This is a genomic window from Streptomyces chisholmiae, assembly GCF_031845445.1.
In the GTDB taxonomy this organism is placed as follows: Bacteria; Actinomycetota; Actinomycetes; order Streptomycetales; family Streptomycetaceae; genus Streptomyces; species Streptomyces chisholmiae.
Genome location: NZ_JAVREO010000011.1, coordinates 171,455 through 227,720, shown reverse-complemented (window position 1 = coordinate 227,720; position 56,266 = coordinate 171,455). Strand labels below are relative to the sequence as shown.

Sequence of the window (56,266 nt, the reverse complement as noted above, 5' to 3'; positions counted from 1 at the left end):
ATGCTGCCCACGGTGATCGTCGCCGGCCTGCACGCCGACGCCCGGCGCGCCACGGTCGACGCCCTGCTCCGCGCGGTGCCCCGCGCCGTCGCGCTCCACCACGACCTGCGGTCGGCCGCCGAAGGCACCGTCCGACGCGTCCTGCGGGACGCCGGCGGGGTGCTGGACGAGACGTCCGCGCCGCTGGTCAACGACTGCGCCTGCTGCGCGCTCCGCGAGGACCTGCTGCCCGAGCTGGAACGCGTCGCGGACAGCGGGGAGTTGTGCGCGCTGGCCGTCGTCGAGCTGTGGGACTCGGTGGAGCCCCAGTCCATCGCGCGGGTGCTCGGCACCCAGGGCGCCGAACGGCTCGCCCTGGTCGGCGTGGTCACCGCCGTCGATCCGGCGCTGGTCCTGGCCTCGCTGGCCAACGCCGACGACCTGGCGGACGCCGGCCTCGCCGCGGCCCGCACCGACAACCGCACCGTCGGCGACACCTTCGCCCGCCAGCTGGAGTACGCCCCGGTGCTGGCGCTGGTCGAGGGGGAGACCGCGCCGGACGCCGCCGACCGGGCGCTGCTCGCCCAACTCCACCCGCTGGCCCGGGTCACCGACCCCTCGGCGGCCGGCTTCCTGGCCGAGGTGACCGCCGGCTTCGACGCCACGGCCGCCGCCGCCCGGGTCCACCCGGCCACCGCGCTGCTCCCCCAGGACCACGACGCGGAGGGCGTGACCACCCACGTGTGGCGGGCCCGCCGGCCGTTCCACCCGGACCGGCTCTACGCCGCCCTGCCCGACCTGGCCTGCGCGGCGCTACGCAGCCGGGGCCGGTTCTGGCTCGCCGACCGGACCGACTCCCTGCTCTCCTGGGACGCGGCCGGCGGGGCCCTCGCCGTGGACGACCTCGGCCCGTGGCTCGCCGCCCTGCCGGCCGCCGAGTGGGACCAACTGCCGGCCGAGCGGCGGGCCGCCGCGCTGGTCGACTGGCACCCCGAGCACGGCGACCGGGGCCAGCACCTGGTCTTCGTCTCCCCCGACCTCGACCAGGCCGGCCTCAGCGCGCTGCTCGCCTCCTGCCTGCTCACCGACGCCGAGTACGCGGCCGGCCCGGTGGTCTGGGCCTGCCGCGGCTCCGCCTTCGACGGCCTGCTGGAGCAGGCCGCCTGACCCCGACCGGGGGGCGACGGCGCCGTTCGGTCGGGGAACGGCGCCGCGGCCCGGCCCCCGGTGCGGGGGCCGGGCCGGCCGAGCGGCCAGCCACGGAGCAGGCCGCCGTCCACCCAGGCTGGCCCGTCGCCGGTCAAGCCAAGCTCCAGGACGCCCTCGCCACCGACCTGTTCGGGCCAGCGGGCGCGGTCGGCGCCAGGGGGCCGGGCCGCCGGCCGTGGCCGGCCGAACGACCCGACCGACCCCGACGGCTGACCCGTCGGCGTCCCCGCGGGCCCGGCCCGGTCGAACGGACGGTGAGGCCAAGACGCCCCCGCCACCGCTCCGTTCGCGCGCCCCCGGGAGGGCCAGGCCGTTTCGGGAACCGGGAACACCGCCGTTTCACCCCGGGCGGGCACCGGCGGCACGCCGTCCGCCGGGCCGCCGGGAGCTGACGGGGCGTCAGCCCAGCGCGGCCTCGATCTGCGGTGCCAGCTCGGCCAGGGCGTACCGCTGCGCGGTGGGGGTGCCCAGCGAGTAGGCGGCCGACAGGTCGTCGGTGATGACCACGGCGCGGCCGTCGGCGACCGCCGGGACCGCCCGCCAGCTGGCGTTGTCCTCGATCTGCGCGACGTCGATCCAGATCGGGAAGGCGACGATCAGGTCGGCGTCGAGCTGGTCGAGTTGCTCCTCGGAGAGGGAGACGGTCCAGCCGTTGGCGTCCACCGGCAGCTCGGCGATGGTCGGGCTCGGGGTGAAGCCGAGCCGCTCCAGGAAGTCGACCCGCGCGTCGTTGACGTAGGCGCCCCAGCCCTCGCTGGTGCGGGTCGCGGCGGTCACCGTGCGGCCCGCCCACTCGGGGTGGCCGGCGGCCACCGCCTCGAACGCGGCGTCCGTCTCAGCGAGCATCTCCTCGCCGCCCTCCACGTTGCCGAGCGCCGCCGCGATCATCCGCACCTGGTCGTCGGCGGGGGTGAGGTAGGAGTCGCCGCCGTCGGAGACGCCGATGGTGGTGGCGATGGAGGAGAGCCGCTCGTAGCGTTCCTCGTCGCCCGAGCCGCGGACGTCGAGGATCAGGTCGGGGCGCAGCTCGGCGACGGCCTCGTAGGAGAGTTCGAGGGTGCCGAGGATCTCCGGGGACTCGTCGTACCGGCCCTCGTTCCAGGGGCCCACACCCTCGCCGCCGAAGGCCAGCCAGTCGGCGGCACCCACCGGCTGGACGCCCAGCTCCAAGGCGAGTTCGGCGTCGCCCCAGCCGAGCGCGACCACCCGTTCGGGTCGTTCGTCGACGGTCACGTCGCCGAACTTGGTCGCGATGGTGGCCGGGAAGGCGCCCTCGGCCGCGGCCGGGGCGCCGGCCTCCGGGGCGGCCCCGGCCGAGTCGCTCTCGCCGCCGCAGGCGGTGAGCGTCAGCAGGGCCCCGGCGGCCAGCGTGGTGAACAGGCGTGTGTAGCGCATCGGTTGCTTCCTCGAACGGGGGCAGGGAGGTCCGTCGGCCCGAGCGGGCGCCGACGTCAGCTTAGGTTAGGCTAACCTTCGCTATGAAGAGACCTGGTCGCGGGCCGGCCGCCTCCCGTGCGGTGGCCCTCAGTTGCGGGATCGCCGCCCTGCTGGTGGTGATCGTGCTCAGCCTCGGCATCGGCTCCCGACCGGTGCCGCCCGACGTCGTGCTCGACGCGCTGCTCGGCCACCCCGTGCCGGAGGCCGACCGGCGGGCGGTGGTCACGCTGCGGCTGCCCCGCACCGTGCTGGCCCTGGCCGTCGGCATCGCGCTGGGCGTCGCCGGGGCCCTGGTCCAGGCCCTGACCCGCAACCCGCTCGCCGACCCCGGCATCCTCGGCGTCACCGCCGGCGCCTCCTTCGCGGTGGCACTCGCCGTCGCCGTCCTCGGCATCGGCTCCAGCGCCGGCTACCTCGCCTTCGCCTTCGCCGGGGCGCTCGCCGCCACCGTGGTGGTGGCCCTGGTCGGCGGCGCGCGGCGGGCCAGCATCGACCCGGTGCGGCTCACCCTGGCCGGGGTCGCGGTGACCGCGATCCTCGCCGGCGTCGTCTCCGGCCTGCGGGTGGCCGAGCCGCGCACCTTCAACGCGCTCCAGGCCTGGGAGGCCGGCTCGTTCGTCGGCCGCGGCTGGGCGACCGCCGCGCCGGTCTGGCCGTTCCTCGCCGCCGGACTGCTGCTCGCCGTGCTGCTGGCCGGCCCGCTCAACGTGGTCGGCCTCGGCGAGGAGACCGCCGCCGCGCTCGGCGCCTCACCCTGGCGCACCCGGCTCGGCACCGTGCTCGCGGTGACCCTGCTGGCCGGCGGCGCCACCGCGATCGCCGGGCCGATCTCGTTCATCGGCCTGATGGTGCCGCACGTCGCGCGCTGGATATCCGGGCCGGACCAGCGCTGGATCACCGCGCTCACCGTGGTCCTCGCCCCCGTCCTGCTGATCAGCGCCGACATCCTGGCCCGGGTGGTGGTCTGGCCGGGCGAGATGCCGGTCGGCATCGTCACCGCCTTCCTGGGCGCGCCGGTGCTGATCGCCCTGGCCCGACGCGGGCGGGCGATCGCGCTGTGACCAGGACCCTCCGCTCCCGGCTGGTGGCCGGCGCGCTGACCGCCGCGCTGCTCGTCCTCGCGGCCGTCGCCCTGGCCGTCGGCGACTACCGGCTCAGCCTCGGCCAGGTGCTCGCCGGGCTCGGCGGCTCGGCCGGCTTCGACTCGGTGGTGGTGCTGGAGTGGCGGCTGCCTCGGGTCACCGCCTGCGTCGCCTTCGGCGCCGCCCTCGGGCTGGCCGGCGCGCTCTTCCAGACCATCACCCGCAACCCGCTCGGCTCCCCCGACATCATCGGCTTCGCCAGCGGCGCCTACACCGGGGTGATCGTCGCCACCACGGTGCTCGGCGGCACCCTGGCCACCGCAACCGGCGGGGCGCTGGTCGGCGGACTGGCCACCGCGCTCGTCATCTACCTGCTCGCCTACCGCGACGGGGTGCAGGGCTTCCGGCTGATCATCGTCGGCGTCGGCGTGACCGCCATGCTGCACGCGGTCAACGCCTGGCTGCTGCTGCGCGCCCAGGTCGAGGTCGCGATGAGCGCCGCCATCTGGGGCAACGGCTCGCTGAGCCTGGCCGGTTGGCCGGACGTCGGCCCCGCGCTCGGCGTGCTGGCCGCCGCCCTGCCGCTGGTCGCGGCCGCCAACCGGCCGCTGCGGCAACTGGAGTTGGGGGACGACGCGGCCGCCGCGCACGGGGTCCGGGTGGAGCCGGCCCGGCTGGCGATCATCGGGCTCGGCATCCTGCTGACCGCCGTGGTGACCGCGGCGACCGGGCCGATCGCGTTCGTCGCGCTGGCCGCCCCGCAGATCGCCCGCCGGCTGGCCGCCGCCCCCGGCATCCCGCTGACGCACGCCGCCCTCACCGGCTCCTTCGTCCTGCTCGGCGCCGACCTGATCGCCCAACACCTGCCGCCCAACCCGGTGCCGGTCGGCGTGGTCACCGTCGTGCTCGGCGGCGCCTATCTGCTGAGCCTGCTGGTGCGGGAGGCGCGCCGACCGTGAGCCAGGAACGTCCGCCGCGCCGGGCGACCCCGCCGGCCCCGCCGAGTCCGTTGACCCCGGAGAGTCCGTTGACCGACGCCACCGCGCGGCTGCGCGCCGCGGCCCTCACCCTCGCCTACGACGGACGCACCGTCGCCACCGACCTCGATGTGGCCATCCCCGACGGCTCGTTCACCGTCATCGTCGGCCCCAACGCCTGCGGCAAGTCGACCCTGCTGCGCGGCTTCGCCCGGCTGCTGCGGCCGGCCGCCGGCGGCGTGCTGCTGGACGGCACGGACATCGCCCGGCTGCGGACCAAGGAGGTCGCCCGGCGGATCGGCCTGCTGCCGCAGACCGCGGTCGCGCCCGAGGGGATCACCGTCGGCGACCTCGTCGCCCGGGGCCGCTACCCGCACCAGTCGCTCTTCCAGCAGCGCACCCCGAAGGACCGGGCCGCGGTCGCCGCCGCCATGGCCGCCACCGACGTCACCGGCCTCGCCGACCGGACGGTGGACGAGCTGTCCGGCGGCCAACGGCAGCGCGCCTGGGTCGCGATGGCCCTGGCCCAGGAGACCCCGCTGCTGCTACTCGACGAGCCCACCACCTACCTGGACATCGCCCACCAGATCGAGCTGCTCGACCTGTTCGCCCGGCTCAACCGGGACGGCACCACCCTGGTCGCCGTCCTGCACGACCTCAACCACGCCGCCCGCTACGCCAGCCACCTGGTCGCGATGCGGGACGGCGCCGTGGTCGCCGAGGGACCGCCGGCGGAGATCCTCACGGCAGAGCTGGTGGACCGGGTCTTCGGCCTGCCCTGTGTGGTCATCGACGACCCACTCACCGGCCGGCCGCTGGTCATCCCGCACAGCGAGGCCACCAGGAAGGGCTGACCGAGGTCACCGGCACCCAACCCGTGCGGAGCGGTGCACGGTTGACCCCGCGCCGGGGGACAATGGGCCTATGGACGGTGAACGACTGGTACTCGTCGTCGGCGGGACCGGCATGCTGCGGTTCGCGGTGCACGAGCTGCTCGACGCGGGCGCGACGGTGCTGGTGGCCGGCCGACACCCGGAGCGCGCCGCCCCCGGGAACCCGTCGGCGATCGGCCGGTTGGTGCCGGTCCAGGCCGACTGGTCCGAGCCCGTCCAGCTGGCCGCGGCCGTCGCCCGGGCCGCCGGACAGCAGTCGGTGGGCACCGCGGTGTTGTGGGTGCATCGTCCGTACGGGGCGGGAGTGCACCGGGCGTTGGACGGGGTGCTGGCGCCGGACGCGACGGTGGTCCACCTCTGGGGCAGCGCCGGCGCCGACCCGACGGCGAGCCGGCCCGCGCCGCCGGAGTACCGCCCGCCGCGCCACTACCGCAGCGTGGTGCTCGGGTATGTCGACCGGCCGGACGGCGGCACCCGCTGGCTGACCGACCGGGAGATCTCCTACGGCGCGCTGCGCGCCCTCGCCGACCCCGCGCCCCGGCAGACCGTCGGCCGCACCGAGCCCTGGTCCCGCCACCCCTGAGCCGCGCCCCGTTCGGGGAGGCCGGCCGACCGGGACATCCCGTCGCACCCCTTGCCGGGCAACCACCCGGTCGGCGCCCGTGGTTGCCCCGGCGCGCCAGGGCAACGCCATGGAACTGACGCCCTGGGGGCCGCGCCGCGCACTCACCGCCACCCGTGCGGGGGACGCGGGAAGCCGGGGGCGGCCACTACGGTTCCGACGTCCCGCAATTGCGGTTGCCCTTGCATCCGGCCGGTGCAGACCGAGGAACTCCCCACCCCCGTCCGCCCGTTGGCGGACCCATTCGCATATTTGCGCGAGAAGGGAAGAGCTGTGCCATTGATGTTCGAGAACGGCGCCCCGTCCGACCGTTTCTCCGGAGTCACCTGGGTGAAGAGCGCGGCAAGCGCGGGGGACGGCAACTGCGTCGAGTTGGCGTCCCTCCCGAACGGCGAGGTCGCGGTCCGCAACTCGCGCTTCCCGCAGGGCCCGGCGCTGGTGTATACCCCGGCGGAGATGCGCGCATTCGTCTCCGGAGTCAAGTCCGGCGAGTTCGATTCACTGCTGTGAGGCCGTGAAACTCCCGCCCCAATGGGGCGGTTGAGCGGACATGCGTACTCGCGTCGGTAGATACTGGTTGTCCACCCGATTCAACGGAGAGTGCGCATGTCCGCTAGCGGTCCCAGCCGGCTTCGTGTCGCCGCCTCCGGCGACCTTCCCAGCACTCGTTGGGAAACGCCGGAGGCGGCCCAGCGAGTGTTGGGGGAATGCCTCCGACAGCTACGCAAGGAGCGGGGACTGACCCTCAAACAGGCGGCGGAGCCGATTCGCGGCTCGGCCGCCAAGATCAGCCGGCTGGAGCGCGGCGCGTGTTCGCCCAAGGAACGCGACATCGAGGACCTGATCACCTTCTTCCGCGTCTCCGAGGGGAAGGCCAGGGAGATCCGGATGCTGCTCCAGCAGGCCCGACTGCACCCCTGGTGGTGGCAGTTCAGCGATGTCACCCCGAACTACCTGCGCCGCCTGATAGGCCTGGAGGGCTCGGCGGTCGAGATCCACAGCTACGAGGACCACGTGGTGCCTGGGCTGTTGCAGACCGAGGAGTACGCCAGGGCCGTGATCCGGAGCGCGCTGCCCACCGCGGACACCACGACGATCGAGCGCAAGGTCGCGCTGCGCGTCTCCCGCCAGCGCATCCTCAAGGCGGCCCAGCGGCCCACCGTCTTCGCGCTGCTGGACGAGGCCATCCTGCGCCGCCCGGTCGGCGGATACGGCGTCATGTGGCGGCAGTTGGCGCACCTGCGGCGGCTCGCGCTGAGCGACCTGCTGCACCTGCGGGTGATCGAGTTCGAGGGCGGGGTGGGGCATGTCCCCAACTACCCGGTGACCCGCCTGCACTTCGGCGACGGCGGGCCGTCCGAGCTGGTCTACCTGGAGCATCTGGAGAGCGCGACCTATGTGACCCGACCGGCGGACCTGGAGCGGTACCGCCACCTGCTGGACCAGAGCAAGGGTGTCGCCGCCAGCAAGGAACGGACCAACGCGCTGCTCGACCGGACCATCGAGGAGTACCGCCGGAAGGACCCGGCCCTCAGCTGACTCGCCCCGCCCACCCCCCGGGGCGGGTCAGACCCGGGCCCTCAGATCCGCGCGACCCCGCACCACCCGGTCCACTCGTCGGTGCCCTGGGGCGGCTGGAGTCGACCGTCCGGCCGCCACTCGCGGGCGTCCGTGACGCCCGGCTCCAACAGCCGGGTGCCGGCGAAGTACGCTTCCACCTCGGCGCGTTGCCGCACCCGGCCCCACCGGCCGCCGGTCAGCTCCGCCATCAGCGCGCTGATCTCCCGCCGGTCGTGCTCGTCGTCGCTCACCAGGTGCGAGATGACGACGAAGCTCCCGGGGGCCAGCCGCTCCCTGACCTGGGCGACCACCTCGGCGGGACGCTGTTCGTCGCTCAGGCAGTGCAGCACGGAGCCGAAGAGCGCCGCCGTGGGCCGTGCTTGCAGCAGAGGGACCACGCGCGGGTCGTCGAAGACATCGTTGGGCCGGGTGATGTCGGCCCCGAGCACCAGGGTCCCCTGGTCCTCCTCCAGGACCAGCCGGCCGTGCGCGACCGCCATCGGGTCGATATCGACATAGACCACCCGCGGCTCGGACACGTACTCCCGGGCGATCTGGTGGACGTTCTCCCGGGCCGGCAGGCCCACCCCGAAATCGATGTACTGGGTGACCCCGTGCTCCGCCGCCAGGCAGCGGACCGCCCGCTCCAGGAAAGCCCTGCTGTTACGCATCACGGAGACCGCGCTGGGGGCAACCCGTAACAACTCGGCGCAGGCTTCCCGGTCCACCTGATAATGCTCGGCGCCACCGAGCAGATACTCGTACATTCGTGCGATGCTGGGTGTGCTGATATCGATGTGCGAAGTTATTTCCCTGCCTCCCGTTCTTCCCTCAGCCGGCATGTGAACCCAAAGAGGGCAGGCGACACCGAGGGCGCCACGGAAGACGACCCTAGTGCACGATTATGAGGGATCTCAGGAGTTTCGCGGGTAGTTCACGGAAGAAGGGGAGCACACCGTGCGGGCGGCGCCGGCCGATGCCCTCCGGCGCCCGCACGCACCCCGGCGCACCACCGGGTGCCGCACCCGGCTCGGGGCGCGGCACCCGGCGCGAAGTATCAGCCGGTCATCAACTCCCCTGCTGACGCGTGGTATCGGCGAGCAGGCCGTCGAGCAGCGCGCTCAGCGCCCACTCGCCGAACACCGCCCCGCCACCGTCGGCCGACACCAGCACCAGGAGCACCAACACAACGACCAGGACGCACACCTGGCCGAGCCATCGGAGCGGCACCGCGGACTCGCCCGGCACCGGGGAAACTGGCAGAATGGAAAGGCAGGCCGAGGGCTGCACCAGCACTCGGACTCGCAGGTCGAGCATGTGATTTCACTTTCCTCATGTTCGAGCAACAATCCCCGGGGCCGGTGTCCTAGACCGGTCTCGGGGCTTTCTCCGTGCCAGCAGAATCTATCGCGCTGCGACGGGAAAGGCGCCGCCCATCCTGCCGCATGCAAACTACATCCCGCCATCTTTTCCGGAACACTTCCACGACCGGCACACGCGGCCAAGGCCTTGCCTCCTCCGCACAATGACGCAAGTCAGCCCGGCGACCAGGCCCGTTACCCAACGAGAGCGAACCGCGGCCCCGGCCGGAGAAACTCACGCTGCGTGAGAACGGATATCACTCGCCAGGGTGATATCCGATCACTAAAACTGACGATCGCGCCGCGTCCGCCCGTGCGGATGCAAAACCAACGCCGCGCGCAGTAGGCTGCGGCACGCGCAGATGCGGACGCATGTGCGGCAGAAAGGGCGGGGCGCATGCGGTACCGGGACTACGAGATCGGCGATCTGCCCGGCCAACTCGGCCTGATTCTGGCGGTGTTGTGCCTGATCTTCATCGGCGTGCTGCTGTGGGCGCTGCTCACGCTGGGCCGCCGGCCCAAGCCAGGCCCGGAGCAACGGGCGGCGGCCGCGGCGCGGCGGACGAGCCGCGCGAAGCAGGCGCGGCTGCGCCGGCGCCGCCAGGCGCTGCAACGGCGCGCGTCCCGGCGCCGGGACGGCGCCTGACCCGCCGCTCAGAGGTCGCCGGCCCGCCAGCGGGCCGCCTCGGCGGCCAGCCGCCCCCACTCCGGGGTGCGGTCCCCGACGGCCGCCAGCCAGGCCGTCACCAACGGCCCCAGCCGGGTCAACTCCGGTGCACCTACGCCCTGCTCACTCGCGAGGAGGGTCAACAGCGGCCGGGCCGTGGCCTCCTGGCCGTCGCAGTGCCCGCACAGCAACGCCTCCCGCCACCCCTCGACCCAGGCGCCCGCCGCGTTCCGCCAGCGGTGGGGGTAGCGCGCGGTGAGTGCCGCCGGCCGCGCGCACCGCGGGCAGGGCGGGGTCGTCGCACGCCGCCAGTCGACGGCCTCCGTCGTCATGCCGAACCCTCCCGGACTTCCACGCCGCACGCGCCCTCGCCATCGGCGGCGCCGGCGACGTCGCCGGCGACGACGTTCATCCGCGCGGCCGGCCCACGGGCGGTGGTCCGCCGGCCGTCCCGGACGGCGAGCCGCACCAGCGGCCGGCCGCCGCGCCACACCGTCGAACCGTTCAGCGCGAGCGCCGAGAGGCATCGGCCCGGCATCTCCCGTTCGGTGGCGGGCGGTTGTCGCCGCGGCCACTGCTGGCTGGGGCTGACCGCGTGCCCGGCGCGCTCGGCCGGGTAGTGGGCCGTGAGGGAGGCCGTCCAGGAGGGGACCGGTGCGTGGCCGGCGGTGTGCGGCTTGTCGAAGGCGTTGCCGGAGAAGGGCAGCATCACGTCCCGGGGCGCCTGGACCGACTCGTCGGAGAATCCGTTGGCGCGCGTCCCGCCGTGGAACCTTTCCACTCGGCGGCCAGGCACCTCCGGTCTCTTCCTGCCCATCGCGCGGCGCAACATGTCCGCGCCGCCCAGCGGGTATCCGACCAGTCGGCGGACGTTGGCCGCCGCGCTGTCCGCGAACCTGCTGGGTTCCCTCGGGCAGCGCCCGCCTGCCACCGTGCCAACTGGCGGACGCTGCCCGAGGGAACCCAGCCGCACATCACCTCCAGCGGGCCGAGCGGCCCCTCCCCGAGCCGGGTCAGCCGGTACGCCGGCCGCTCGCGGTGTACCGCTCGTCCCGGCTGACCAACGCGTCCCGCCCCAGGGCGCGCGACGACGCGGTGAGGCCGTTGGGGTCACCCGGTGCGGCGGCACGCGCGGTGCGGAGAGGCGGCGCGCACCGTCCGCCAGGCACGGGACGATCAGGGCCGCCCACGGGTCTCGCCGTACCGGATCGGGCGCGGCGAGGTGGGGCAGACCCCGTCGAACAGGTCGGCGCGCGGAGGCTCCCTCGTGCCGGGGCACCCTCGTCGGTATCCGACCGGTAACCAGGGGCTCGGCTAGCTTCGGGCCGACCGGCCGGGGCGAGGCGACTCCGGCCCAGCAGTGAGGAGTTCACCGATGCGGATCGTCATCTTCGGCGCGGGCGGCCGGGCCGGCCGGGCCGCCGTCGCCGAGGCCCGCCGGCGGGGCCACCAGGTCACCGCCGTGGTGCGGGACCCGGCCCGACACACCGGGCTGACGGCGGACGCCCGAGTGGTGGCCGGCGACGTCACCGGCGCGACGGACGTGGCCGAGGCCGCGGCGGACGCGGACGCGGCGATCAGCGCCGCCGCCGACCCGCGGGTCCCGGCGCACGTGTTCTTCACCGGGTCCGTGCGGGCGCTCGCCACCGGGCTCGCCTCGGCTGGCGTCCAGCGGCTGCTGGTGGTCGGTCTGGCGCCGGTGCTGCCGGGTGCCTCCGGCATCCCGCTGATGGACGAACCCGGCTACCCGGACGCGTTCCGCGCGTTCTGCGAGGGCCACGCGGCCGGCCTGGCCGCGCTCCGGGAAACGCTCCTGGACTGGGCGTATGTGGCCCCGGTCGGGGACTTCGACCGGACGGCCGGGCGCACCGGGCGCTACCGGGTCGGCACCCACACCGATCTGGCGGAGCGGATCAGCTACCCGGACCTCGCGGTCGCGCTGCTCGACGAGATCGAGCGACCCGTCCACCGCCGCGAGGCGTTCGCCGTCGGCGCGGTCTGAACCCGAGCCGCGTGCCGGCCAGGCGCGGCCGGAGCGGAGCCGGGCCGCCCTGGCCGGTCCGGCCTCGGGGACGATGTCGCCCCGCGTCCCACGCGGGGGTGAACGGGGTGGCGAAGCGGCCCGGCCGGTGGCCGACGCTGCCATCCTGGCCGGGTGACCGCCTATGTGATCGCGCAGGCCGAGCACCGGGACGGCCCCGAGGTGCGCCGCTACCGGGAGTTGGCCCAGGAGTCCGTCGCCCGCTACGGCGGCCGGTATCTGGCGCGGGGCGCGCTGCCCGAGCCGCTGGAGGGCGACTGGCCGGCGGACCGGCGGCTGACCGTGCTCGCCTTTCCCAGCCGGGAGCACGCCAGGCGCTGGTACGCGTCGCCGGAGTACGCGGCGGCCCGCGCCACCCGCTCCGACCTGGCCGGCCGGCAACTGCTCTGCGTGGCCGACCTCGACGAGGCGGCCGAGACGCCCGACCCACCGGAGGCCGGACCGGCCGAATGAGGTCCGGGCCGTCATCCCGTGGGCGCCGGCCCCTCGTTCGGCCCCTCGTCCGATCCCGCGTCGCGGTCCAGCACCGCGTCCATCGTGCGGCGACCGATCCGGGCCATCAGCGGGCTGTCGGCCGAGTGCGCCAGAAAGACCAGGGCCAGCGCGAGGGCCCAGCCCCTGGCCCGCACCCAGGTCGCGTCGTCGGCGCGGCCGTACGCGTCCCGGAACTCCGCTCGGTACGGCGCGGGCAGCAGCATCCAGGCCACCGCCAGGTCGGTGGCCGGGTCCCCGGCGGTGAGGTCGCCGAAGTCGAGCACGGCACTGAGCCGGCCCTGGTCGACCAGCAGGTTCGCCGGGTGCAGGTCGCCGTGCAGCCAGCCGGGCGGTCCGGCCCAGGCGGGCGCCGCGGTGGCGTACTCCCAGAGCCGCAGCGCGGCCGCCCGCTCCACCGGGTCGGCCAGGGTGGGCAGTTGGGCCATCAGCCGGGCGGTCCTGCCGGCCAGCGGAATCCCCCGGGCCGGATGCCCCGGCGCGTCGGACGGCGCCGGCCGGTGCAGCTCGGCCAGGAATTCCCCGAGGGCGCGCGCCGCCGCGCCCGGATCGGCCGGCGGCGTGCGGGCGGCGATCTCCCCTGGCAGGAACGGCACCACGCTCCAGGACCACGGATAGCCCCGACCGGGCCGCCCGACCCGGACCGGTGCCGGGACCGGCAGCGGCAGGTGGGCGGCGAGTTCGGGCAGCCAGCGCTGCTCGTTCACCACCAGGACGGCGGAAGCGGCCCGCCGGGGCAGCCGCACCAGGTGGTCCCGGCCCAGCCGGCAGACCACGTTGTCCCAACCGTTGGCCAGCACCACGATGTCCAGCCCTGCCAGGTCGGGGTGTTGATCGGTCAGCAACTCCCGTACCAGCCTCGGGGAGACCGACACCTCAGCGGCCGGCACACGGTGCACACTCACCGCGCCATCGTAGGTCCGGTGCTCGGCGGCGCCCGCGACGCGAGCCCAGCACGGCGGTACCTCCATGGTGATCGTGTGACGTATTCGTGCTGTCCGGTCGCTACGTTCACCCCATGATCAGAGGAATAGTGCTCGGCTCCCTGGCCCTGGCGACCGCCGTCGCCTGCGTGGCGGTGTTGCGGCACGAACACCTGGAGGACCGCCGGCGGGATGCCGAGCGGCAGCGGCTCCTCGACGCGGGAGCCCTGCCGGTGGAGTACCGGGTGACGGGCAACGCGGGCATCGCGGCGGTGAGCCGGGAGGACATCGACGTGGTCGGCCTGCCCCAGGGCCGGCGGCGCCTCCCGGTGCACGACGCCGCACTGCTGCTGCCGAACCAGCGCGTGTACCTCTACGCGGCCGGCCACGGGCGTCTGACCTGCGAGATCGTGGTCGACGGCGAGGTCGTCGCGGAGTCCACCCGGGACGCGGGGGAGGACACCGCCGAGGTGGAGGTGGAGTGCGAGGCCAGGGTCCCCGGAGCGGACCGGGGATGACCGGCGCTGCTTCGGGGGCGGCTGCCCGTCAGCTGGCGTAGAGCCAGGTGACCTCCCATTCCCGCAACGCCCGGTGGTCGGCCGCCAGCACCGCCGGGTCGTCGTGGCTGAGGTAGACCGTGCCGGGGCAGGTCGCCATGTCCACCGTGCGGGTGAGCCGGCTGCCGGCCGGGGCGTTGAGCACCAGCTCGGCGAACGAGGGCAGCTCCCGCACCGGCTGCCAGCCGGCGTCCGCCGGCACCCGACCGGCGCGCGGCGAGATCAGGTTGACGCAGCGCAGCCGGCTCTTGAGCTGGTAGGGGGCCTCCGCCTCGGCGAGGAAGCCGGCCGGCTCGGCGATCGCGTAGGCCAGGCTGTTGACCTGGTCGGCGCCAACGCAGCGGGTGAGCAGCGCGGGCGTCTGGCCGCCACCGAGCCGCGCGCCGCACTCGATCAGCACCGGGCCGGCGGCAGTGCGCATCACCTCGGTGTGCGCGGCACCCTCCCGGATGCCCAACGCGTCCAGCACGGCGCGCACATAGTCGACCAGCTCCCGCACCCCCGGCTCGTCCAGGGCGAGCAGGTCCTCGTAATCGTAGACGGAGCGGCCGTCCACCAGCCGCTTGTGGTACCGCCACACCTCGACGACCCGGTGCCGGCCGTCGTGACTGACGGTGTTCACATAGTGTTCGGTGCCGACCAGGAACTCCTGGGCCAGCACCACCTCGTTGCGCTCCCCGTAGCGGTTGACCGCCGCCATGATCCGGGTGTGGGCGTCGGCGACCTCGGTCAGCGAGTGGCAGACGAAGACGTGGTCGGCGCCGGCACTGCGGGACGGCTTCAGCACCACCGGCCAACGCCCGTGCGCCCGCGCCCAGTCGAGGCTCTCGCGGAGCGCGCTGCCGCACCGGCTGGCGGCCGTGGCCAGGCCGGCGGCCCGGACCGCCTCGCGCATCGCGAACTTGTCCCGGCGAGCCGGGGAGCGCACCAGGTCGTTGCCCGGCACGCCGAGCGCCGCGGCCAGCTGGTCGGCCAGCCGCACCCCGGACTCGGCGGCGGCGACCACCCCGGTCACCCCCAGGGCGCGCAGCTCCCGGCAGGTCGCGGCGAGGTCGCCGCCGTACCTGAGGTCGACCGCGAAGTCCTCCGGCCGGTAGGCGAGTCGGGTGTCCGGGCGGGCGGAGCGGACATGGACGGCCTCGACCCCGCGCGAGCGCAGCGCCTCGGGCAGCAGCCGGCCGGCGCCGTAGGCGTCGACGATGGCGATGGTCACGACGGGGCTCCTTCGCGTGGCTCTTCCCTCGGTTGGCGACCGACCGGCGCGCCCGGGGGCGGCACCGGGCCCGGTGTGGCGGTCAGCGCGGCGACCGGCTCGGGCGCCGCCAGCGGTGGCGGGGCGGGCGTGCTGCGGTCTCTGACCAGCACGCCGACCGCGACGAGGGCGACGACACCGAGCACCCCGCCGAGGGTGAGCGGCGAGAACGCCAGGCGGCCGTCGGCCAGTTGGAGCGCCAGGGCGAAGAGCGGGGAGAGGCAGATCAGCAGGGAGGTGGTGATGGGCTCGGTGTGCCGGACCCCGACCTGGAGGACGTAGATCGGCAGGCCGACGCCGATCACCGCCACCACGGCGCCGGGCAGCAGGGCCGCACCGAGCCGGGCGTCGTCCGCCAGGGCCACCAGCCCCCAGGACAGCGCGCCGATCAGCAGGAAACGGGTGGCGAGGACCGTGCCGGGGGCGCAGCCGGCGTCGTCCAGCCGCTTCATGTAGATGATGTTGACGGCGGAGCCGGCGGCGCAGGCCAGGGTCCAGGCCAGGCCGAGCGCCGCGGCGCCGGTGCTCAGCTCGCCCAGCCCGCTCCGGCCGCTGAACGAGCCCCACATCAGCAGCCCGAGCAGCCCGCAGATGGCGACCGAGACCAGGACCTCGGCGGCCAGCACCCGGCTGTGCCGGCGCAGCAGCGGGCCGGCGAGCGCGGTCACCACCGGCCCGAGGGCGAGGCCGACCACGTTGACGATGGCCGGCTCCAGGTGTTCCAGGGCGTAGAAGGTGCTGAGCCAGGTCAGCGCGGTGGTGATGTTGATGGCCAGCAGGTCCCGGCGGTGGGTGGTGAGGGCGCCGGGCCCGGCGGGGGCGGGGCCGCGGGCCACTCGCCGGCCGGCTTCGACGGCGGCGAAGAAGGCGACCACCAGGGTGAAGGAGACGGCGGCGAGGGCCGCCGGGCTGATCACCTCGAAGCGGTTGCCGGCGTAGACGTCCATGGCGGCGGTCAACACGGCGAAGGCCAGCAGCGGCACCACCCCGCGGCGGAGCGCGGTCCCGGCGGGGCTCATCCGGCCGCTCCGGTGCACGCGGCGGGGCGGCCGGCTGGGCCGTGGGCGGCGGCAGCAGCCGCGGGTGCGGGACTCACGGGGCGCACGGGCATCTCAGGCTCCACCGTCGCCGTGGAAGGTGGCGGTGATCCCGTGTTCGGCCAGGAAGGCCAGCCAGCGGGGCACCGCTTCGGGGTCGTCGGTGGCCTGGTGGAGCCCGGGCGGCACCCGGCCGGCCGCGACCTCCAGCACGCCGCCGGCCAGCGGCACGGAGACCAGGCGGGACGTGGCGCTCTCCCGGGCGTCCCCCACCGCGTCGATGGTCCACTCCCCCGCCCACGGCTGGCCGTCGTCGGTGCGCAGCTCCAACCGCACGGCCATCACCACCCGGTCGCGGTCACCCTCGGCGGTCGGGTGCTGGGCGACCAGCCGCTCGGCCAGCGCGGTGACGCCCGCCTCGTCGGCCTCGGCCAGCTCGGCGAAGACCGGCTTCCAGGCCTCGTGCCAGCCGTCGAGACGGAGCGTGCCGCGCACGAAGCTCTCCAGCCGCCAGGTCGCCGGCAGGCCGTAGGTGGCGATGAAGGGCAGGCTGTCGCGGTTGGGATAGACCTCGAAGGTCTCGCCGGCGACGGTGTGGCTGGTGACCGCCTCCCAGGCGCGGTCGACCGTCCGAGGGACACCGTCCTCGATCAGCCGGGCCGGGGTGAGCAGCGCGGTGAGCACCCCGCGGGGCGCCCAACTGAACCGGTAGCGGAAGTCGTTGGGCACCGCGGGGTTGCTGCCGCAGTAGGAGCCGAAGCGGACCGAGGCGGGGCGGTCACCGGTGACCTGCCGGGCGGCGCGCACCAGTTGGTGGGCCAGCAGGTGGTCGATGCCCGGGTCGAGGCCGGTCTCGGTGAGCAGCACGGTGCCCAGCTCGGCCGCCCGCTTGCCGTGAGCCGCCAGGGCCGGGCTGACGTAGCTGGAGCAGACCAGGTGCGCGGAACCGGCCAGAGCCAGCTCGGCGAGCGCGGGGTGCTCGCCGGCCGGCAGCATGGAGACCAGCACGTCGCCCGGGGCGAGTTCGCCGGCGAGCGCGGCGGGCGTGAAGGCGCGGGGCTCGGCGCGGCCGAGCAGGTCGAGGCGGCGCAGGCAGGACTCGGCGCGGTCAACGGTCCGGCCCCACAGGACGGTGCTGGCGCCGTCGCAGACGAGCCCCAGGCCGCTGCCGGTGGAGCGGCCGGTCCCGACCCAGTGCACGCGGCCGGTCGGTGGAATCAGGTCAGCCATCGGTCCTCACTCACGGGTGGTCGGTGGTGGCCAGGGCGTGCCGGAAGGCCGCCGCGGCCCGCTCCCAGACGGGGCTGCCGCCCGGGAGCGCGGCCAGGTGCGGCAGCAGGCCGGCGGAGAAGGCGGTGCTGGACTCGCGGGGCAGCAGGGAGGGCAGGTTGTCGACCGCGATCACGTCCAGCGGGGGGTCGCCCCGGAGGCGGCGCGCGGGCCGCGCCCAGTCGGTGACCCGGTCGTTGACGGGGAGGCGGTTGCGGTCGGAGGTCACGTCGCAGGTGACATCGGCGACCACGGTCAGGGCGCGGTCGGCGCGCTCGGCGTCGCCAGCGGTGAGGAAGGGCGGGCCGGGGGCGGCCGGTGCGACCGCGTTCACCAGCAGGTCGTGGGCGAGCAGCGCCGGCCGGTCCAGCTGTTGGGTCTCTGCCTGGTCCCAGGCGGTGGCGGGCACGCCGGCCACCGCCAGGGCCCGGAGCGCGCCACGGCCGGAGCGGCCGAGCGCGCCGATCACCAGGGCACGCGCCCCGCCCTGGCGGGCGCGGAGCGCGGCGTCCAGCCGCTCGGCGGTGGTGGCGGTCAACGGGGCCGTCAGCTCGCCGCGTTGCTGGAGCACGGCGAGCGCGGCGCCCACGTAGCCGGCGAAGTAGCCGAAGGCGGTGACCCGGCGGCCGTCGGCGTCGGTGAGGTACTCCAGGTCCAGGAGGGTCCCGCCGCCGTCGGTGAAACGGCGCAGCAGGGCCGGCCCACCGCGCTGGTCCCGGTAGGCATGGCCGAAGAAGACGTGCTGGTGGGTCAGCGCGGCGGGCGGGCTGACCGGCTCCTTGAGGCCGAGCACGGTCTGCTCCGGGTCGGCCTCCGGCCAGCTGTTGGCGGGCACGACACGGCAGCCGGCCCGGGCGTACTGGGCGGCGGGGAAGGCCCGTTGCGGGGCGTCCTCGACGGTGACGGGGACGCCGGCGGCGACCAGCTCGGCCGCGTCGGCGGGGACGAGGGGGGTGCGCCGCTCGTCCGGCGCGGCCTCGGCGCGCAGCCAGATCCCGGTGGTGCGTGGCATGGGGTGGTGCTCCTGGGCTAGGACGGGGCGGGTCGGCGGAGACAGTGCCGGTGGGGGGTGTCTCAGCGGGGCGTCTCAGTGGATGGGGCGGGTGGTGGACTCCCCGCTCAGCGCGGCTTGCCAGACCGGCACCGGGGGTGGCACGGCGTGGTGCTCCGGCACCAGGGCGTGGATCAGCGACGGCCCGTCGCGCCGTGCGGCGGCCTCCTCGGCGAGCGTGGCGAACTGGTCGAGGGTGTGGGCGCGCGCGCCGGCTATCCCGGTGCCGAGGCCGAGCCGCACCGGGTCCAGCGGGCCCGGGTCGACGGCGAAGTAGCGGCCTCCGGCGTAGAGGTGCTGGATCATCTTGATCCAGGCCATCGAGGTGTTGTCGAGCACCACGTAGGTGATCGGGAGGCCCAGCCGGTAGGCCGTCTCCCATTCGCCGACGGACATCGCGACGCTGTTCTCCGTGGTCAGGCAGAGCACCCGGGCGCCGGGGTGGCCGGCGGCGATGCCGACGGAGGCGGGCACCGCGTAGCCCATCGGGCCGTGGCCCCGGGGGATGACGACCCGCCAGCCGTCGCCGGGCGCCGACCAGTAGCAGGCGAGGTAGGGCGTCGGGGTGCCGGCGTCGGCTACCACCCAGGTGTCCCGACCGAACGCGGCGGCCAGCGCCCGGACCAGCTCCCGGGGCGGCAGCACCCCGTCCGGGAGCGCGGCCGGCGGGCCCTCGGTGGCGGACCAGGCGGCGCGGGCGGCGGCCAACTCTGCGGCGCGGCGGGCGTATTTGTCCGGGGGCGCGCCCGGCACGGCGGCGTCCAGCGCGGCGAGGGTGGCGCGCGCGTCACCGACCAGGGGCAGCGCGCCGGGGTAGTTGCGGCCGGCGCGGGCGGCGTCGGTGTCGAGGTGCAGCACGGCGGTGTCCCTCGGCGGGACGGTGAAGCCGAGGGTGTCGGTGGCGTTGGCCCTGGTGCCCACGAAGAGGACCAGGTCGCTGGCGGCGACCCAGGTGTTGGCGTACTCGCGGGCGCCGTTGCCGCCGACCACGCCGAGGGCCAGGGGGTGGGCCTCGTCGATGGCGCCCTTGCCGTGGATGGTGGTGGCGACGGGCAGCGCGAGCCGCTCGGCGAGGCGGGTCAACTCGGGGCCGGCGGCGGAGAGCTGGGCACCGCCGCCGGCGACCAGCACGGGGCGCTGGGCGGCGCCGAGCCGGGCGGCGGCCTGCCGCACCGCCGGCTCGGGGGCGGCGCGGCGCGGGCCGGGGGCCCGGGCCGGGGCGGCTGGCGGGCCGGCGGCCAGGGCGGGGGCCACGGCCGCCTCCAGCACGTCCTCGGGGATGATCAACACGGCCGGCCCCGGCCGGCCCTCGACGGCGGCGGCGACGGCCCGCCGAACCAGGGCCGGCAGCTCGGCCGCGTCCTCGGCGGTGCGCCGCCACTTGGTGCAGGCGGCGAAGAGCTGGTCCTGGTCCACCTCGCTGATCGGGTGGGTGCCGTGGCTGCGGCGGTTGTTGTCGGTGGTGATGGCGAGCAGCGGGACGCTGGCGGCGCGCGCCTCGGCGAGACCGCTGGCGAGGTAGACGGCGCCGGCGCCGCTGGACGCCTCGCACACGCCCAGCCGGCGGGTGGTACGGGTGTAGGCGTCGGCCATGAAGCCGGCGTGCCGCTCGTCCCTGGTCAGGATGTGGCGGATGCGCGAGGACTGCCCGCGCAGCGCGTCGTAGAAGGCGATGCTGGTGTCGCCCGGATAGCCGAAGACGGTGTCGACCCCGTGCTGGATCAGCGCCTCGACCAGCAGCTCCGCGCCCCGGGTCACGCCGTCGCCTCCCGCGCGCCGGGCAGCCGGGGACGGTCCTGGGCCTGGGCGGTGAGCACGGCGCGGACACGTTCCCCCGAGAGCGGGCGCCGGTAGCGGAACTCCTCGGTGTGCGCGGCGGCGAAGCCGGCGCGGAGCGTCTCCTCACGCAGGTATCCCGTGGCGAGCCAGTGGAAGCCGTGCACGCCGGGCGCCGGTTGGGCCGGGGCGCCGTTGTTCGGCGCGTCGTTGGAGGCGATGAGGACGCCGTCGGGGGTCAGCCAGGAGCGGAGGCGTCGCAGCACCGGCGTCAGGCCGTGGTCCGGGTCGTGCAGGTGGCCGAGCACGCCGTCGAGGTAGATGACGGACCAGAGCTCCGGTGGGGTCCAGGTGTGGATGTCGGCCTGGAGCGTGTCCAGGCCCTTGCGCCGGGCCAGGGCCACGGCCTCGGGCAGCGCGTCGACGGCGAGCACCCGGGCGCCCCGCCCGGCCACCTCGGCCTCGACGGTCGCGTTGCCGCAGCCGAGGCTGAGCAGCCCGCCACCGGTGGCGACCACCGCCGCGTGCAGCTTCTCGGTCATCCAGCCGCGGTAGGCCTCGCTGTATGTGGCGGGCGTGACCGAGTCCCCCCGGCTGCCACCGGCCTCCCAGATCTCGAACAGATTTGATCGGGTGTCGTCTTCGGCCGTATAGAAACTGACGAGGTCGTCGTGGTTTTTCGCCCGCTGTTGGGCATCCCGGCTATTCATCGCTACGCATCCCCATTCCCCCTGGTACTCCCCCTCGCGATGCGTGCGGGTGGGCGCGGCGCACCGGCGTCCAGCCGGCGCGCGCCCGGCACGCGGTGCGCTGACTGCGCCCCCTTTCTGTGGGGCGCGCGGCATTCGATGCGGCAATTCCGCGCTCCTGGCGCGGAATTGCCGGGCGCCGCAGCTCAACCAGTAGGCGGCGCTGCGGAATTCCCCTGATTCCACGTCCAGGTAACGCGCGCCGATCCACCGGATCAGACCTTTGGCAGGATGCCGCTCAGCACGAAGAGGTGTCAAGGAATAGCAGAGACAGCAGAGGCCGGAGGGAATGAGAATGACAGAGCATGACCATCTGCGAGCGCCGCATTAATACGGGAGACCGATAACTCGATCACGGACCCATGGATTTCGACCACAAAGCCAAGAAAGGCGAGACCTTCGCTGTGATCTGGACCACAAGTCGAACGAGGTCCGCGGCGAACGGAACCGCAGGGACAGGCGATGGCGCCACAGTCGACAACGAACGGCACCGGCACCCCCGCCCGTTCAGTTCCGAAAACACCGGAAACCGAACGATCCTTCCCGATCCCCCCATGCGAAGGGCCCGTCGGGCGGGAGACAGTGCTCCCATCCGACGGGCCCGGGACTGCTCGCCCGGCCGGGCGACTCAGCCGGCGGCGGCCGGCGCGGGCTCGCCGCCCGACTCGCCGTCACCGTCCCGGCCACGGCCGCGCAACTCGCGCCAGACGGCCAGCGCGACGAGCACGGCCGCCACGGCGGCCAGCCCCAGCGGGATGGCCATCCGCACCAACCAGAGCATCTGGGCGTTGGAGTCCGCGTCGTCCGCCCGCTCCTTGGTGCCCTCCTCCGTGCCGGCCACGTCCAGGACGCTGACCGGGGCCAGGTTGACCGGCCCTTCAGGCCCCTGGATCTGGGCCACCACGCTCTGCTCCAGCGTGCCGTTGAGGACCGCGCCGGTCTCCGAGTCGACCCAGGCAACCCGCGTAGCGCTGGCGGCGTAGGTGAGCGGCACCTCCTCCGGCAGCTGGGCCAGCAGCGCCGGGTCGGGCTGCTGTTCCGCGGGCAGGCCCTGGGCGATGCCGGCCAGCACGTCTCTGGGCAGTGCCACCGGGAAGCGCTCCAGCATGGCCGGGTCGGCCAACGCGCCGGCGGCCTCGATCACATAGACATAGGCGGTGCGACCCTCGACCTCTTCGGTCCGGTCGTAGACGGCCGGCGCCTCGGTCGCGGTGGTGGCGTCCCAGAGCGTGTAGTCCTGCTCCTTCGGGTCCAGCGGCCAGGAGATCACCAGCCCCTGGTGCTCCTCCGCCTCCGACCCCTCGGGCGCCGGAACGTCGCCGAGGTTCTCCCGGTCGACGGCCCACCGGTGGCTGGTGGCGGACAGTTCGGTGCCGTCCGCCCCGGTCACCACCACGTCGTCGGTGACGACGGCGGTGGAACCGTCGGTCTCCACGACCTTGACGTGCCGGTCGAGGGTGATGGGGATGTCGGTGAGGAAGGCGTTGGCCAGGTCCCCCGACTCCACGGCTGCGGCGTTGAGCAGCGTCGCCGTGCCGGTGTACTCGAACGTGGTGTCCGTGTCCTCAGGTATCTGGTGGACGGACGGGTAGACCACGAGTCGGGTCACCACCGAGGCGGCCACCAGCACGGCGGCCGATCCGGACAGGACCCAGGTGCTTCTGCGCATGGCATCTCCCGGTTACGCGCACACGACATTGTGCGACGGCTGGGTCAACCTATGGTCGGCATCCGCCCGGGTCAATAAACTTCCGACAACAGGTGAACGTCTGTTCACGCGGGCACCTACCGGCGAGTCACCCCGGCCCACCAGGAGCCGCCGAAAGCGGGGCAACCGGTGCGCGGCGAGGGGCCCGAGGCTCCGGCGGGGGCGCGCGTCAACGACGCCAGTAGCCGAGCGCGTGCACCCGCCGGCGCGGGAGGCCGACCTGCCGGCGCAGGAAGCCGCCCAGCGCGCGGGTGGTGGCGGTGTCGCAGGTGACCCAGGCGTAGACCCGCTCCGGGTCGTCCACCAGCGCGGGCAGCTCGGCGCGCACCCGCTCCACCAACTGGTCGCCCGACGGACCGGGTTCGACCAACCGCAGGTCGTGCCGCGCCGGGTCGGTCCCGAACGGCAGCGCGCGGTCCTCGGGGTGCGGCACCTCGAACCAGAGGGTCGCCGGGGTCTCCGGGTGCGCCGCCAGCAGCGAGTTGATCGCCGGCAGGGCGGCGGGGTCGCCGACCACCAGCAGCCGACCGGGGGCCGGCTCCGGCGGCTCGAAGCCGGAGCCCTGGAGGGTGGCGTCGATGGTGTCCCCGGGCACCGCGGCGCGCGCCCAGGCGCTGGCGGCGCCCGAATGCAACGCGAACTCCAGGCCGAACGTGCCAGTGGCCGGGTCGGGGTCGACGAGGGTGAAGGCGCGCTGGTGCGGCCGGCCGTCGCGGTCGAACCAGAGCCGGACCCACATGGCCGGGTGCGGGGGTGCGGCGGCGAGCAGTCCGCCGTCGGTGACCCGCACCCGGCGGTACCGGTCGGTGACCTGCTCCACATCGGTGACGGTGAAGCGGAAGTCCCTACCGCGCATCAACCTGAGGACCGCGCCCTCCCAGCCGTGTCCCATCCGTCCACCCCTTCTCCCGCGCCGAAGTGCCGCGCCCTGCGCGACCGTTAAGGTAAGGCTAAGCTAACTTACCCTGCTCTCGACGGGCCGTCGCCCGCCCGAGCGGCTCCGGTCGGCGCCCGTGGTCACGGCTCCGGCTGGTCGGCCTCCAGGGTCAGCGCCCGGCAGGTGGCGGCCAACACGGCCGGCCGCCGCAGCAGGTCGGTGTTGTCCGTCCACTGGTCCACGGCGCCGGTCAATGGCAGCGCCCGCAGCGTCGGATCGGTGAGCGTCGCGGCCAGCGCCTGGGCGAACCGTTCCGCGTGCAGCACCTGGAAGGGCCGGGTGTGGTAGCGCCGCGTCGCCGGATCGAGCGGAGGCGCGAGCCCGGACTCGTTCTGGAGCACCGCCACCCCGCTCAGCGCCTGCCCCAACCACCGTTCCCGCGCCGGGTAGTCGGTGGCCGCCACCGCGCCGCGCAGCGCCGGGAGCAACGCCTCGGCCGCCGGCAACTGCCGGAAGGCGCTGCCCAGCCACTTGCCGTAGGGCGCGTAACGGCGGGCCAGCAGCAGGCACAGGCGCATCAGGTCGCGGGTCAGCCGGCCGGCCACCAGCGCGGAGCCGAGGTCGTCGCCGACCTCGGCGCAGCGGCCCACGAACGCCTCCTCCTGGGAGATCCGCTGCCACTGACAGGCCAACAGATAGCGCCATACCTCGTCCGGATACCAGGCGAACCGCCGGCGGGCGGCGGTCAACGCGCCGAGCCCGTCGTGGAAGACGGCACCCCCGGTCAGTTCGGCGAGCCGCTGCTGGGGCAGCGCCAGCCAGTCCAGCGGCGTCCGGAGCCGGGCGGCGGCCGGGCCCAGCCGCTCCGCCAGCCAGCCGTCCACGGTGCGCACCGCGACCCGGTGGTTGACCGGGCCCGCGGTCGGCGTCATCAGGCCGATCGGGACGTCCGGGTCCGGCTGGTGGAAGTGGGTGGGCCAGCCCCGGATCTCCCGGGGCAGCCGCCGGGCGAGGAACTCGGTCAGCCAGGGGCCGAGTTCGGCGGCGTCCTCGGGCCCGAGGAAGAGGTCGAGGCGGGGGCCCCACTCGTGGTCGGCCGAGCGGGCGGTATCGAACCCGAGCACCTCCGAACCGCCGTCCACCCGGGCGGCGGTGTGCACCAGCCCGGGGCGGACCTCCGCCAGCAGGGGCTCGACCGCCTCCCGGTAGAGCAGGCGGGACAGTTCGAGGCCGGGGATGAACTCCGGTGGTGGGGTCGTCATGCGGCGCATTCTGACCACCCAGCGGGCCGGCGGCCACCGCTTTCCGCCCGCCGGCGGGGCGTGGTGACAACCGGCCCGCGGGGCAAGGGCGTCGCCAGGGGTCAGCCGCCCTCGACGACCCGCTTGCCCTCGGCGTCCCGCTCGATGGTGAACGAGTCCACCACGGTGCCGTCCTGGGTGCTGGCGCGGTAGCTGAGCGAGTCGGCGGTGACGTCCACGACCTGGTAGGTCTGAGTGTCACCGAGCTGGACCCGGGGCTCGGCCTCGGCGGCGGCCCAGTCGGCAGGGGACGGCTCGTACATCTTGGGGCCGGTGACGGAGACCACGTAGACCGGGCCGGTGGTGACGTCCGGGTCGTCGGTGCGGCGGTCCAGCAGGTTGCCCCGGCCGTAGGAGTGGTCGTGGCCCTGGAGCACCAGGTCCACGTCGTGTTCCTCCAGCACGTCCAGCCAGGCGTTCCGCACCAGCAGGCCGGTGCGGCCCTCGCTGTTGGCCATCACGGGCTGGTGGAAGGTGACGACGGTCCAGGGGTTGGGGTTCTCGCTGAGCACCCGGTCCAGCCAGACCTCCTGGTCCTCCAGCCAGTCCACCACGTCGAACCACGGCGCGTTGGTGTAGTTGCTGTTGAGCGAGACGAACCGCACGCCCTGGTAGTCGGTGTAGTAGGCGGTGCCGTCCAGGTCCTCGTCGTCGGGGCCGTTGCCGGCGCCGGGGAACTGCCGGGTCCAGTGGCCGGACAGCTCCCAGCCGTCGTACTCGTGGTTGCCGGGGGTGGCGATCTGGTTGCTGGTGGCGGTGTGGTCGGCGCCGAAGGCGTCGAACCACTCGGCCCACTCGTCGTCCGCGTTGGCGTTGTTGACCAGGTCGCCGGCGTGCACGGTGAGTTCGGCGTGCGGCGCGGCGGCCTGGGCGGCGCGGACCACCGGGGCGGCGCCGCTGGTGATGTCGTTCTGGATGTCGCCGATGTAGAGGAAGGAGAACGGGTCGCCGGCCGCGCCCGCGGTGCGGAAGGTGATCCAGTCACCCCAGGCGGCGCCGTCGCCGATCCGGTAGCGGTACGCCGTGTCGGGGGTGAGGCCGGTGAGGTCGGCGCGGTGGTAGTGGCCGCCGGCGACCTCGCCGGTCGCGGTGCCCGTGGCGGTCCGGGACGGGCCACCGTCGGTCGGCTGGTACTCGACGACGGGGGAAGGGGAGGCGGTGGCGGCGCGCCAGGTGACGGTCTGCGAGGTGGCGGGGGTGGCGGTCGGGGAGAGGACGACGCGGTCGAAGGACGCGGCCAGGGCGTCGCCCCGCGCCTGGGCCGGCGCCCCGGTCAGGCCGGCGACCAGCAGGCCCGCCGTGGCGGGCAGCAGGAGCCGGGTGGCGCGGCGGGGAACGAGGCGTGGCCGTGCGGTCGTTGACATGCGGACTCCTCGGTGGGCGAACGACCAGGAAGCCGGCCCCCGAGGGCCGGGCGCGCGACGCGCACCGTCACCCTGCCCCGTCGAACTGGCATGAACATGAACGGCGGACCAACGTGACGGGGCCCTACCGGACCACCGCCCGGGCGGTGGTCCGGTAGGGCCGGCGGCTACCCGGCCGGGGCCAACAGGCCCGCCAACGCGGCGGCCGCCGCCGGGTGTTCGGCCAACAGCGAACCGGCGGGACCGGCCCCGGCGGCGGTGGGAGCAACGTGACCCCACTCCCCCACCAGGCCGAGCAGCGCGGCCACCGCGTCACAGCCGGCCGGGTGCGCGGCCAGCAGCGCGCCGGCCGCGCCGGCCGCCGGCGGCACCGGGGCCACGGCCGGCGCCGCCGCCAGTGACCAGGGCGGCACGAAACCGTCGACCGCCCCCAGGGCGGCGGGGAAGGTCCGCCCCGCCTCCCGCACCAGCACCGGCAGCAGCTCGGCGGCCTCCTTCCGCAGCGTCATGATCAACCGGGGCAGCCACGGCAGCAGCACCGCGTCCGGCAGCCGGGCGAACGCCCCGGACAGCTGCTCCACCACGAACGGGGTCAGCGTCGGCACCGGATCGAGCGCCTGCACGAAGCCGCTCACATAGCGCGGGAACGCCGGCACCACCAGCGGGTTGTCCAGCAGCGCCGCGCACCTGTCCCGCAGCTCGGCCATCGGCAGCAGGCCCAGCCGGTGCTCGGCCGCCCACAACAGCGCCTTCTTGTCCGGCTCCGTGGGATGCGACTGCCGCACCGCCAGCTCCAGTTGGGCCCGGTCGCAGCCGAGGGAGAGCGCGAAGCCCTCCAACCCGAAGAGGAAGCCCAACATCGCGCCCAACTGCCGGCCACCGGCCGCCTCGTCGGTGAACGCGATCGGCAGCAGCGTGCAGTACTGCGCGTACCCCGCGACCACGAAGGTCTGGGCCCAACGCGGCGGGCCGGCCTCCGTCGTCCGGTAGTAGGCCAACAGCCGGCGGATCCGGCGCAGCACCAGCGGCGCGTCGTCCACCGTGCGCTCGGCGGCCAGCAGCTCCACCGCGCGGGCGCCCAGATCGTCCACCAGCCGACCGCCGCCGAGGTAGCGGATGGCCTCCTCGACGGCCTTGAGCGCGGTCGCCGCCGTGGCGTCCGGCCCCCGGACCGCGCGGCGCAGCCGCTGCTCCAGCACCTGCTCGATGGTCACGCCCTCGTAGCCCAGCTGGACCAGCGCCTGCTGGTGGCGACCGAGCGCCACGTCCCAGCTCTCCTGGATGCCGACCTCGCCCAGCGCGCGGGACCCCATCACGGGGCGGACCACGTCACCCAGCAGGTGGCGCAGCATCCACAGCACGTCGGAACAGGGGCGCAGCTGCGGCTGGTTGGCCAGGTCGAGGAGGGCGCGCCGCTGGGTGCGGGCGGTGAGGTCGAACCCCAGCGGCGCCAGCCGGTCCAGAACGTCCCGGGCCAGCGGTGGCAGCGCGTCATAGCCGACCGTGCCGATCCGGTCCCCGCCGAGCAGGATGGCGCACAGCCGCCGCACGTCCCGACGTCCCGGCACGGAGTCCTTCTCGATGCAGGTGACCGCGGCGTCCTCGAAGTCGTACGGCGTCGGCCTGGCCCGGCCACGCAGACCGGCCAGCAGCACCGAGGTCTCGAAGACCGCGATGGCGTCCGCGGTACTGGCCAGGTATCCGTTGCGGCGGGCCAGCCGGACGATGTCCACGCACCACCCGCGGAGTTCGGCCTCGTCGAGGGCGTGCGGCACCGGCGGCCGGGCCAGGAAACCGGTCAGCCGGTCGTCGTCCGTGGCAGCGGCGGCGCCCGCTTCGCCGACCGTCCGCCGGACGGCGCGCTTCGCACCGGACTTCTTGCCGCCGCGCTGGCCGGCCAGCCGGAACGGGGTCAGCCGCTCCCGGGTCAGGGTGCGTGCCCAGGTGGCCGCGGCCACCGAGACCGCGCCGGGGGCCAACCCGAACTGCGCCTCGATCGCCGAGTGACTGGAGGGGATCAGCCCGTACCGCCACCGGGTGGCGGTACGCGGCGGGACGGCGTAGGGCTCGGCCTCGGCGGCCAGCCCGAACTGCTCGACGCGGCTGGCCGCGTGGGCCGCTCCGCAGACGTAGAGGCAGTCGTCCGGGTCGGTGCCGGAGGCGGCCAGATGCTCCCGCATCCGGGTCCACATGTACCGCTCGCGGTCCTCGTCGACCGCGAGCCGGCCCGGCCGCTCGGGGCGCAGCCGCCGGAAGAGGCTGCCGATCATCACCATGACCTGGCGGTAGGTCTGGTAGTCGGCGCCGGCCAGCGGCTGCTCCACGTACTGGTCCCACCACTCGGACCAGTGCCGGACCTTGCCGTGGTGCAGGAAGTGCGCCTCCAGCTCGGCGAACCGCGGCCGCAGCTCGCCGATGCCGACCCCGAGGGCGTCCCCGTGCAGCGCCGACTCCTCCGCGTCCTCGGCCGTCCCCGACCCGCCCTCGGTCTCCCCCGCCTCGGCCGCGGGCCGCTGCTCCGGGCCGTCCTCCCGGTCGCGCCACTGGAAGACGTGGTCGGCCGAGCGGTCCACCAGCACCAGCTCGACGTCCGGGGTGTCCAGGGCGTAGGCGATGGCCTGGTACTCGGCGGAGGCCTCGGTGATGGGCGCCACCACGTTCAGCGGGGCGTCCGCGGCCGGGAAGCCGTCCAGCTCGGTGGCGAACGCCTGGAGCGCCACCGGGAGTTGGCAGTTGCGCAGCTCGTCGAGGAGCGGCCGGAGGTCCTCGCAGAGCTCCAGGTAGACGACCCGGGGCCGCTTCTCCTTCAGGCGGCGCGCCATGGCCAGCGCCGAGGCCGGCGAGTGGTGGCAGACCGGGAAGATCTCCAACCGCTCGGCCAGCGCCCGGTCCACGTCCTCGACCATGCCGGCGAGGATGCCGGGCAACGCGTCGCCCGGGCCGGCGAAGGCCTCGGCCGCCTCCCGCAGCCGCTCGCGCAGGGCGACCAGGCCGTCGCCGGCGCCCACCTCCGGTGGGCTCAGGGTGGCTTCGCTCATGACAGGGTCGCGATCGCCTCGCGGCCGCCGTCGAGGAAGTCCCGCCAGGGCCCGCCGGCCTCGCCCTCGCTGCGGGGCTCGATGACGCCGTGCCAGAACTTGTTGAGGATCGCCAGGTCCTCCGGGCTGCGCCGGGCGAGCGAGCCGACCAGCGAACTGGCGAGGGTGTGCGCGCCCAACTCCCGCTCGCCGAAGAACTGGCTGTGCAGCACCGCGTCCTCCAGGACCCCGATCTGCTCGGCGGTGGAGAGCGCGGACTCCAGCTTCTCGTCGTCGCTGGTGGCGTTGGCCGCCGCCGCCCGCAGGTCGGCGAAGCTCTGCAGCAGGATGTCCAGCAAGGTGGGCGGCACCTCCACCTCGATCTGGTGCCGGCGAAGCAGCTCGCTGGTGCGGAAGCGGACGATCTCCGCCTCGCTGCGCTTGTTGGTGACCACCGGGACGCGGACGAAGTTGAACCGCCGCTTCAGCGCGGAGGAGAGGTCGTTGACGCCCCGGTCCCGGCTGTTGGCGGTGGCGATGATGGAGAACCCGGGCTGGGCGAAGACGATGTTCTCGCCGTCGGCGCCGTCGAGTTCGGGGATGGAGACGTACTTCTCGGAGAGGATGGAGATCAGCGCGTCCTGCACGTCGCTGGTGGACCGGGTCAGCTCCTCGAAGCGGCCGATCACGCCGCGCTCCATCGCCGTCATGATGGGCGAGGGGATCATCGAGTCCCGGGACTGCCCCTGGGCGATGACCTGGGAGACGTTCCACGAGTACTTGATCTGGTCCTCGGTGGTGCCCGCGGTGCCCTGGACCACCAGGGTGGAGTTCCGGCAGATCGCCGCGGACAGCAGCTCAGCCAGCCAGCTCTTGCCGGTGCCCGGGTCGCCGATCAGCAGCAGCCCGCGGTCCGAGGCCAGGGTGACGATGCCGCGTTCCACGAAGCTGCGGTCGCCGAACCACTTCTGGGAGATCTCGCGGTCCAGTCCGTCGGCGCGTTCCGAACCGAGGATGAACAGGCGCACCATCTTGGGGCTGAGCCGCCAGGAGAAGGGCTTGGGGCCGTCGTCGATGGACTCCAGCCAGTCCAGCTCCTCGGCGTACTTCACCTCGGCGGGGGCGCGCAGCAGGTTGTCCGTCATGGTCATTCTCCTAGGCGAGGAAGTTCTTAAGTTCGAAGACGAGCTTGCGGATGTGGCCGGAGATCACCGGGGTGCCCAGCTCCTTGAGCTGTCTGCGGAACGTCGGATTGACGCTGCCGCGACCTGAGCTGGTCACCGAGCCGACCGGGATGAGCCTGATCCCCGTGCGGTGCACCGCGCGGAAGTCGTTCATCAGGGCCGGGACCTCGTAGAAGTCGGAGATCCACACCATGACCGTGTTGTCCGGGTCGGTGACCATCTGGCGGGCCATCGCCATGGCGACCGGGCCGTTGTTGCCGCCGCCCAGGCGGGTCCGCAGCAGCACCTCGAAGGGGTCGTGCACCCAGGGCGTCAGGTCCAGCGCCCGGGTGTCGTAGGCCACCAGGTGCACGTCGATCTTGGGCAGGCCGGCGAAGATCGAGGCCAGGACGGCGCAGTTGACCATCGAGTCCACCATCGACCCCGACTGGTCGACCACCACGATCAGCCGGCCCGGCGTGGTGCGGCGGGCGGTGTGCCGGTAGAAGAGCCGGTCCACGTAGAGCCGCTGGTCGTCCGGGTTCCAGTTGGTGAGGTTCTTCCAGATGGTGCGCTGGACGTCGAGGTTGCGGAAGACCCGCTTGGGCGGCACGGAACGGTCGATCGCGCCGACGCTCGTCTTCTCCACCTCGGTGCGCAGCACCTCGGCGACCTCGTCTACAAAGCGACGGATCAGCGCCTTGGCGTTGGCCAGCGCGACACCCGAGAGGTTGTCCTTGTCGTGGAGGAGCTGCTCGATCAGCGACATGCTGGGCGTGAGCTGCCGGGCGCGAGCGGGGTCGGCCAGCACCTCGCGCAGCTGCATCCGGCTGACCAGGTCGCCCTCCAGCGAGGCGAAGACGCCGGCCAGCTCTCCTGGCCCCTGGGCGCCGAGCGCCTGCCGGCACCACTGGGCGTCCCGTTGCCAGTCGCCGAGCTGGGCGGCCGTGACCTGGCCGCTGCCGGTGGCGAAGGTGTTGAGCAGCAGCTTGGTGATCAACGCGGCCCGGCGGACGGCGTCCTCCGGGTCGTCGGTCCGCGCGGCCTCGGGTTCCCCGGGCTCCCTCCCCACGGCACTGGCCGCGGGCAGCACCGGCTCCTTCGGGGCCAACGCGCGGAACTCGTCGCCCAGTTCGGGGAAACGCTGGACCAGGTTGTCCACCGAGATCCCCGGGTCGAGGACGGCGGGCGGCAGCCCTAGGTCCTCGGTGATGGCCACGGAGGCGCTCTCCAGCGTGGCCTGCTCCTCGCCGTCGAAGAGCCGGGCCAGCAGCCGCCAGTAGAGGATCTGCCGGCGGTTCTCCGCGGCGCGGTCGGCCTCGGCGCCGGCCGGGGCGCCCGGACCGGAGGACGCCACCGCGTCGGGGGCGCCGGCCGGGCCCGTTGTCTCGTGCTCGGTCGTCGTCATGAGCGCAGCAGCCGTCCCGCCCGCTCGCGGAGCACGCCCACGGCGTCGCCCCACTTCGCCTCGGCCTTCGCCACCTTGGGGTCGGTGGGGCCCTGGGCCCAGTCGCCGGTGTGGGCGTCGACCTCCTCCTTGCGGACGACCGCCCGCACCCCCAGCGGCCGGAGCGACCAGCCGCCGGCCTCCCAGCGGAGCAGCCCGAGGCAGGCCGTGGAGGCCTTCACCAGCTGGGGCGTCAGCGGTCCACCGGCCGGCAGCTGGTCCAGCTCCAGCGGCAGCACGTGACCGTCCAGCGTCAGCGCGCCGTCCTTGACCCGGTACCCCTCCAGCAGCACCGGCTCGGCGAGCTGCACCGGGTGCCGCCGCAGCGGCGGCACCGCGGCGGCGCGGGCGCCGGCGAGGTGGGTCCTGGCGGTGACGAACGGATCGGCCGGCTCGGCGAGCGCCGCCCCCGACTCGTCCCACCGCAGGTCGCCGCCGGCCAGCAGCGACAGCCCCGAGACGGTCACCGCCCGGCGCTCGGCCAACGCCCGCAACAGCACCGGATACCCGGTCAGCAGCTGCCAGACGGTCGGGCCGCTGATCGTCTCGACCTTGGCCGCGCCGACCGCTACCCGCACTAGCCGGGCCGGCTCGTCGCCGCCCGTCTCCAACAGGGCGTGCACCACCAGCTGGACGGCGGTGTCGTGCTCGTGCAGCTCCGTGCCCAGCGGCAGCAGCCGGCCGGTGACCTCGGCCAGCGGCTCGCCTGCCGCCAGCCGGGCGCCCGGCTGGCTCAGCAGCAGGGCGCCGGCCCACAGGTCGGCCCAGCGCCGGACCGGGAGTCGCTCCCATGTGGCCAGCGGGGCGCAGGCGCGCAGCTCGGCGGCGAGGCCGTCCAGCAGCACCGCCAGCCGGCGGGCCGCCGGCTCCGCCCACAGCGCGGCCAGCGCCTGGTCCACGCCGCGCAGTGAGTCGTCGTCGAGGCCGCGCCAGCCGACCAGCGCCAGCTCTCGGAGCCACGAGCGGCTGCCGTCCAGCAGCCGGTCGGCGACCGGCTCGGCCGGCGGCGGCTCCGCCCACGGCTCCCGATCCCGCCCCAACGCACTGTCAAGGGCGGCCAGTTGGGCGTCGTGCACGGCGCCCAGCAGGGCACCGCGGGCGCCGGCGACGGCGGCCAGCCGCTCGTCGGTGACCGAGCCGGCCACCAGCTTCTCGGCCGCCTCGCCGACACCTGGCCCCAGCGGGGAGGCGGCGACGGCCCCTGCCAGGCCGGTCAGCGCGGCGGCGTGCTCCGGGGTCAGCCGGCCCAGGCCCGAGACCAGGGCCGCGTCGAAGCCGGCCACCAGGTCGAGCGCCTCCGGAACCCCGGCCGGCGGGTCGCCGAGCAGCTCGGCGAGTTGTACCGCGAACATCAGCGCACCGCCCCCGTCGCGGGGAACCAGCTCAGCTCCGGCACATACGACGGGCTCTCCGGCACCTCCAGATAGGCGAGATGGCGCAGGAAGCGGCTGAACACCTCGGCCGCCGGCGTCGCCGCCCGGGAGCCGCCGCCAAGCCGGCCGGCCAGCTCCCCCTCGCCCGGCTCGACCCGCAGGTAGCGCGCCACCCGCTCCTCCCCGTACTGGAGGACGGCCTCCTTGACCAGTGCCTGGAGGTGCTTGCAGGACGTGCCACGCAACCCGCCGCAGGGCCGGTTGTTGTTCGTACTGCAACTCACGTCGTGGCTGCCGGCCTCGATGGAGGACACGTACACCCGGGCGATGTCGGAGCCGCTGGAGACCACCCCCTGCAACCGCCCGTCGGCCAGCTCGACGAACGGCACCTTCGCCAACTTGCGGGGCCTGGCCCCCGGAACCACGCGCACGGTAGCGCGCACTTCCCACGCGGTCGTCTCCACGCTCACCACTCGACCTCCCCGTCACTGCCTGTCTGTCCCGGCGTCCGCGACCGCCCCGCGCTCAGCCCTCAGGGCAGCGGGAACCACACGAAACGCCCAGCCCGGGGGCCCCGAAGGACCCGCCGCGGCGATCTGTGGGACAGCATGGACCACCCCACTGACAACGCGCCCGGCGGCCGGTCGGCCAGCGCTCGGAAGCGGGCGCGAGCACGCCGGGGCGGGCCGGCGAAACCGCCTTGGCGCCGCCGTGCGGGGCTTGCTAGGTTTCCGCGAGTGAACGACAACTCCCCGCGGATGACAGACCGGTTGATCAGTGCGGCGACGGAGGTGCTGCACCCCCACCGCGTCGGCGACCGCCTCTTCGGCAACGTGGGGTCCGCGCTGCTGACCGGCAGCGGCACCCTGCACACCGGGGTGTGCATCGACACCGGCTCGGGCACCGGCTTCTGCGCCGAACACGCGGCCATCGCCGCGATGGTGACCGCCCGGGAGTACCGGATCGCCCGCATCGTCGCCGTCTGGCGGAGCGACGAGGGCGTGCTGCACGTGCTCCCGCCGTGCGGCCGGTGCCGCGAGTTCATCCGGCAGGTCGACCCGGGCAACCTCGACACCGAGGTCGTCCTGGGCCGCGCCACGGTGGCCCCGCTGCGGGAGCTGCTGCCGGCCCACGCCTGGCCGGACCCGCTCGACTGACCCGCTCGCGCGGCCCGTTGGGCGGCGTCGCAACGGCCCCGCCGGGGCTGCGCGGCTTCGGGCGGGGCCGTACGGGTGTGCCCCGCCGAGGGCGGGGCACCGCGCTGGGGCGGGCTAGGCCGCGTCGAGCGGCAGCGACATGAGCACCCCCGTCTCGGCGAACCCGAGCGAGGTGTACAGCTTCCGGGCCACCGTGTTGCTGCCGAAGACGTGCAGGCCCACCGAGTTCGCCCCGTGCTCGCGCGCCGCCGTGGCGCAGGCCAGCATCGCCGCCCGGCCGTAGCCCCGCCCCCTGAACGGCTCGTGCACGACGATGTTGTAGAGGTACGCCTCCCGGCGCCCGGGCTCGCCGCGCAGGGCGAACCAGAGCCATCCGACGGCCTCCCCCTTCCCCTCCGCCGCGTCCTCAGCCGCGTCACGGACGGTGAACAGGTGGTTGTCGGGCGAGGTCACACCGGCCGGCAGCAGTTGGGCGAACGTCGCCCGCGCCCGGTCGAGCGCCTCCTCCCGGGGCCAGGTCCCCGCCCTCACCTTCTCGTCGGCGTAGTCCGGTATGGCGATCGCCGTGAACTGCTGGTACTCGGTCTCGCTCATCCGATCGAGCCGTATCCGTGCCGCCGTCATGTCCCAGAAAATACCCTGCGGTTCGCTCCCGGGCACACCCCGGCGCGGAATCACGGCGCCACGCGGCCTCCGCGCGCTCCGAACGCCCCGCCCGCGAAGCCCCTACGGCCGCAGGACGAGCCGGCCGAACACCTCGCCGGCGGCCATCATCCGGTGCGCCAGCACGGCCTCGGCCAGCGGCAGCGACGCGTGTACCACCGCGCGCAGTTCACCGCGATTCGCGGCGGCGAACTGTGCGCCCCGGGTTGATCGCCGCTCGGCCGCGGTCAGGGTGTCGGCGCTGAAGGTGGCGAACGACAGCGACCGGCGGAACGCCGCAACCAGCGTCGCGCCGAAGTCCGCCGGCGGTAGGCCGCCGACCACGCCGACCGTCACCAGCCGCCCGTTAAGCCGCAGCTGGTCGAGGAAGCGGGGCAGGTCGGCGCCGCCCACCACGTCGATGATGACGTCGTAGCCGGCCGGCGCCTCCTCGGCGCCCGCGCCCGAGCGGTCCAGCACCCGGGTCGCGCCCAGCGCGCGCAACCGCGCGCCCCGCTCGGCCGACGAGGTGGTGACCGTCACCGCGCCCGCGCCGGCGCGGGCCGCCAGTTGGACCGCCATGACGCCGATGCCGCCGGCCGCGCCACGCACCAGCACCGTCTCGCCGGGGGCCAGGTGGGCCCGGGCCAGGGCGTGTTGGGCCACCACGCCCGAGGTGCCGAGGGTCACCGCGTCGGCCGCTGACAGCCCCTCGGGCAGCGGGACGACCTCCGCCACCGCGACCGCGACCAGCTCCGCGTAGCCGCCGCTCTCGCCGGTGAACGCCGACACCCGCCGGCCGAGCCAGGAGGCGTCGACCCCGTCCCCGAGCGCGGTGACAGTGCCCGCCACCTCGCCACCCGGGACGTGTCCCGGCCGGAAGCCGAAGGCGGCGAGCGCACCGCTCCTGATCATGGTGTCGACGCCGCCGACCCCGATCGCCTCGGTGGCGACCAGCACCTGCCCCGCGGCCGGCTTCGGATCGTCGATGTCGACGACCGCCAGCCCCTCGGGTTCCCCGAACGTCCGGATCGCGACTGCCCGCACGGTGGTCTCCTCGTGTTCTCGTCTGCCAGGCGGCTCGCCTCGATCCGCCGTCCGGAACGTAACGGACACCCCCGTCCGGTTACCTAAAGTGGGAGCGGTGACCGACCCTTTGCCTCACTCCCTGCGCTCCGACGCCCGCGACAACCGGGCCCGTCTCCTTGAGGCGGCCCGCGCGCTGTTCGCCGCGGAGGGGCTGGACGTGCCGATGCGCGAGGTCGCCCGGCGCGCCGGGGTCGGCGCCGCCACTCTGTACCGGCGCTTCCCGACCAAGGAGTCGTTGGTCACCGAGGCGTTCGCGGACCAGATGCGGGCCTGCCAGGTGATCGCCGACGAGGGGCTCGCCGACCCGGACCCGTGGCGCGGCTTCTGTCATGTGATCGAGCGGATCTTCGAAGTGCACGCCCTCGACCGAGGCTTCACCGAGGCCTTCGTCTCGGCCTACCCGAAGGCGATGGACTTCCGCGCGGACCGGGAGCGCACCCTGCGCGCGGTCACCGAACTGACCCGACGCGCCAAGGCCACCGGCCAGCTGCGCCAGGACGTCTCCCTGGACGACCTGCTGCTGGTCCTCCAGGCCAACCGGGGACTCCAGGCGCCGTCATCGGCCGCCAGGGTGGCGGCCTCCCGACGGTTCGCCGGTTTCGTGCTCCAGGCGTTCCGGGACGACCGCGCCCCGGCGCGGTGATCCGCCTGGCTCCGGGGCCGCGGCGGCCCCGGAGCGGCGAGGATCAGGCCGCCTGGGGACGTTCGAGTCCACGCAGCAGCAGCTCCACCAGCCGGCGCGGGTCGTATCGGGGGTCGCTGTCCCGCCCGATGCAGAGATTGCCGATGCCGCGCATCAGCTCGTAGGGCTGGACGCCGGGCTCGATCTCCTCGGCCGCCACCGCGGCGTCGAGCAGCTGCTCGCAGACGGGCACCAGCCGGTCAAGGAAGTAGGCGTGCAGGGCGTCGAAGCCGCTGCTGTCCGACTGCATCGCGGTGGCGAGGCCGTGCTTGGTGACCAGGAAGTCGACAAAGAGGTCCACCCATCCCCGGAGCGCGGCGAGCGGGGTGGTGGCGTCGGCCAGCAACCGGGGGCCGGTCTCCGCGCACGCCTCGACCTGGTGCCGGTAGACGGCCACCACCAGGTCGGCACGGGCCGGGAAGTGCCGGTAGATGGTGCCCACGCCCACGCCGGCGCGGGCCGCGATCGTGCGGATCGGCGCGTCGACGCCGGAACTGACGAACACCTCGGCGGCGGCGGCGAGCAGGGCTCGCTCGTTGCGCGCGGCGTCGGCCCGCTTGCCGCGGGACGTCGTCTTTCCGGGGTCACTGGCGGCGGGCATCGCACGTTCCTTCCATCGGGCCGTTGACTAACCGGAACGTTGTTCCGTATATTAAGCGGAACAAGGCTCCGCTTGCAGCGTAGCCGAGTTCACCCATCTCGCCCGTCCCCCGCCCCTGCCCCTGCCCTCGTGTGCAGGCGTCGCCGTCCGCAAGACCGGAACGGCTCCGCACACGACCGACCGTGGGGCACCATCCGATCGAAAGCGCACCCACCATGACCGCGACCGCCCCGCGCCCCGACGTCCCCGACGTCCCGGCCGCCCCCGCCCCCGTCCTCTCCGTCAGCCCCGTGGCGCTGCCGGCGCCCGACCGGCCGGTGGACCTGACGATCCGGGTCTCCGCCCCGGTGACCGGCCAGCGGCTGCCGCTGCTCCTGCTCTCGCACGGCCAGGGGTACTCCCACCACCTGTCCTCGCTGAACGGCTACGCGCCCCTCGCCAACTACTGGGCAGCGCACGGCTTCGTCGTCATCCAGCCCACCCACCTCAGCTCGCGGAGCCTGCGGCTGGCGCCCGACACCCCGGGGGCGCCGATGTTCTGGCGGTCGCGCGCCGAGGACATGCGACACGTCCTGGACCGCCTCGACGAGGTGACGGCCGCCGTGCCGCAGCTCGCCGGCCGCCTGGACCCGAGTCGGGTCGCGGTGGCCGGGCACTCGATGGGTGGGCACACCGCCAGCCTCCTGCTGGGCGCCCGCGCCACCGACCCGGAGGACGGCACGGAGATCGACCTGCGCGAGCCGCGGATCACGGCGGGCGTCCTGCTCGCGGCCCCCGGCACCGGCAGCGACACCCTCACGCCGGCCACCGCCGAGAGCTACCCCTTCCTGGGCACCACGGACTTCACCACGATGACCACGCCCACCCTGGTGGTGGCCGGCGACCGGGACGACCCAGCCCACCTGTCGACCCGCGGCCCCAGCTGGCACACCGACCCCTACACCCTCTCCCCCGGCACGGCGACGCTCCTCACCCTCTTCGGCGCGGAGCACGGCCTCGGCGGCGTCGCCGGGTACGACGTCGCCGAGACGACGGACGAGAGCCCCGACCGGGTGGCGGCGGTCCAGCACCTCACCTGGGCCTACCTCCGCGGCCAGCTCTACCCCGGTGACCCCGCCTGGCCGGCGGCCCGCGACGCGCTGGCCGCCGCCCCCGCGCCGCTCGGCCGGATAGAGACCAGGTAGACGGGCGCGCCCCGCCGGGCGCCCTCGGGGGAGCCGGCCAGGGCGTCGAGCCGGCCCCGACCGGCCCGGTCCCGGGGCGCCGGGACGCGCGGACCGCTACGCCGCGCGGCCGTGTGCCATCCGGGAGCGGCGGGCGACCGAGTCGAGCATCACGGCCAGGGCCAGGACGAGGCCGGTGATGATGAACCGGAAGGAGGAGTCCAGGTCGAGCAGGGTCAGCCCGTTGGAGATCGACTGGATCACCAGGATGCCCAGCAACGCGGAGAAGGCGCTGCCCCGGCCGCCGAAGAGACTGGTGCCGCCGATCACCGCCGCCGCGATGGCGTTCAGGTTGACGTCCCCCGCGCCGGTGGCCTGGTTGGCCGCCGCCAGCCGCGCCGCGGCGATGATCCCGCCGAGCGCGGCCAGCGTGGAGCAGAGCACGAACACCGAGGTGTAGACCCGGCGCACGTTGATCCCGGCCCGCCGGGCGGCCTCCGCGTTGCCGCCGACCGCGAACACCGAACGGCCCCAGCCGGTGCGGGTGAGGGCGTAGTGCAGGACCAGGACGAGCGCCACGAAGCTGACGAAGAGCCAGCCGATGCCGCGCGCCCGGTTGAGATACCAGACGGCGAAGCCGAGGCCGAGCAGCACGGCCAGGCTCCGCGCCACCAGGAGGGTGGTGGAGCGGGCGGAGAGGCCGGCCGCGCGGCGGGTCCTGGCCAGGCCGTAGCCGGTGGCGAACAGCCAGCCGGCCGCGACCGCCACCAACAGGTAGGACAACCACTCGGGCACGAAGGCGAGTTGCGCGAAGTGCACCAGATCGGAGTCGAATGGCAGGTTGATCGCCCCGGTGTCCCCCAGCAGGTACAGCTGGACGCCCTGGAAGCTGAGCAGCCCGGCGAGGGTGGCAACGAAGCTGGGCACGCCGAGCCGGGTGACCAGTTGCGCGTAGACCGCCCCGATCAGCGCCCCGGAGGCCAGCGCGGCGGACAGCGCGAACAGCAGGGGCCAGCCGTGGGTGACGAAGGTGATGGCGGTGAGCGCGGCCGAGAGGCCGCTGACCGAACCGACCGAGAGGTCGATCTGGCCGACCAGCAGCACGCAGACCACACCCAGCGCGATGATGCCGACGGTGGCGCTCTCCATCAGCAGGTTGACCAGGTTGGCGCTGGAGAGGAAGACCGAGTTGAGCGACTGGAAGACGGTCCAGATCACCACTAGGCCGAGCACGATCGGCAGCGCGCCCAAGTCGCCGGAGCGCACCCGCTCCCAGAGCGCGGTCAGCACCTGGCGCGGCCCGCCGCCGTGTCGCAGCCGTTCGTCCAGCAGGTCGAGCGGCGCCGACGCCTCGGCCGCCTTGACGTCAGTCATCGCTCTTCTCCTCTCGGTCGGCTCGCGCCGCGGCGCGGCGGGAGACCACGTTGTCGGTGGCGCCGATCATGGCGGCGACGATCTCCTCGGCGGGCGCGTCGGCGGCGAAGACCCCGTTGTTACGGCCCAGGCGCAGCACCGCCACGCGGTCCGCGACGGCCCGGACATCCGCCATGTTGTGGCTGATCATGAGCACGCCGAGGCCGCGTTCCCTGAGGCGCTCGATCAGGTTGAGCACCTCGGCGGTCTGGGCCACGCCCAGCGCCGCGGTGGGCTCGTCCAGGATGATCACCCTGGGGTCGCCCAGCAGCGAGCGGGCGATGGCCACCGTCTGGCGCTGCCCACCGGAGAGCGAGGCGACCGGCACCCGGACGGTGGGGATCTTCGCCGACAGCTGGCGCAGCAGCTCCCAGGACCTGATCTCCATGGTGACCTCGTCCAGCCGGCCGGGCCGCAACTCCCGTCCCAGGAAGAGGTTCTGGATGACGTTGAGGTTCTCGCAGAGCGCCAGGTCCTGGAAGACGGTGGCGATGCCGAGGGCGTGCGCCGCGGCCGGGCTGGCGATGGTCACCTCGCGGTCCGCGAAGGTCACCGTCCCGGTGTCCGCGCGGTGCACCCCGGAGAGCACCTTGACCAGGGTGGACTTGCCGGCGCCGTTGTCGCCGACGATGGCGACCACCTCGCCGGCCGCGATGTCGAGGTCCACCTCGGTGAGGGCGGCGACGGCGCCGAAGTTCTTGCTGACGCCGCGCAGCGACAGGATGGGCCGGTCACTCGCCGGCCCGACGGCGGCCTCGGCAGGCGCGGTCATCTCACTGCTCCCACTCGATGCCGGCCGCGGCGCACGCCTCGGCGTACTCAGCGGTGCAGACGTCGGCCGCGGTCACCTGGGTGGACTCGGCGAGCACCGCCGGGAGGTTCTCCAGGGTGACCACGGTCGGCTCGAACAGTTGGGACGGGGTGTCGAACAGCTCGACCTCGCCCTCGGGGGTCTCACCCTGGCTGAACTGGTAGGCCACGTCGGCGGCGGCGGTGGCGACGATCTCGATCGGCTTGGAGATGGTGTTGTACTGCTGACCGGCGACGATGCGTTGGGCCGCGGCGACCTCGAAGTCGTTGCCGGTGACCGGCGGGATCTCCTCGCCCGCGGCCTGGAACGCGGCGACGGCGGCGCCGCCGGTGCCGTCGTTGGCCGCGACCACGCCGGCTATCTGGCCGTTGAAGCGGTTGATCTGGCCGGCGACCCAGTCCTGCGCCTCGGCCGGCTGCCAGCCCGGGGTGTCGAACTCGGCGAGCAGCTCGTAGCCGCTGTCGTCGATGGCGTTGTGGATGCCCTGTTTGATCAGCCCGGCGGCGGCGTCCGTCGGCGAGCCGTTGACCTGGAGCAGGCCGCCCTCGGCGCCGGTCGCGTCGAGGTGGTCGACCAGCGACTGGCCGATGGTCTCGCCGATCGCCTCGTTGTCAAAGGATATGTAGTAGTCGGCCGGGGTGCTGGAGATCGGCCGGTCGTAGGCGATGACCGGGACGCCCTGGGAGCGGGAGGTGTTGACGATGCTGGCCGCGGCGTCGGAGTCGACCGGGTCGATGACCAGCACGTCCGCGCCCTGGGCCAGCGCGGAGTTGGCCTGCTCCTGCTGCCGGGAGGCGTCGGCGTTGGCGTTCTGGTAGAGGACGGTGCAGTCCGGGCACAGCTCCTCGATGCGGTCCTCGAAGAAGGGCGCGTCCCAGAGTTCGTAGCGGGGGGAGGCGATGTCCGGCATCAGGAAGGCGATCGTGGCGCTGTCGCCACCGCCGGCGCCGTCGTTGGTGTCCTCCTCGGAAGCGCAGGCGGTCGCCGTGGCGAGGGCGAACGCGGCGGTCAGGGCGAGTGCGGTGGTGCGTCGGCTCACGGGTCGTTCCTTTCAGACCGGCAGGATGCGGTTCAGCGACAGCAGGGAGGCCGGGTGGGACGGGTCGGCGGGCAACCGGACTTCGGTGACCGCGACGTTGTCCAGCCGGGGGAAGATCCGCCGGTAGTGGGCTACCGGCAGACCCAGCAGGGCACACAGCGCCAGGCGGAGCGCGGTGCTGTGCCCGACGACCAACACGGTGTGCCCGGGCAGGCGTGCGCCGACGGCGCGGAGCGCGCCGGCGACCCGGGCGGCGGCCTCGGCGGGAGGTTCGGCGCCGGGGAACGGGTGGGCGACCGGGTCGGCGACGAAGCGCCGCACCAGCTCGGGGTCGGCCTCGGCCCTGGTACGTCCCTCCAGCTCACCGAAGTCCACCTCCCGCAGCTCCGGCACCCGCTGGAGTGGGACGCCGAGCGCCTCGGCGGTCGGGGTGGCGGTCCGCACGGCGCGGCGCAGCGCGGAGCTGACCACGGCGTCGACGCCGGCGGCGAGCGCGCCCCTGGCCAGGTCCTGGACCTGGCGCAGCCCGGTCTCGGTCAGGTCGGGGTCGCTGCGGGAGCCGGCGTAGCGGTTCTCCGCGTGCCAGACGGTCTCGGCGTGCCGGGCGAGCAGCAGGCGGCCGGCCGGCGCGCCGCCGGTGCGGCCGGTCATGACGCCGCCAGCACGGCCGGGTTGGCGCAGTGCCGTGGGGGTTCGCCGCGCAGCCAGCGGGCGGCCTCGGCGGCGACCAGGGTGGCGGCGCGGCGGGCGGTGGCCCGGCTGGCGCCGGCCAGGTGCGGGGTGAGCACCACGTTGGGGGCCGAGCGCAGCGGGTGGTCGGGGGCCAGCGGCTCGTTGTCGTAGACGTCGAGGCCGGCGGCGAAGAGGTGCCCCTCGCGCAGCGCGGTGGCCAGCGCCGGGTAGTCGACCAGGCCGCCCCTGGCGCAGTTGACCAGCACGGAGCCCGGGGGCATGGCGGCGAGTTCGGCGGCGCCGATCAGGCCGCGGGTCTCCTCGGTGAGCCGGGCGTGCAGCGAGACCACGGCCGAGGAGGCGAGCAGTTCGGGCAGCGCCACCAGGCGGGTGCCGTCGGGGAGCGTGGCCGGGTCGGCGTAGGGGTCGGCGATCAGCACCTCGGCGCCGAGGGCGACCAGGGCGCGGGCGACACGGCCGCCGATGGCGCCGGCGCCGACCAGACCGACGGTGCTGCCGGCGATCTCCAGGCCGGTGGCCTGGTAGGCGAAGAGGCGGCTGTCCCAGCGGCCGGCCCGCATGCTGTCGTGCGCCTGGGGCACCCGGCGCATCGCGGCGAGCATCAGGGCCAGGGTGTGTTCCGCGGTGGACTCGGCGTTCCGGCCGGGGGCGTAGGTGACGCGGACGCCGTGCGCGGTGGCGGCGGCGAGGTTGGCGTTGACCGGGCCGCCCCGGGAGACGGCGAACAGCTCCAGGTCGGGGCAGGCGGCCAGGACGCGTTCGGTGAGCGGGGCCATCTGGGTCAGGCAGACGCGGACGCCGGCCAGTGCATCGATCATCGCCTCCTCCGATCCGGACGCCTCGTCCACTTCGGCGATCCGGCCGAACGGCGTGTGGGGCCAGGGCAGTTCGAGCTCGCGCGGCTGCCAGGACGACGCGTCGCTCGCCGCGTGCAGGGCCTCGATCAGCAGCCGGTTGAGCACGAAGTCGTCGCCGGCGGCCAGCACGGGGATCGGTTGGTTCACGGTCGGTTCGCTTCCTTTCGGCCCGCCGTCGGGCCTGGCGCGGGTGCTTTTCGGGGACGGGCTCACGGGGTCGGCGGCGGGCTCACCTGGTCGGCATCAGGTGCTCCGCTCGGTCAGGCGGGGGTCGAGCCAGCCGCGGCCGGCCAGTTCGGCGACGAAGGCGCGGTAGCCGGGGAGCAGCGCCTCGGTGCGGGCCGGGTCGGGGATCAGGGCGCGGCGGAGGCGAACCAGCCGGCGGGCGGCGGCCGGGATGTCGCCGCCGACGGCGCCGGCGGCCAGCACGGCCATGCCGAGCCCGGGCTCCGGGTTCTCCGGCAGCCGGACGGGCACCCCGAGCAGGTCGCAACGGAGCTGGTTCCACCAGTCGTTGCGGGCGGCACCGCCGGTGAAGGCGACCGGGCCGCCGACGTCGCAGCCGGCGGCGGCGAGCAGCTCGAAGGAGAGCCGTTCCACGTGGGCGACCCCGGTGCAGACGGCGGCGAAGCGGGTCGGGTCGTCGTGCTCAGAAGCCCGCCCCTCGTCGGCGAGCAGCGGCCCGGCGCCGAGGAAGCCGCGGGCCAGCGGCGCGACGAACGGGAAGCGTTCGCCCTGCCCGACCAGCGGGTAGCACAGCGGGACTTCGGTGACCCGGGCGGCGGCCGCGGTCAGGGCGGCCAGCGCGGGCTGGTCGGCGTCGGGGAAGAGCGCGCGGATGGCGCCGGCGCCGGTGCTGGACGCGCCGCCGGGCAGCCAGCGGTCGGCGTGCGGGGCGCGGTGCGAGTAGACGGCGCCGGTCGGGTCCTGGGGCAGCCGCCGGCTGACGCCCTTGACCGCGAGGGTGGTGCCCAGCACGGTGTTCCACTGGCCGATGTCCAGTGCGCCGGCGGCGAGTTGGGCGGCGCAGCCGTCCGTCATACCGGCCACCACGGGGGTGCCGACGGGCAGTCCTGTGGTGCGGGCGGCGGCCGGGCGCACCGTGCCCAGCACGGTGCCGGGGCGGACCACCTGGGGCAGCATGGCCGGGTCCAGACGCAGCCGGCGCAGGATCGGCTCGGGCCAGCGGTCGGCGACCAGGTCGTAGCCGGTCTTCAGGACGTGGCTGGTGTCGCTGGCCACCGGGTGGCCGACCAGGGCCGCGGTGATCACGTCGGGTTGGTGGGCGAGCCGCGCGTCGCCGGTCAGCAGGCCCTGGTCGCGCCACCACAGCAGCTTGGGCAGCGCCCAGGCCGGCTGCATCCGGTAGCCGAGGGTGGCCCAGAGGTCGGCGCCGGCTTCCTGGGCCTGGGCGGCGAGGTCGCCGGCGCGGGTGTCGTCGTACATCAGGCCCGGGGTGCGGGGGGTGCCGTCCGGGTCGGTGAGGAGCACGGTGCCCGAGGTGGCGCAGACGGCGAGGGCGCCGACCGGACGGCCGGTCAGCCGTTCGGTGACGGCGGCCAGCGCCTCCTCGGTGGCCGCCCACCAGTGGGCCGGGTCCTGTTCGTGGCGGGGCCCGTCCCGGTGACCGGTCAACGGGCGGGCGGCGGCGGCGACCTGCCGGCCGGTGCCGTCCACGGCCAGCGCCCGGACGCTCTGGGTGCCTAGGTCGACCCCGAGCCACACCGGCTCAGCCATGGTCCCGCCACTCGGCCCAGCGGGTCGCCGCCAGCTCCCTGGTGGCGAGGAACTCGGCGTGCCCGGCGTCGTGCAGCTCGCGGGTGGTGACGTCGGGTTCGTATCTGGCGCGGGGTCTGACCAGCGCCGCGGCGGCCGACTTCAGGTCGGGGTGGTGGCCGAGCCGGGTGTGGGCGAAGAGCAGCGCGCCCTTGGCCCCGACCTGGCTGTCCTCGGTGCACACGGTGGGCACGCCGGTGATGTCGGCGATCAGCTGGCACCACAGTTCGCTGGCCGCCCCGCCGCCGCACAGGCCCAGTTCGACGGGGCGGTGCGGGGCGGCGGCGAGGCAGTCCCTGATCACCTGGGCGAGCCCTTCGAGGACGGCCCGGGCGAGGTGTTCCCTGCCGTGGGTGAAGAGCATGCCGGTGACCAGCCCGCTGGCCGCCGGGTCGAGGAACGGCGCCCGCTCGCCGGCCGGCGACAGGTAGGGCAGCACCCGCAGGCCCTCGGCACCGGGCGCGACCCGGGCGGCGAGTTCGGTCAGCTCCCGGTGGTCGCGCAGGCCCAGCAGCTCGACCAGCCAGTCGAGCACGCCGGTGCCGGCCAGGGTGGGGAAGGCCCGCACGAGCCGGCCCGGCACGCCGAAGTCCAGGGTGAGTCCGCCGGGTTGCCCGTCGGTGCGCGGGGTGTCGATCAGTACCTCGGTGCAGAGCGTGGTGCCCAGCACGCAGGCCGCCTGGCCGGGGCTGGTGGCGCCGACGCCGAGCGCGGTGGCGACGATGTCGTAGGGAGCGAGCACCACGGGCGTACCGGCGGGCAGGCCGAGGCGGGCGGCGGCGTCGGGGGTGACCTCGGCGACCTGCCGGTCGCCGGTGAGCAGGGGGGGCAGCAGCCGCTGGTACTCGGTCAGGCCGTAGGTGGCCAGGAGTTCCTCGGAGTAGTCGCCGGTGTGGATGTCCAGCCAGGGCGCGGACGCCTCGGACGGGTCGATGCCGAGCACGCCGGTCAGCCGGAGGAAGAGCCAGCCGCCGCAGGTGAGGACGGAGTGGGCGGCGGCCAGGGCCGCCGGCTCCTCGGCGGCGAGGTGGCTCAGCACGGCGTTGGGCAGGCCGGCGTTGGTGAGCGAGGCGTTGCGGCGGAAGGCGCGGTCCAGCACGCCGTCGGCGGCCCACCGGCGGACGGTGCCGGCGGCCCGGCCGTCGTTCCACAGCACGGCCGGGCGGACCGGCCGGTGGTCCTGGTCGACGAGCCAGGCGCCGTCCCCCTGGGCCGTCAACGCCAGGAAACTGACCGGGCGTGCCACACGTTCGACCGCTTCGCGCACAGTGTCGACCACCGCTTGCCAGACCTCGTCCATGTCCTGTTCGGCGCGGTTCCGCTGGGGGTGGTGAACGGCGGTCTCCCGCCGGGTCACCACCCGTTCACGCCCTTCGGCGTCGAACACCACCGCCTTGATCACGGTGGTACCGGCGTCCACGCACACCGCGACCGGTCCGTCCGCTGTCACCTGGCGCGCTCCTCTCTGACCAGCCGCCTGGTCGAGCCCGAAGTGAGGCGTATTACAGGCAGGGCGGCCAGAATTTCGCAACTTTTAACATTGATCTTGGTCGCGAGTCGTCGCCCGATCGACAAATACCCAGGTGGAAAGGCATGTTGAAAGGTGTACCCCGGTCAGCCGACCGGATTAACTTCACATGACTTAGCAGTGTCAGGCGGCGCGCACCACGTCGACCCGGGCGCCACGGGCGCGCAGGCCACGCACCGTCAGGCTGGGGGTGGCGTCGTCCACCACCACCCGGTCGAGGTCGGCTATGCCCACCAGCCGGTGCTGCGCCCGGCGGTCGAACTTGGTGTGGTCGATCAGCGCCACGGTCCGCGCGGCCGAGGCGATCAGCGCCCGGCGGGTGATCATCGTGCCCAGGGACTGGAGGTAGCAGTAGCCGTCGGCGACCGCCGTGGTGGACAGGAACAGCACGTCGGGCCGCAGCTCCGAGGCCGCCTCCGCGGTGGCCCGCCCCAGGAAGGAGTCGTAGGACGCGTCGTACCGGCCGCCGAGCCCGATCAGCTCGATGCCCGGCTGGGCGGCCAACGCGCGGATCACCGGCAGGAAGTGGGTCACCACGGTCAGCGGCGCCCGCTGCGGCAGCAGCCGGGCCAGCACCAGCGAGGTGGTGCTGTCGTCCAGTGCTATCACCTGCCCGGACTCCACCTCGGTGGCCAACACCTCCTCGGCGATCGCCGACTTGGCCTCCACCTGTGCCTGCATCCGGTGCTCCAGGTCGCCGTGGAAGGTGGTGGTCGGCGCGCTGGTCGCGCCGCCGCGCACCTTGTGCAGGAAGCCGCGTTTCTCCAACTCCCCCAGATCGCGGTGCACGGTCATGATGCTGACCCCGAACTCCCTGGCCAACTCGTCCACCCGGACGAACCCGGCCTCGGCGACCCGGCGGCGCATCGCCACCCGGCGCAGCTCGGGATTACGACGCGCCCCCTCGGCGACCACGGGATCACTCACCACCGCTCCAGCATCGCACGCCACGACCTGACACCCGCCCACCAGCACACCGACACCCTGAGTGACAGTGCGATGACTTATGGTTACCCCGCAACGTCAACTACCGGATTGCAGGGGGCAGCATGCGTGCCGTGGTCATGGAGAGGTTCGGCGGTCCCGAGGTGCTGCGGATGACCCGCGTGCCGGAGCCGGAGCCGGGGCCCACCCAAGAGCTGGTCGAGGTCAGTCGCGCCGGAGTGAACTGGGCGGACGTCCACGCCCGCACCAACTCCGCACTCGCGCCGGTGGAGTTGCCGCACGTGCCGGGCAGCGAGGTGATCGGCCGGACGGCCGACGGGCGCCGGGTGCTCGGCCTGACCGCCAGCGGGGGCTACGCGGAGCGGGCGCTGATCGAGCGGCGGATGGCCTGGGAGGTGCCGGAGGACATCAGCGACGACGAGGCGGTGCCGCTCGCCGTGCAGGGCCAGGCCGCCTGGCACCTGCTCTTCACGATGGCCCGAGTGCGCCCGGGGCAGCGCGTGTTGGTACCGGCCGCGGCCGGCTCGCTGGGCTCGATCGCCGTGCAGCTGGCCGCCGAGGCGGGCGCCCGGGTGATCGGGCTGGCCAGCACGGAGCAGCGGCGGCAGCTGGTCCGCTCGCTGGGGGCCGAGGCCGCGGTGGACTCCTCGCCGGACGGCCTGGCGGAGCGGGTCCGGGAGGCGGCCGGTGGGCCGGTGGAGGTGGCGCTGGAGATGACGGGCGGCGCGGTGCTGACCGAGACCATCTCCGCGCTGGCGCCGCGCGGCCGGCTGGTCATCTACGGCAGCGCCGACGGGCGGCCGGGGGAGCTGCCGATCCGGGTGCTGATGGAGCGCTCGATCACGGTCTCCACGTTCTGGCTGCCCCATCTGCTGTCGGCCGGCGCCGGCCCGCCGGCCAGCCTGGTGGCGCTCTTCGACGCGGTGCGCCGCGGCACGCTGCGGCCGATGACCGGCGGGGTCTATCCACTGGCCGAGGCCGGCGCGGCCCACCGGGCGCTGGCTGCCCGCACCCACCTGGGCAAGTTGTCGCTGTCGCCGTCCCGTTGAGACCGTCGGCCGGGCCGGTCGCCGCTGCCGGCCCCCTGGGGCGAACGCCCGAAAGCGGCTATCCCTGAGGGGAGAAGGTCTTTTCCCCCACACCGAAAGGACCGACATGCGCAGTATGAGAGTCGTGACGGTGGGAGTGATCGCGGCGCTGTTGGCGCTGCTGTCGCTCTCCCCCGCCGCCGGAACGTCGTCTCCGCCGCCCGAGGAGGAGGTGTCGGCCCGTGCGGTGCCGCCCCGCCTGGTCATCGACGACGACTTCCCCGACCCCGAGGTGATAGTGGTGGGCGACACCCACCACGCCTACTCCACCAGCTCCCGGCACGGCCGGGTCCCCCACGCGACCGCGCCGGGCCCCGACGGGCCGTGGACGATCCACGGCGACGCGCTCCCCGACCGGCCCGCCTGGACGGGCGACGGCGGCTTCTGGGCGCCCGACATCTCCCAACGGGCCGACGGCCGCTACCTGATGTACTTCACCGGCCCGGACACCGCCTCGGGCCGGATGTGCCTGGGCGCCGCGCTCGCCGACCGACCCGAAGGCCCGTTCCAGGCCACCTCGGACCGACCGCTGGTCTGCGACCCGGGCGAGGGCGGCGACATCGACCCGTCGAGCTTCGTCGACACCGACGGCACCCGCTACCTGCTCTACAAGAACGACGGCAACGCGATCGGCCAGCCGACCGTGATCTGGCTCCAGCGCGTCGAGGCCGACGGGCTGACCTTCGCCGGCCCCCGGGTCGAGCTGCTGCGCAACAACCTGCCAGCGGAGGACGGCGTCATCGAGGCGCCGGTCCTGGTCAAGCGCGCTTCCCAGTACGTGCTGTTCTACTCGGCCGGGGTGTACAGCACGCCCAACTACCAGACCAGCTACGCCGTCTCGGGCTCCCTCACCGGGCCCTACACCCGCGCCTACCGGCCGCTGATGACCACGGCCAGCCTGGACGGGGCGGTCAGCGGGCCGGGCGGGGCCGACATCGGCGACGGCCGGATCTTCTTCCACGGCGCCCTCCCGGCCGGCGGCCGCGGGCTGTACGTCGCCGACCTCGGCTGGGACAACGACTACCCGGTGGTGCGCGGCAGCCGGGTGCGGCACGAGGCGGAGCGCGGCACGCTCAGCAACGCCAGCGTGCGGGCGGCCGGCGGCGCCTCCCAGGGCGCGGTGGCCGCCGGCATCGACCACGCCGACAGCTGGGTCGACCTGCGGGTCTTCGCGGCGAGCGCCGGCCCGCACACGCTGCACATCGGCTATGCGGCCGGCTACGGGGAGGCCCAGCACGCCCTCTCCGTCAACGGCCGGCCGGCGGGCGCCGTGACCTACCCGGACCGTGGCTGGGAGAACTGGACGGAGGTGGCCGTCGATGTCGAGCTGACGGCCGGGGTCAACACGATACGTCTGGGCCACCTCAGCCGCTGGGCGGAGCTGGACTACGTGGAGGTCTCCTGAGCCGGGGCGCGCCGCCTGGCGCGGCCCCCCGGCGGGCGCCGGTCAGCCCTTGCCCTCAACCCTTGCCCTCAGCCCTTGATCGTGAAGCCGGCGCGCAGCAGCGCCTCGTCCCGGGACGAGGGACCGACCAGCAGCTCGAACGCGCCGGGCTCCACCACCCGGCGGCCGGCGGCGTCCACCAGGGTGCAGTCGGCGGCGGCCAGTTCGAGGGTGACGGTGGTCGACTCGCCGGGGGCCAGCCGGACCTGCCGGTAGCCCTTCAGCTCCTTCGTCGCCCAGGTGACCGAGGTGACGGTGTCGCTGACGTACAGCTGGACGGTCTCCAGCGCCGGCCGCCGGCCGGTGTTGCGCAGGGTCACCCTGGCCCGCACGGTGTCGGTGGCCGACAGGACGGGGGTGAGCACCTCCAGGTCCCGGTACTCGACGGTGGTGTAGCTCAGCCCCTCGCCGAAGGCGAACGGCTGGCGCTGGGTCAGGTCTGCGTAACGGGTGCCGTGCTGGCCGCGGATCTGGTTGTAGTAGGTGGGCTGCTGGCCGGCGTGCCGGGCGAAGGACAGCGGCAGCCGGCCGCTGGGCTCGATCAGGCCGAGCGCCAGCTCGGCCAGCGCCCGCCCGCCCCGCATCCCCGGGTTGAACGCGTAGACCAGGGCGGCGGCCTCCAGCACCGTCTCCGGCAGCACCAGCGGCTTGGAGCTGACCAGCACGACGACCAGCGGCTTGCCGGTGGCGGCCAGCGCCTCCAGCAACGCGACCTGTCCGCCGATGAGTTCCAGGGTGGCGGTGGAACGGCCCTCGCCGACCAGCTCGATCCGGTCACCCACCACCGCCACCACGTGGTCGGCGGCCTCGGCGGCGGCCACCGCCTCGGCGATCAGCGCCGCGTCCGGCTCCGCCGGGATGACCACGTCGGGCCTCGGCTGCCCGTCGGGGAAGAACGCGCCCTCCGGGTCGCGGCCCACGGTGAGGATCTCGGCACCCCTGGCGTGGGTGACCGTCCACCCCTCGGGCACCACGGCGCGGAAGCCGTCCAGCACGGTCTCGGTCTGCTGCCGCGGGTGGCCCTGCGCCATCCACGGGGTCTGCCCCGACGCGCCGGCCCAGTCGCCGAGTTGGGTGTGCTGGTCGTCGGCGTTCGGGCCGATCAGCGCGATCGTGCGGGCGCCGGCGCCGGCCGGCGCGGTGGCACGCCCATCGGGTCCGGCGGTGAGCCCGCCGGCCAGCGGCAGGGTGCCGTCGTTGCGCAGCAGCACCAGGGAGCGCCGGGCCACCTCGAGGTTCAGCTCCGTGTGTGCGGCGGAGCCGATCACGGCGGTCTGCCGCGCGGCGTCGGGGTGCCGCGGATTCTCGAAGAGGCCCAGTTCGAACTTGAGGGTGAGGATGCGGGCGACGGCCGCGTCGAGGTCGGCCTCCGCCAGGGTGCCGGCGGCCACCGCGGCCTGCGCCCCCTCGAAGAACTGCGGCGTGGTCATCACCATGTCGTTGCCGGCGCGGACCGCCGCCGCGGCGGCCTCGGTGTGGTCGGCGCAGATCAGCTGCTCCCAGACCATCCGGCCGACGTTGTCCCAGTCGGTGACCAGCGTGCCGGTGTAGCCCCACTCGCCGCGCAGCACGTCGTTGAGGAGCCAGTCGTTGACGGTGATCGGCACCCCGTCGATGGACTGGTAGCCCAGCATGAAGGTGCGGCAGCCCTCGCGGGCGACCCGTTCGAAGGGCGGCAGAAACCAGGAGCGCAGCTTGCGCCGGCTCAGGTCGGCCTCGGTGGCGTCCCGCCCGCCCTGCGTCTCGGAGTAGCCGGCGAAGTGCTTGGCGCAGGCCAGGATGGCGGTCGGGTCGGCCAGGCCGTCGCCCTGGTAGCCGCGGACCATCGCGGAGGCGAACTCGCCGATCAGGAACGGGTCCTCGCCGAAGGTCTCGCTGACCCGCCCCCAGCGCAGGTCGCGGGTGATGCACAGGACCGGCGAGAAGGTCCAGTGGATGCCGGTCGCGGCCACCTCGACCGCGGTCGCCCTGGCCACCCGCTCCACCAGCTCCGGGTCCCAGGTGGCGGCCATCCCCAGCTGGGTCGGGTAGATGGTGGCGCCCTCCCAGAAGGAGTGGCCGTGGATGCAGTCCTCGGCGATCAGCAGCGGGATGCCCAGCCTGGTCCGGGCGACCAGGGCATGGGCCTCCAGGACCCGTTCGGGGGAGGTGTGCAGGATCGAGCCCACGTGCAGGTCCCGGACGAGGTGCTCGACGCCCTCGGTCCCGGAGAGCTGCATCATCTGCCCGACCTTTTCCGGCAGGGTCATCCGGCCGATGAGGTCGGCGACGCGCTCGGTGACGGGCAGCGCGGGGTCGAGGTAGGGCAGAGGGGAGTTCACGGGGTTCCTTTCCCGAGGGGGAACGGGTGGGTCGGCCGGCCCTTCGGACGGGGGCCGCCCGCGGTGCGGTGGGCAGCGGCCACGAGGGCTCCGGTTCGGCTCGGCGGGACGGCTTCGCTGGTGGGACGACGACCTGGCTGGTGAGACGCCGGGTACGACGCTAGCACTGAAAACATCCGGATGGAGGTTTTGCTGGTTCCGGGACAACTCCCGGTACTACTGTGCCCCCCATGACGAAGCCCCCCGTGTCCACCGAGGGATCGCCGCGTCGCGGCCCGTACGCCAAGGGGATCGAGCGCCGCCGGGAGATCCTGGAGCGGGCGATCGGGGTGTTCGCCGAACGCGGCGCGGAGCGCACCTCGTTGCGGGCGATCGGCGACGCGATCGGGGTCTCGCACGCCGCGCTGCGGCACTACTTCGCCTCCCGCGAGGAACTCCTACTGGAGGTCTACCGGTTCGCCGAGGAACGGTCGGCCGAGCACGACCCGGAACCACCCGGTGGCTCGGTGGTGGACATGATGACGCACGCGGCCCGGCGGAACCGGGGCGTGCCCGGACTGGTGCAGCTGTACTCGACGTTGCTGGCCGGCGCGTTGGAGGAGGACCACGAGGAGTCCCGGGCGTTCTTCGCCACCCGCTTCGAGCACCTGCGGGAGACCCTGGCGCGCCGGGTCGAGTCGGGCCAACTGCGCGGCGACATCCGCGCCGACCTGCCGCCGGAGGCGGTGGCCGCCCTGGTGATCGCGGCATCGGACGGGCTGCAGAACCAGTGGTTGCTCGATCCGGAGATCGACATCGAGCGGGTGCTCGGCCTGCTGGAGGACCTGCTCACCCCCGCGGACGGCGGCTGACCCGCGCGCGAACGGTGGGCGGGCCGGCTCGCGCGGGCCCTGAGCGGTGTCGGCGGGATGATCTACCATGCGCGCATGGCCGTCCCCATCGACGTTCCCGACGTTCCCGACGCCCTCGAAGACGCGGGCGGGCAGCCGTGAGCCCGGCGCCCGCCCCACCGGACCCGGAGCGTTACGCCGAAGGCGTGCTCGCCGGCTCCCGAGCCTGGATCGCGCGCGCCGTCACCCTGTTGGAGTCCCGCCGCCCCGACCACCAACAACGCGCCCAGGAGCTGCTGTTGCGGCTGCTGCCACACGCCGGGCGGGCCCACCGGATCGGCATCACCGGAGTGCCGGGAGTCGGTAAGTCGACCTTTATCGACGCCTTCGGCACCCTGTTGACCGGGACCGGGCACCGGGTCGCCGTGCTGGCCGTCGACCCCTCGTCCACCCGCACCGGGGGCTCCATCCTCGGCGACAAGACCCGGATGGAGCGGCTGGCCACCGACCCGAACGCCTTTGTCCGCCCCTCCCCCAGCGCCGGCACCCTCGGCGGGGTGGCCAAGGCCACCCGGGAGGCGGTGGTGGTGATGGAGGCGGCCGGGCACGACGTGGTGCTGATCGAGACGGTGGGCGTGGGCCAGTCCGAGACCACGGTGGCCGAGATGGTGGACACCTTCCTGGTCCTCGCGCTGGCCAGGACGGGCGACCAGCTCCAGGGCATCAAGAAGGGCGTACTTGAGCTGGCCGACCTGATCACCGTCAACAAGGCCGACGGCCCGCACGAGCGGGAGGCGCGGAACGCGGCGCGCGAACTGCGGGGCGCGCTGCGGATGATGCGGCCCACCGACCCCGACTGGACACCGCCGGTGCTCACCTGTAGCGCCCGGGAGGGCAGCGGCCTGGACCAGGTCTGGGAGCAGGTGCGGCGGCACCGGCAGGTGTTGGAGACCTCGGGCCGGCTGCGGCAGCGGCGGGACGACCAGCAGGTGCGCTGGACCTGGCACATGGTCACCGACCATGTGCTGTCCCAGCTGCACCGGCACCCGGGGGTGCGGGCGCTGGCCCCGGAGGTGGAGGCCGGGGTGCGGGCCGGCACGCTGACCGCGGCGCTGGCCGCGCAGCGGCTGGTGGCGGCGTTCTCCGAGCCGCCGGCCGAAGCGCCGGCCGAAGCACCGGCCGGACCTTCCGGACCGGGGGCGGCGGACGCCCCGGCCGGCGAGGGTGGCCGGCCGGGCCCGACGGCCTGACGCCAGGGCCGGGACCTGGACCTGGACCTGGACCTGGACCTGGACCTGCGGACGGATAACACCCCGTCGGGCCTGCTCCCGGCGGCGGGGTGGGCCGGCATGCGGCCGCCGAACCGCCGTCGCCCCAGCGGCGGTTCGGAGCAGCGGCGGTTCGGAGCAGCGATCAGCGGGTCAGCGGGCGGTCAGGGTGTAGGCACGTCCGGCGGCGGCCGGGATCTCCACGGTGTCCGCCGAGACCGCGCGGACGGCGACCCCGCCGTCCCGGTCGGTGACCCGACAGCCGGCGGCGACCAGCCCGCCGCGCACCAGGACCGGACCGTCCCGGCCGGCCGTCAGCGTGGCGCGGGTCGCCCGGCCGGCGGCCCAGTCGAGGTCGACGGTCAGGTCACCGGCCGCGCGCAGCCCGCTGACCGAGCCGGCCGGCCAGACGCCGGGCAGCGCCGGCAGCAGTTCCACCACGTCGTGCTGGCTCTGCACCAGCATCTCGGCGATGCCGGCGGTGGCCCCGAAGTTGCCGTCCAGCTGGAACGGCGGGTGGTTGTCCCACAGGTTGGGCAGCGTGGAGTCGCGCAGCTGCTGGGCCAGCATGGTGTGCGCGCGGTCGCCGTCGCGCAACCGCGCCCAGAAGTTGATCTTCCAGGCCTTGCTCCAGCCGGTGCCACCGTCGCCGCGCGCTGTCAACGAGACGGCGGCGGCCAGCGCCTCGGGGCCGCCCGGCACGATCTGGGCGCCCGGGTGCAGCGCGTAGAGGTGGGAGACGTGCCGGTGCCGGCTCTCCTGGTCGTCGAGATCCGCCTTCCACTCCTGGAGCTGCCCCCAGGACCCGATCCGCAGCCCGGGGTCCAACCGCTCCAGGACGGCGGCCAGTTCCGCGCGCAGCTCCGGGTCGGTGTCCAGGATCTCGGCGGCGGCCAGCGCGGTGCCGACGGCCTCCCGGACGATCTGCTGGGACATCGCCGCCCCGGCCGTGAAGTCGCCGTGCTCCGGGGAGTAGCTCGGGCTGACCACCAACAGCCCGTCGCGCGGGTCGGGGTGCAGGTTGTCGAGCCAGAACTCGGCGACCTCCCGGAGCACCGGGTAGGCGCTGGTGGCGAGGAAGTCGGCGTCCCGGGTGTAGCGGTAGTGCTCCCAGAGGTGCCGGGCCAGCCAGGCGCCGGCCTCGGGGAACCAGAACGCGGTGGGCCAGTCGTGGACCCCGGTGAAGCCGAAGGGATTGGTCTCGTTGCCCACCACCCACCCCCGGGCGTCGAAGATCCGGCGGGCGGAGACCCGGCCGGGGGCGCGCAGCGCGTGGATGAACGCGTGCAGCGGCTCGGTGGTCTCGGCCAGGTTGGTGCTGTGCGCCGGCCAGTAGTTCATCTGGAGGTTGATGTTGACGTGGTAGTCGCCCGCCCACGGCGGGGTGGTCGAGGCGTTCCAGACGCCCTGCAGGTTGGCCGGCAGGGAGCCGGGGCGGGAGGAGGCGATCAGCAGGTAGCGGCCGTAGGCGAAGGTCAGTGCCTCCAGGGCCCGGTCGGCCGGGCCGCCCCCGCCGTAGCCGGCCAGCAGCGCGTCGGTCGGCACCCCGGCCGGCATCCGCTGGCCCAGGTCGAGCCGGACCCGGTCGAAGAGCGCCCGGTGGTCGGCCTGGTGGGCGGCGAGCAACGCCCGGTGGCCCTGCCGGGCGGCGGCGTCCACTGCGGCGGTGACCTTGGGGTGCGGGTCCGCGCCTCGGTACTTTGGATGGCGGTCGGCGTAGTCGGTACCGGCGGAC

Annotated in this window: 53 protein-coding genes (2 of these 53 cut by a window edge); 19 read left to right on the top strand and 34 right to left on the bottom strand. The window is 74.4% G+C overall.

Annotated features, from left to right (window positions below; translation table 11 throughout):
- Window position 1: a 1-nt sliver of a type B 50S ribosomal protein L31 gene (locus RM844_RS19730; protein WP_311668607.1), read on the top strand. 263 nt of this gene lie to the left of the window's left edge; just 1 of its 264 coding nucleotides falls inside the window; the start codon falls outside the window, past its left edge; its stop codon straddles the left edge of the window (only 1 of its three bases is visible, at window position 1).
- Entirely contained in the window at window positions 1-1,146 is a 1,146-nt protein-coding gene (locus RM844_RS19725; protein WP_311668606.1) for a CobW family GTP-binding protein, read from the top strand. Before RM844_RS19730 ends, RM844_RS19725 begins: the two co-directional genes overlap by 1 nt.
- A 441-nt stretch (window positions 1,147-1,587) precedes the next feature.
- Here RM844_RS19725 and RM844_RS19720 read toward each other — a convergent pair whose 3' ends face one another.
- Window positions 1,588-2,583, bottom strand: a complete 996-nt coding sequence (locus tag RM844_RS19720) for an iron-siderophore ABC transporter substrate-binding protein (RefSeq protein ID WP_311668605.1) — start codon at window positions 2,581-2,583, stop codon at window positions 1,588-1,590.
- An 83-nt stretch (window positions 2,584-2,666) separates the two neighbouring features.
- On the opposite strand from RM844_RS19720, the gene RM844_RS19715 reads away from it, so the two are divergent.
- The 6 genes from RM844_RS19715 to RM844_RS19690 all read left to right on the top strand — a co-directional run bounded on the left by RM844_RS19715 (window position 2,667) and on the right by RM844_RS19690 (window position 7,738).
- Window positions 2,667-3,686: a FecCD family ABC transporter permease gene (locus RM844_RS19715; RefSeq protein ID WP_311668604.1), complete on the top strand. Its 1,020-nt coding sequence runs from the start codon at window positions 2,667-2,669 to the stop codon at window positions 3,684-3,686.
- Window positions 3,683-4,666 (top strand): FecCD family ABC transporter permease, encoded by a 984-nt coding sequence (locus RM844_RS19710; RefSeq protein WP_311668603.1) that lies wholly within the window; start codon window positions 3,683-3,685, stop codon window positions 4,664-4,666. Before RM844_RS19715 ends, RM844_RS19710 begins: the two co-directional genes overlap by 4 nt.
- 50 nt (window positions 4,667-4,716) lie before the next feature.
- A complete protein-coding gene (locus RM844_RS19705) occupies window positions 4,717-5,538 on the top strand; it encodes an ABC transporter ATP-binding protein (protein ID WP_394814553.1) in 822 nt (273 codons plus the stop codon).
- Window positions 5,539-5,608: 70 nt separating this feature from the next.
- Window positions 5,609-6,160 (top strand): Rossmann-fold NAD(P)-binding domain-containing protein, encoded by a 552-nt coding sequence (locus RM844_RS19700; RefSeq protein WP_311668602.1) that lies wholly within the window; start codon window positions 5,609-5,611, stop codon window positions 6,158-6,160.
- 321 nt (window positions 6,161-6,481) lie between these two features.
- Window positions 6,482-6,709 (top strand): DUF397 domain-containing protein, encoded by a 228-nt coding sequence (locus RM844_RS19695; RefSeq protein ID WP_394814552.1) that lies wholly within the window; start codon window positions 6,482-6,484, stop codon window positions 6,707-6,709.
- Window positions 6,710-6,805: 96 nt separating this feature from the next.
- A complete protein-coding gene (locus RM844_RS19690; RefSeq protein WP_311668600.1) occupies window positions 6,806-7,738 on the top strand; it encodes a helix-turn-helix domain-containing protein in 933 nt (310 codons plus the stop codon).
- A 41-nt stretch (window positions 7,739-7,779) separates the two neighbouring features.
- Here the strand turns inward: RM844_RS19690 and RM844_RS19685 are convergent, their stop codons facing one another.
- A complete protein-coding gene (locus tag RM844_RS19685) occupies window positions 7,780-8,601 on the bottom strand; it encodes an SAM-dependent methyltransferase (protein ID WP_311668599.1) in 822 nt (273 codons plus the stop codon).
- Window positions 8,602-8,827: 226 nt separating this feature from the next.
- The gene (locus tag RM844_RS19680; protein ID WP_311668598.1) at window positions 8,828-9,076 is read right to left on the bottom strand and encodes a hypothetical protein; all 249 of its coding nucleotides are present in this window, start codon (window positions 9,074-9,076) and stop codon (window positions 8,828-8,830) included.
- 441 nt (window positions 9,077-9,517) lie between these two features.
- Here RM844_RS19680 and RM844_RS19675 point away from each other — a divergent pair, with 441 nt between their 5' ends.
- Window positions 9,518-9,766 (top strand): hypothetical protein, encoded by a 249-nt coding sequence (locus RM844_RS19675; protein ID WP_311668597.1) that lies wholly within the window; start codon window positions 9,518-9,520, stop codon window positions 9,764-9,766.
- 8 nt (window positions 9,767-9,774) lie between these two features.
- Here the strand turns inward: RM844_RS19675 and RM844_RS19670 are convergent, their stop codons facing one another.
- On the bottom strand, window positions 9,775-10,119 hold the full coding sequence (locus RM844_RS19670; protein ID WP_311668596.1) for a DUF6300 family protein: 345 nt from the start codon (window positions 10,117-10,119) through the stop codon (window positions 9,775-9,777).
- Window positions 10,116-10,568, bottom strand: coding sequence for a hypothetical protein (locus tag RM844_RS19665; RefSeq protein WP_311668595.1), 453 nt, complete (start codon window positions 10,566-10,568; stop codon window positions 10,116-10,118). Before RM844_RS19665 ends, RM844_RS19670 begins: the two co-directional genes overlap by 4 nt.
- A 594-nt stretch (window positions 10,569-11,162) precedes the next feature.
- Here RM844_RS19665 and RM844_RS19660 point away from each other — a divergent pair.
- Together RM844_RS19660 and RM844_RS19655 are read left to right on the top strand one after the other, a co-directional pair.
- Window positions 11,163-11,789 carry an NAD(P)-dependent oxidoreductase gene (locus tag RM844_RS19660; protein ID WP_311668594.1) on the top strand — a complete coding sequence of 209 codons (627 nt, stop codon included), beginning with the start codon at window positions 11,163-11,165 and terminating at the stop codon, window positions 11,787-11,789.
- 153 nt (window positions 11,790-11,942) lie between these two features.
- Window positions 11,943-12,281: a DUF1330 domain-containing protein gene (locus tag RM844_RS19655; protein ID WP_311668593.1), complete on the top strand. Its 339-nt coding sequence runs from the start codon at window positions 11,943-11,945 to the stop codon at window positions 12,279-12,281.
- A gap of 11 nt (window positions 12,282-12,292) precedes the next feature.
- Here the strand turns inward: RM844_RS19655 and RM844_RS19650 are convergent, their stop codons facing one another.
- Complete coding sequence (locus tag RM844_RS19650) at window positions 12,293-13,225, bottom strand: aminoglycoside phosphotransferase family protein (RefSeq protein WP_311668592.1); 933 nt, start codon at window positions 13,223-13,225, stop codon at window positions 12,293-12,295.
- A 113-nt stretch (window positions 13,226-13,338) separates the two neighbouring features.
- Here RM844_RS19650 and RM844_RS19645 point away from each other — a divergent pair, with 113 nt between their 5' ends.
- The gene (locus tag RM844_RS19645; RefSeq protein WP_311668591.1) at window positions 13,339-13,761 is read left to right on the top strand and encodes a hypothetical protein; all 423 of its coding nucleotides are present in this window, start codon (window positions 13,339-13,341) and stop codon (window positions 13,759-13,761) included.
- 28 nt (window positions 13,762-13,789) lie between these two features.
- Here the strand turns inward: RM844_RS19645 and RM844_RS19640 are convergent, their stop codons facing one another.
- The 15 genes from RM844_RS19640 to RM844_RS19570 form a co-directional block, all read right to left on the bottom strand.
- A complete protein-coding gene (locus RM844_RS19640) occupies window positions 13,790-15,013 on the bottom strand; it encodes an ATP-grasp domain-containing protein (RefSeq protein WP_311668590.1) in 1,224 nt (407 codons plus the stop codon).
- Entirely contained in the window at window positions 15,010-16,071 is a 1,062-nt protein-coding gene (locus RM844_RS19635; protein ID WP_311668589.1) for a DMT family transporter, read from the bottom strand. The genes RM844_RS19640 and RM844_RS19635 overlap by 4 nt, the downstream gene beginning before the upstream one ends.
- A 93-nt stretch (window positions 16,072-16,164) precedes the next feature.
- Entirely contained in the window at window positions 16,165-17,319 is a 1,155-nt protein-coding gene (locus RM844_RS19630; protein WP_311668588.1) for a saccharopine dehydrogenase C-terminal domain-containing protein, read from the bottom strand.
- Between the two features lie 10 nt (window positions 17,320-17,329).
- Window positions 17,330-18,370 carry a Rossmann-fold NAD(P)-binding domain-containing protein gene (locus RM844_RS19625; protein ID WP_311668587.1) on the bottom strand — a complete coding sequence of 347 codons (1,041 nt, stop codon included), beginning with the start codon at window positions 18,368-18,370 and terminating at the stop codon, window positions 17,330-17,332.
- 75 nt (window positions 18,371-18,445) lie between these two features.
- Window positions 18,446-20,167 (bottom strand): thiamine pyrophosphate-binding protein, encoded by a 1,722-nt coding sequence (locus tag RM844_RS19620; protein WP_311668586.1) that lies wholly within the window; start codon window positions 20,165-20,167, stop codon window positions 18,446-18,448.
- Window positions 20,164-20,895: a class I SAM-dependent methyltransferase gene (locus RM844_RS19615; protein ID WP_311668585.1), complete on the bottom strand. Its 732-nt coding sequence runs from the start codon at window positions 20,893-20,895 to the stop codon at window positions 20,164-20,166. Before RM844_RS19615 ends, RM844_RS19620 begins: the two co-directional genes overlap by 4 nt.
- Before the next feature lie 667 nt (window positions 20,896-21,562).
- On the bottom strand, window positions 21,563-22,603 hold the full coding sequence (locus tag RM844_RS19610; RefSeq protein ID WP_311668584.1) for a porin PorA family protein: 1,041 nt from the start codon (window positions 22,601-22,603) through the stop codon (window positions 21,563-21,565).
- Between the two features lie 208 nt (window positions 22,604-22,811).
- Window positions 22,812-23,534, bottom strand: a complete 723-nt coding sequence (locus RM844_RS19605; protein ID WP_311668583.1) for a siderophore-interacting protein — start codon at window positions 23,532-23,534, stop codon at window positions 22,812-22,814.
- Window positions 23,535-23,659: 125 nt separating this feature from the next.
- Window positions 23,660-24,781, bottom strand: coding sequence for a DUF4037 domain-containing protein (locus RM844_RS19600; protein ID WP_311668582.1), 1,122 nt, complete (start codon window positions 24,779-24,781; stop codon window positions 23,660-23,662).
- Window positions 24,782-24,882: 101 nt separating this feature from the next.
- Entirely contained in the window at window positions 24,883-26,184 is a 1,302-nt protein-coding gene (locus tag RM844_RS19595; protein ID WP_311668581.1) for a metallophosphoesterase family protein, read from the bottom strand.
- A gap of 167 nt (window positions 26,185-26,351) precedes the next feature.
- On the bottom strand, window positions 26,352-29,222 hold the full coding sequence (locus RM844_RS19590) for a DUF5682 family protein (RefSeq protein ID WP_311668580.1): 2,871 nt from the start codon (window positions 29,220-29,222) through the stop codon (window positions 26,352-26,354).
- Window positions 29,219-30,346, bottom strand: a complete 1,128-nt coding sequence (locus RM844_RS19585; protein WP_311668579.1) for an ATP-binding protein — start codon at window positions 30,344-30,346, stop codon at window positions 29,219-29,221. The genes RM844_RS19590 and RM844_RS19585 overlap by 4 nt, the downstream gene beginning before the upstream one ends.
- Window positions 30,347-30,356: 10 nt before the next feature.
- Complete coding sequence (locus RM844_RS19580) at window positions 30,357-31,772, bottom strand: VWA domain-containing protein (protein ID WP_311668578.1); 1,416 nt, start codon at window positions 31,770-31,772, stop codon at window positions 30,357-30,359.
- Window positions 31,769-33,163, bottom strand: coding sequence for a hypothetical protein (locus RM844_RS19575; protein WP_311668577.1), 1,395 nt, complete (start codon window positions 33,161-33,163; stop codon window positions 31,769-31,771). Before RM844_RS19575 ends, RM844_RS19580 begins: the two co-directional genes overlap by 4 nt.
- Window positions 33,163-33,615: a hypothetical protein gene (locus tag RM844_RS19570; RefSeq protein WP_311668576.1), complete on the bottom strand. Its 453-nt coding sequence runs from the start codon at window positions 33,613-33,615 to the stop codon at window positions 33,163-33,165. Before RM844_RS19570 ends, RM844_RS19575 begins: the two co-directional genes overlap by 1 nt.
- A 306-nt stretch (window positions 33,616-33,921) precedes the next feature.
- Between RM844_RS19570 and RM844_RS19565 the strand changes: the two genes are divergently transcribed.
- A complete protein-coding gene (locus RM844_RS19565; protein WP_311668575.1) occupies window positions 33,922-34,341 on the top strand; it encodes a cytidine deaminase family protein in 420 nt (139 codons plus the stop codon).
- Between the two features lie 114 nt (window positions 34,342-34,455).
- Here the strand turns inward: RM844_RS19565 and RM844_RS19560 are convergent, their stop codons facing one another.
- Together RM844_RS19560 and RM844_RS19555 are read right to left on the bottom strand one after the other, a co-directional pair.
- Window positions 34,456-34,965 (bottom strand): GNAT family N-acetyltransferase, encoded by a 510-nt coding sequence (locus RM844_RS19560; RefSeq protein WP_311668574.1) that lies wholly within the window; start codon window positions 34,963-34,965, stop codon window positions 34,456-34,458.
- A 102-nt stretch (window positions 34,966-35,067) separates the two neighbouring features.
- Entirely contained in the window at window positions 35,068-36,030 is a 963-nt protein-coding gene (locus RM844_RS19555; RefSeq protein WP_311668573.1) for a zinc-binding dehydrogenase, read from the bottom strand.
- A 97-nt stretch (window positions 36,031-36,127) separates the two neighbouring features.
- Here RM844_RS19555 and RM844_RS19550 point away from each other — a divergent pair, with 97 nt between their 5' ends.
- A complete protein-coding gene (locus tag RM844_RS19550) occupies window positions 36,128-36,715 on the top strand; it encodes a TetR/AcrR family transcriptional regulator (RefSeq protein ID WP_311668572.1) in 588 nt (195 codons plus the stop codon).
- A gap of 43 nt (window positions 36,716-36,758) precedes the next feature.
- On the opposite strand, the gene RM844_RS19545 is transcribed toward RM844_RS19550, so the two are convergent.
- Window positions 36,759-37,355, bottom strand: coding sequence for a TetR/AcrR family transcriptional regulator (locus RM844_RS19545; protein WP_311668571.1), 597 nt, complete (start codon window positions 37,353-37,355; stop codon window positions 36,759-36,761).
- 215 nt (window positions 37,356-37,570) lie between these two features.
- Between RM844_RS19545 and RM844_RS19540 the strand changes: the two genes are divergently transcribed.
- A complete protein-coding gene (locus tag RM844_RS19540) occupies window positions 37,571-38,539 on the top strand; it encodes an alpha/beta hydrolase family protein (protein WP_311668570.1) in 969 nt (322 codons plus the stop codon).
- Between the two features lie 96 nt (window positions 38,540-38,635).
- Here RM844_RS19540 and RM844_RS19535 read toward each other — a convergent pair whose 3' ends face one another.
- The 8 genes from RM844_RS19535 to RM844_RS19500 form a co-directional block, all read right to left on the bottom strand.
- On the bottom strand, window positions 38,636-39,892 hold the full coding sequence (locus RM844_RS19535) for a sugar ABC transporter permease (protein WP_311668569.1): 1,257 nt from the start codon (window positions 39,890-39,892) through the stop codon (window positions 38,636-38,638).
- Window positions 39,885-40,703, bottom strand: a complete 819-nt coding sequence (locus RM844_RS19530) for an ATP-binding cassette domain-containing protein (RefSeq protein ID WP_311668568.1) — start codon at window positions 40,701-40,703, stop codon at window positions 39,885-39,887. The genes RM844_RS19535 and RM844_RS19530 overlap by 8 nt, the downstream gene beginning before the upstream one ends.
- A 1-nt stretch (window position 40,704) precedes the next feature.
- A complete protein-coding gene (locus RM844_RS19525; protein WP_311668567.1) occupies window positions 40,705-41,781 on the bottom strand; it encodes a substrate-binding domain-containing protein in 1,077 nt (358 codons plus the stop codon).
- Window positions 41,782-41,793: 12 nt separating this feature from the next.
- A complete protein-coding gene (locus tag RM844_RS19520; protein ID WP_311668566.1) occupies window positions 41,794-42,432 on the bottom strand; it encodes a histidine phosphatase family protein in 639 nt (212 codons plus the stop codon).
- A complete protein-coding gene (locus tag RM844_RS19515; RefSeq protein WP_311668565.1) occupies window positions 42,429-43,478 on the bottom strand; it encodes a 2-hydroxyacid dehydrogenase in 1,050 nt (349 codons plus the stop codon). Before RM844_RS19515 ends, RM844_RS19520 begins: the two co-directional genes overlap by 4 nt.
- Before the next feature lie 96 nt (window positions 43,479-43,574).
- Window positions 43,575-45,068 carry an FGGY-family carbohydrate kinase gene (locus RM844_RS19510; RefSeq protein ID WP_311668564.1) on the bottom strand — a complete coding sequence of 498 codons (1,494 nt, stop codon included), beginning with the start codon at window positions 45,066-45,068 and terminating at the stop codon, window positions 43,575-43,577.
- Window positions 45,061-46,557 carry an FGGY-family carbohydrate kinase gene (locus RM844_RS19505; RefSeq protein ID WP_311668563.1) on the bottom strand — a complete coding sequence of 499 codons (1,497 nt, stop codon included), beginning with the start codon at window positions 46,555-46,557 and terminating at the stop codon, window positions 45,061-45,063. Before RM844_RS19505 ends, RM844_RS19510 begins: the two co-directional genes overlap by 8 nt.
- Before the next feature lie 201 nt (window positions 46,558-46,758).
- Window positions 46,759-47,562: a DeoR/GlpR family DNA-binding transcription regulator gene (locus RM844_RS19500; protein ID WP_311668562.1), complete on the bottom strand. Its 804-nt coding sequence runs from the start codon at window positions 47,560-47,562 to the stop codon at window positions 46,759-46,761.
- Window positions 47,563-47,684: 122 nt separating this feature from the next.
- Between RM844_RS19500 and RM844_RS19495 the strand changes: the two genes are divergently transcribed.
- Together RM844_RS19495 and RM844_RS19490 are read left to right on the top strand one after the other, a co-directional pair.
- Complete coding sequence (locus RM844_RS19495; protein ID WP_311668561.1) at window positions 47,685-48,629, top strand: quinone oxidoreductase family protein; 945 nt, start codon at window positions 47,685-47,687, stop codon at window positions 48,627-48,629.
- Between the two features lie 106 nt (window positions 48,630-48,735).
- A complete protein-coding gene (locus RM844_RS19490; RefSeq protein WP_311668560.1) occupies window positions 48,736-50,073 on the top strand; it encodes a family 43 glycosylhydrolase in 1,338 nt (445 codons plus the stop codon).
- A 68-nt stretch (window positions 50,074-50,141) separates the two neighbouring features.
- On the opposite strand, the gene RM844_RS19485 is transcribed toward RM844_RS19490, so the two are convergent.
- Window positions 50,142-52,433: an exo-beta-d-1,3/1,6-glucosidase gene (locus tag RM844_RS19485; protein WP_311668559.1), complete on the bottom strand. Its 2,292-nt coding sequence runs from the start codon at window positions 52,431-52,433 to the stop codon at window positions 50,142-50,144.
- Between the two features lie 230 nt (window positions 52,434-52,663).
- Here RM844_RS19485 and RM844_RS19480 point away from each other — a divergent pair, with 230 nt between their 5' ends.
- Window positions 52,664-53,284, top strand: a complete 621-nt coding sequence (locus RM844_RS19480) for a TetR/AcrR family transcriptional regulator (protein WP_311668558.1) — start codon at window positions 52,664-52,666, stop codon at window positions 53,282-53,284.
- A gap of 137 nt (window positions 53,285-53,421) precedes the next feature.
- Window positions 53,422-54,513, top strand: coding sequence for a methylmalonyl Co-A mutase-associated GTPase MeaB (gene meaB, locus RM844_RS19475; RefSeq protein WP_311668557.1), 1,092 nt, complete (start codon window positions 53,422-53,424; stop codon window positions 54,511-54,513).
- 171 nt (window positions 54,514-54,684) lie between these two features.
- Here the strand turns inward: meaB and RM844_RS19470 are convergent, their stop codons facing one another.
- Window positions 54,685-56,266, bottom strand: the 3' portion of a protein-coding gene (locus RM844_RS19470) for a glycoside hydrolase family 95 protein (protein ID WP_311668556.1). It continues 749 nt past the right edge of the window; 1,582 of the gene's 2,331 nt are visible here — the last part of the coding sequence; its start codon lies beyond the right edge, outside the window; the stop codon is at window positions 54,685-54,687.

Excerpts from the sequence above, each read along its gene's own strand:
- RM844_RS19725 (WP_311668606.1), top strand. The coding sequence starts at position 1 with ATGCTGCCCACGGTGATCGTCGCCGGCCTGCACGCCGACGCCCGGCGC.
- RM844_RS19720 (WP_311668605.1), bottom strand. The coding sequence starts at position 2,583 with ATGCGCTACACACGCCTGTTCACCACGCTGGCCGCCGGGGCCCTGCTG.
- RM844_RS19715 (WP_311668604.1), top strand. The coding sequence starts at position 2,667 with ATGAAGAGACCTGGTCGCGGGCCGGCCGCCTCCCGTGCGGTGGCCCTC.
- RM844_RS19700 (WP_311668602.1), top strand. The coding sequence starts at position 5,609 with ATGGACGGTGAACGACTGGTACTCGTCGTCGGCGGGACCGGCATGCTG.
- RM844_RS19695 (WP_394814552.1), top strand. The coding sequence starts at position 6,482 with ATGTTCGAGAACGGCGCCCCGTCCGACCGTTTCTCCGGAGTCACCTGG.
- RM844_RS19690 (WP_311668600.1), top strand. The coding sequence starts at position 6,806 with ATGTCCGCTAGCGGTCCCAGCCGGCTTCGTGTCGCCGCCTCCGGCGAC.
- RM844_RS19685 (WP_311668599.1), bottom strand. The coding sequence starts at position 8,601 with ATGCCGGCTGAGGGAAGAACGGGAGGCAGGGAAATAACTTCGCACATC.
- RM844_RS19680 (WP_311668598.1), bottom strand. The coding sequence starts at position 9,076 with ATGCTCGACCTGCGAGTCCGAGTGCTGGTGCAGCCCTCGGCCTGCCTT.
- RM844_RS19675 (WP_311668597.1), top strand. The coding sequence starts at position 9,518 with ATGCGGTACCGGGACTACGAGATCGGCGATCTGCCCGGCCAACTCGGC.
- RM844_RS19670 (WP_311668596.1), bottom strand. The coding sequence starts at position 10,119 with ATGACGACGGAGGCCGTCGACTGGCGGCGTGCGACGACCCCGCCCTGC.
- RM844_RS19660 (WP_311668594.1), top strand. The coding sequence starts at position 11,163 with ATGCGGATCGTCATCTTCGGCGCGGGCGGCCGGGCCGGCCGGGCCGCC.
- RM844_RS19645 (WP_311668591.1), top strand. The coding sequence starts at position 13,339 with ATGATCAGAGGAATAGTGCTCGGCTCCCTGGCCCTGGCGACCGCCGTC.
- RM844_RS19635 (WP_311668589.1), bottom strand. The coding sequence starts at position 16,071 with ATGAGCCCCGCCGGGACCGCGCTCCGCCGCGGGGTGGTGCCGCTGCTG.
- RM844_RS19630 (WP_311668588.1), bottom strand. The coding sequence starts at position 17,319 with ATGGCTGACCTGATTCCACCGACCGGCCGCGTGCACTGGGTCGGGACC.
- RM844_RS19625 (WP_311668587.1), bottom strand. The coding sequence starts at position 18,370 with ATGCCACGCACCACCGGGATCTGGCTGCGCGCCGAGGCCGCGCCGGAC.
- RM844_RS19615 (WP_311668585.1), bottom strand. The coding sequence starts at position 20,895 with ATGAATAGCCGGGATGCCCAACAGCGGGCGAAAAACCACGACGACCTC.
- RM844_RS19610 (WP_311668584.1), bottom strand. The coding sequence starts at position 22,603 with ATGCGCAGAAGCACCTGGGTCCTGTCCGGATCGGCCGCCGTGCTGGTG.
- RM844_RS19605 (WP_311668583.1), bottom strand. The coding sequence starts at position 23,534 with ATGGGACACGGCTGGGAGGGCGCGGTCCTCAGGTTGATGCGCGGTAGG.
- RM844_RS19600 (WP_311668582.1), bottom strand. The coding sequence starts at position 24,781 with ATGACGACCCCACCACCGGAGTTCATCCCCGGCCTCGAACTGTCCCGC.
- RM844_RS19595 (WP_311668581.1), bottom strand. The coding sequence starts at position 26,184 with ATGTCAACGACCGCACGGCCACGCCTCGTTCCCCGCCGCGCCACCCGG.
- RM844_RS19590 (WP_311668580.1), bottom strand. The coding sequence starts at position 29,222 with ATGAGCGAAGCCACCCTGAGCCCACCGGAGGTGGGCGCCGGCGACGGC.
- RM844_RS19585 (WP_311668579.1), bottom strand. The coding sequence starts at position 30,346 with ATGACGGACAACCTGCTGCGCGCCCCCGCCGAGGTGAAGTACGCCGAG.
- RM844_RS19580 (WP_311668578.1), bottom strand. The coding sequence starts at position 31,772 with ATGACGACGACCGAGCACGAGACAACGGGCCCGGCCGGCGCCCCCGAC.
- RM844_RS19575 (WP_311668577.1), bottom strand. The coding sequence starts at position 33,163 with ATGTTCGCGGTACAACTCGCCGAGCTGCTCGGCGACCCGCCGGCCGGG.
- RM844_RS19560 (WP_311668574.1), bottom strand. The coding sequence starts at position 34,965 with ATGACGGCGGCACGGATACGGCTCGATCGGATGAGCGAGACCGAGTAC.
- RM844_RS19545 (WP_311668571.1), bottom strand. The coding sequence starts at position 37,355 with ATGCCCGCCGCCAGTGACCCCGGAAAGACGACGTCCCGCGGCAAGCGG.
- RM844_RS19540 (WP_311668570.1), top strand. The coding sequence starts at position 37,571 with ATGACCGCGACCGCCCCGCGCCCCGACGTCCCCGACGTCCCGGCCGCC.
- RM844_RS19535 (WP_311668569.1), bottom strand. The coding sequence starts at position 39,892 with ATGACTGACGTCAAGGCGGCCGAGGCGTCGGCGCCGCTCGACCTGCTG.
- RM844_RS19530 (WP_311668568.1), bottom strand. The coding sequence starts at position 40,703 with ATGACCGCGCCTGCCGAGGCCGCCGTCGGGCCGGCGAGTGACCGGCCC.
- RM844_RS19520 (WP_311668566.1), bottom strand. The coding sequence starts at position 42,432 with ATGACCGGCCGCACCGGCGGCGCGCCGGCCGGCCGCCTGCTGCTCGCC.
- RM844_RS19510 (WP_311668564.1), bottom strand. The coding sequence starts at position 45,068 with ATGGCTGAGCCGGTGTGGCTCGGGGTCGACCTAGGCACCCAGAGCGTC.
- RM844_RS19495 (WP_311668561.1), top strand. The coding sequence starts at position 47,685 with ATGCGTGCCGTGGTCATGGAGAGGTTCGGCGGTCCCGAGGTGCTGCGG.
- RM844_RS19490 (WP_311668560.1), top strand. The coding sequence starts at position 48,736 with ATGCGCAGTATGAGAGTCGTGACGGTGGGAGTGATCGCGGCGCTGTTG.
- RM844_RS19480 (WP_311668558.1), top strand. The coding sequence starts at position 52,664 with ATGACGAAGCCCCCCGTGTCCACCGAGGGATCGCCGCGTCGCGGCCCG.